This is a genomic window from Streptomyces tibetensis, assembly GCF_040647715.1.
GTDB lineage: Bacteria > Actinomycetota > Actinomycetes > Streptomycetales > Streptomycetaceae > Streptomyces > Streptomyces tibetensis_A.
This window is the reverse complement of record NZ_JBEZCR010000008.1, coordinates 114,452-171,397: the sequence shown is the minus strand read 5'-3', so window position 1 is coordinate 171,397 and position 56,946 is coordinate 114,452. Positions and strand designations below refer to the sequence as shown.

The window sequence follows — 56,946 nt, the reverse complement described above, 5'->3', positions numbered from 1 at the left end:
TGTGCTGGGCGATGGGCCTCACCCAGCACAAGCACTCCGTCCCCACGATCCGGGAGGTCGTCAACTTCCTGCTGCTGCGCGGCAACATCGGCCGCCCGGGTGCGGGCGTGTGCCCGGTACGCGGCCATTCGAACGTGCAGGGCGACCGCACGATGGGCATCTTCGAGCGGCCCGCCCCGGCGTTCCTGGACGCCCTGGAGAAGGAGTTCGGCTTCGCGCCCCCGCGCGAGCACGGCTACGACGTCGTGCGCGCCATCCGCGCCCTGCGCGACGGCGAGGCGAAGGTCTTCTTCGCCATGGGCGGCAACTTCGTCTCGGCGTCCCCCGACACGGACGTCACCGAGGCGGCCATGCGACGGGCCCGGCTCACCGTGCACGTGTCGACGAAGCTGAACCGCTCGCACGTGGTCACGGGCGCGCGTGCCCTGATCCTGCCGACGCTCGGCCGCACCGAGCGCGATCTGCAGGGCGGCGGCGAGCAGTTCGTGACGGTCGAGGACTCGATGGGCATGGTGCACGCCTCCCGGGGGCGACTGGAGCCCGCGAGCCGGCATCTGCTGTCGGAGCCGGCCATCGTCAGCCGGCTGGCCCGCCGCGTGCTCGGCGCCAACAGCCGCACCCCGTGGGAGGAGTTCGAGAAGGACTACGCGACGATCCGGGACCGCATCGCGCGCGTGATCCCGGGCTTCGAGGACTTCAACGCGCGCGTGGCCCGCCCCGGGGGCTTCGCGCTCCCCCACGCCCCGCGCGACGAGCGCCGCTTCCCCACGGCCACCGGCAAGGCCAACTTCACCACCGCCCCCGTGGAGTACCCGCGGCTGCCCGAGGGCCGCCTGCTGCTGCAGACGCTGCGCTCGCACGACCAGTACAACACCACGATCTACGGCCTCGACGACCGTTACCGGGGCATCAGGAACGGCCGCCGGGTGGTGCTGGTCCACCCCGAGGACGCACGGACCCTGAAGCTGGCGGACGGGTCGTACGTCGACCTGGTCGGCGAGTGGAAGGACGGCGTGGAGCGCCGGGCGCCCGGTTTCCGCGTCGTGCACTACCCGACGGCCCGGGGCTGCGCGGCCGCGTACTACCCGGAGACCAACGTCCTGGTGCCGCTGGACGCCACGGCGGACACCAGCAACACCCCGGCCAGCAAGTCCGTCGTGGTGCGTCTGGAACAATCGGCAACCGACTGAGCGTTCGCTCAGTGATACAGGCAGCCGAGTGACGAGGACGAACGGAGCCGGGCCCGATGGGTGAGCAGCAGCATGTGAATTTCCCGCAAGAGGTCATCGACGAGTACGCCGCGCTCGGCGTGGACCTCCAGGCCCTGTTCTCCGCGGGCCACCTCGGGAACCGGATGGGCGTACAGATCTCCGACGCGTCTGCGGACCGGGTCGTCGGGACCATGCCGGTGGAGGGCAACACCCAGCCCTACGGGCTGCTGCACGGCGGGGCCTCCGCGGTGCTGGCCGAGACCCTGGGGTCGATCGGTTCGATGCTGCACGGCGGGAGCTCCAAGATCGCCGTGGGTGTCGACCTCAACTGCACTCACCACCGCGGGGTGCGCTCCGGACTGGTCACGGGCGTGGCCACACCCGTGCACCGGGGCCGGTCGACCGCCACGTATGAAATCGTCATCACGGATGAAAACGACAAAAGGGTGTGCACGGCCCGGCTGACCTGCCTCCTGCGGGACGTCAAGCCGGGCGACGAGGAACTCATCCGCGCCGCGAACTGACCGCCGGGCCGGACGCCGTTCTCACCGACGTGCCGTCCGACGTAGGGAAAACCCTGGAGGGGCGGGCGCGCTCTTGTCGCGGCCGCCCTCCTGGCATTTCACTGGCGCCCACCCCCACAGGAGAAGACCCGTCCCACCCGCAGAAGGGTTTCTCTTGACCTCCGTACGCGCCTTCGCCGTCACCGCCGCGGCCTGTGCCACCGTGCTCGCCACCGCGCTGCCGTCCTCCGCCATCAACTCCTACAACGCCACCCCCGCCCCCGAACGCACCGAGGTGGGCGCACTCGTGGCCACCTGGGACGACGACGGCGACCCAGCGACCCCCGACCGCGTCGACTGGTCTGCTCCGGCACCATGATCGACGCGGACACCTTCCTGACCGCCGCGCACTGCACCTCGGACTGGCCCGACAACGTGCGGTTCTACGTCTCCCTCGACCAGGACGTGCAGTCGGGCCTCGACGCGGCGGCGAGGAAGTACCCGGGCGACCCGGCCGCGCAGGCCGCCTCCGTCGCCGTCCCGGGCACCGCCCACACCCACCCCGCGTACCCGGGACCCGCTTCCGACACCCACGACATCGCGGTGCTCCAGCTGCCGACCGCCCAGGTCAAGGCCCGCTGGAGCTTCACCCCGGCGACCTTGCCCACCGCGAACCAGCTCGGCCGACTCGGCCCGCAGGGCCTGAACGACACCGACTGGCTCGTCGCCGGCTACGGCACCCAGGAGGCCGTCAACGGCCCCGGCGGCCAGACCCACCCCGGCGGCGGCGTCCGGATGAAGGCACCCGTCACCTTCAACGCCCTCAACGACTCCTGGGCCCGGCTCGCGATGACAGCACCCCAGGGCAACGGCGGCGCCTGCTACGGCGATTCGGGCGGACCCAACTTCGCCGTGATCGGCGGCAAGAGGATCCTCGCGGCCACCACCATCACCGGCGACACCCCCTGCTACGCGACCAACGTGACGTACCGCCTGGACACCCCCGGCGCCCGCGCCTTCCTCTCGCCGTTCGTGAAGCTGCCGTAGCCCGCGCCACCGGCCTGCGGCGACATCGGACGCCACAGGCCGCACGGCACCGCCCGCGCCGCCTCACGCGCGCGGTCCCGGCCCGGTGAGCGACCCGCCGCATCCCGTGGAATATCACCGATTCCGATAGCGCGGGAGTTTCTCGTGTATAGACCACGCAATTCCTGCCGTGACGCTCCGTAACGCGCGCGCAATACAACGCCGCGCTTTCGCCTTCGGCCGGGCCCGCGCCCGGAACCTTTCCGATCTTGCTGGTCGCGTATCCATTCCGGCAACCGCACGATCTCAGCCATGGCCAACCGGAAGTGCGGGTTCTCAGAATGCGGACCTCGGCGAAAATCCACCAAACCCGTCGAGAGGGCCCGCCACGGAGACCGGACATCCACCCCGTCATAACAAGAAAGTCACAAGCGAGCCCGCGCCGCTGACCCTGCCCTTACCCCGGGCTTAGAGTCACGGCCAGTCACCGCTCCATCGGGAGTTCGGTACCAGCGCGGCACTCACCCCCCGACCAGGGCGGGGCCTGCCTGTGAAAGGACTGATTGTGCGACAGCGTTCCTTGGTGATTCTTACCTCCGTTCTCACGACCGGAGCTCTGACTCTCACCGCCTGCGGTTCCCGAGACGACAGCGGTGACAAGGGCGGAGACAACGGGAGCGGCACCACGCTGACCATCGGCGTCGACGCCCCCCTCTCCGGCGAGAACTCCACCACCGGTCTCGGCATCCAGTACGGCGCCCAGATCGCCGTCGACGACGCCAACAAGAACAACTGGGTTCCGGGCGTGAAGTTCAAGCTCACGGCCCTGGACGACAAGGCGCAGCCCGCCACCGGCCAGTCCAACGCCACCAGCATCGTCGGCGACAAGACCGCCGTCGGCGCCGTCGGCCCGCTGAACTCCGGCGTCGCGCAGACGATGCAGCAGGTGTTCGCCTCGGCCAACATGGTCCAGATCTCCCCGGCGAACACGGCGCCCGAGCTGACCCAGGGCAAGAACTGGCAGACGGACAAGAAGCGTCCCTTCAAGACCTACTTCCGTACCGCCACCACGGACGAGCTGCAGGGCAGCTTCGCCGCCGGCTACGCGTACAACGGCCTCAAGAAGAAGAAGGCCTTCGTCGTCGACGACAAGCAGACCTACGGCGCCGGTCTCGCGAAGATCTTCAACGAGCAGTACAAGAAGCTCGGCGGCAAGGTCGTCGGCACCGACCACGTCAACACCGGTGACAAGGACTTCGGTTCCCTCGTCACGAAGATCAAGAACTCCGGTGCCGACCTGCTCTACTACGGCGGCCAGTACGACGAGTCCTCGCTGATCACCAAGCAGCTCAAGGACGCCGGCGTCAAGATCCCGCTGTTCGGCGGCGACGGCATGTTCGCCTCGACCTACATCGAGGCCGCCGGCAAGTCCTCCGAGGGCGACCTCGCCACCGCCATCGGTGTCCCCGCCGACACCCTGCCCGCGGCCAAGACGTTCATCCAGACGTACAAGGACAAGGGTTACAAGGGCGACTACGGCGCGTACGGCGCCTACGCCTACGACGCCACCACCGCCATCATCAAGGCCGTCAAGGCCGCGGCCGACGCCAACGGCGGCAAGGTGCCCACCGACATCAACGACCTGCGCTCCAAGGTCGTCGACGGTGTCCAGAAGTCCGACTTCGAAGGCCTCACCGGCAAGATCTCCTTCGACCAGTACGGCGACACCACCAACAAGCAGCTGACGGTCTACCAGGTCGAGAAGGGTGCCTGGAAGGACGTGGAGACCGGCACCGCCGACCTGAAGTAACCCGGCCCGCCACAACGCCGCACCACGGGCCGCGCGGAAGGAGGACCCCGACCGCGCGGCCCGTTTCCACACCCCCACACAGCACACGACCACGCACACATCCAGTGCACACGACCACCAGCGACATGGAGGCCATGCGGTGAACACCCTGCCGCAGCAGCTGGCCAACGGGCTGCTTCTCGGCTCGATGTACGGGCTGATCGCCATCGGCTACACGATGGTGTACGGCATCGTCCAGCTCATCAACTTCGCGCACGGCGAGATCTTCATGACCGGCGCCTTCGGCGCCCTCACGGTCTACTTCTACATCCTCCCCGACGGCACCTCGATGGCCATCGCCGTACCGATGATGCTCATCGGCGGCGCCCTCGTGGCCATCCTCATCGCCGTCGGAGCGGAACGGTTCGCCTACCGCCCCCTGCGCGGAGCCCCACGCCTGGCACCCCTCATCACGGCCATCGGCCTCTCCCTGGCCCTCCAGGAGGTCGTGCGCAACTTCTACCCCGGCGCCGACCGCGCCCGCGCCTTCCCCGGCCTCGACGCCACCCACGACATCGGCTCCGTCACCATCAAGGACGCCGACATCTTCCTCATCCTCGCCGCCGTCCTCTGCATGGCGGCCCTCGCCCTCTTCGTGCGCCGCAGCCGCACCGGCCGCGCCATGCAGGCCACCGCGCAGGACCCCGACACCGCGCAGCTCATGGGCATCGACACCAACCGCATCATCGTGATCGCCTTCGCCATCGGCGGCTTCTTCGCCGCCGTCGCCGCCGTCGCCTACGGACTGAAGTACGGCAACGTCGACTACCGCATGGGCTTCCTGATGGGCCTCAAGGCCTTCACCGCGGCCGTCCTCGGCGGCATCGGCAACATCTACGGCGCCATGCTCGGCGGCGTCGTCCTCGGCATCGCCGAAACCCTCGCCTCCGCCTACATCGACGAGATCCCCGGCATGCAGCAGCTCGGCGGCCAGAGCTGGGCCAACGTGTGGGCCTTCTGCCTCCTCATCCTCGTGCTCCTCTTCAGGCCACAGGGCCTGCTCGGCGAGCGCGTCGCGGACAGGGCGTGATCACATGACCGAGACGACCAAGACGCCAGTGCCGGACGCCGTCCCCACCCCGACGCCCGCACCGCGTGGACTCATACCCCTGCCCGCAGCGGCCGCCCGCGCCCTGCTGCTCGTCGGCGGCATCGCCACCGCCGCCTCCACGTTCCTCGCCTGGACCTGGACGGACGAATTCCCCGGCAAACTCACCATCAACGGCTACCCCGGTGGCCTGCAGTGGCTGACCTTCACCGCCGGCGTCCTCACCGCCCTGTTCGCCCTCGCCTCCTACGGCGTCCGCGGCCTCGGCTGGCTGCTGCCCGCCCGCAACAACGCACCCCTCGTGCTCACCGCGCTCGGCGGATTCACCGTCACCTGGTTCACCGTCATCGCCATCAGCGCCCAGCTCGGCGGCGTCGTCAACCTCGAACCCGGTGGCTGGATCGCGGCCATCGCCTCCCTGCTGCCCGTCCTCGGCGCCTTCGCCCTCCCCCAGGAGCGCACCGGCACCGACGGCACCAAGGAAACCCTCAAGGCCTACGTCGCCAAGCCCGACCGCATCCCCGCCGCCCAGGCCACCGCGCCCTGGATCCAGCGGGCCGTCATCACCGTGGTCACCATCATCGGCCTCGGCGTCTTCACCTACGGCATCGACACCGAGTACGGCGAACTCTTCATCGGCTACCTCTTCGTCGTCACCTTCGCGATGTGGGCGCTGCACACCGCCGGCCTCATGGACCGCTTCTCGGCCCTCGTCGCCGCCAACCGCAGCTTCACCCTCGCCATGGGCTTCGCCGCGGCCATCGCCTTCCCCTTCACCCAGACCGACGACCACTACGCCAACATCGGCGTCAACATCCTGATCTTCGGGACCGTCGCCCTCGGCCTCAACATCGTCGTCGGCCTCGCCGGACTCCTCGACCTCGGATACGTCGCCTTCCTCGGCGTCGGCGCCTACACCGCCGCCCTCGTCTCCGGCTCCGAGTTCTCCACCATCTCCGGCGTCCACCTGCCCTTCTGGGCCTCTGCCCTGGCCGGCGCCGCCGCCTCCCTCGTCTTCGGCGTCCTCATCGGCGCCCCGACCCTGCGACTGCGCGGCGACTACCTCGCCATCGTCACCCTCGGCTTCGGAGAGATCTTCCGCATCGCCGTCAACAACATGGACGGCGACTCCGGACCCGACGTCACCAACGGCCCGAACGGCATCGCCAACATCCCCGACCTGAACTTCTTCGGCTTCAACTTCGGCCAGGCCCACGACATCGGCGGATTCACCCTCGGCCGCTTCGCCAACTACTACCTCCTGATGGTCCTCATCATGGCCATCGTGGTCCTGGTCTACACGCGTGCCGCGGACTCCCGCATCGGCCGCTCCTGGATCGCCATCCGCGAGGACGAGACCGCCGCCACCGCCATGGGCATCAACGGCTTCCGCGTCAAACTCGTCGCCTTCGCCCTCGGCGCCGCCCTCGCCGGCCTCGCCGGCACCGTCAGCGCACACGTCACCTACAGCGTCGTCCCCACGCCGTACCAGTTCGCCGGCTCCACCCCGCCCAACTCCGCGTTCCTCCTGGCCGCGGTCGTCCTCGGCGGCATGGGCACCGTCGCCGGACCCCTCCTCGGCGCGGCCCTGCTCTACCTCCTCCCCGAGAAGCTCGTCTTCCTCCAGGACAAGTCGCTCCTCGCCTTCGGCATCGCGCTCATCCTCCTGATGCGCTTCCGCCCCGAAGGCATCATCGCCAACCGCCGGCGCCAGCTCGAATTCCACGAGACCGGCCAACTCGACGTACCCAAACAGACCACGCTGACCGACGAACCGGCCGTCACCAAGGCGGGGGCGTAAGAACATGACCACACCAGTACTCGAAGCACGCGACGTCACCATGCGCTTCGGCGGCCTCACCGCCGTACGCTCCGTCGACTTCACGGTCAACGCCGGCGAAATCGTCGGTCTCATCGGCCCCAACGGCGCCGGCAAGACCACCTTCTTCAACTGCCTGACCGGCCTCTACGTCCCCACCGAGGGCACCGTCTCCTACAAAGGCACCGTCCTCCCCCCGAAACCCCACCTGGTCACCCAGGCCGGCATCGCCCGCACCTTCCAGAACATCCGCCTGTTCGCCAACATGACGGTCCTGGAAAACGTCCTCGTGGGACGCCACACCCGCACCAAGGAAGGCCTCTGGTCCGCCCTCCTGCGCGGCCCCGGCTTCAAGAAGGCCGAACGCGCCAGCGAGGAACGCGCCATGGAACTCCTCGAGTTCATCGGCCTCGCCCACAAACGCGACCACCTCGCCCGCAACCTCCCCTACGGCGAACAGCGCAAGCTCGAGATCGCACGCGCCATGGCCTCCGAGCCCGGCCTGCTGCTCCTCGACGAACCCACCGCCGGCATGAACCCCCAGGAGACACGGGCCACCGAGGAACTCGTCTTCGCCATCCGCGACCGGGGCATCGCCGTCCTGCTCATCGAGCACGACATGCGCTTCGTCTTCAACCTCTCCGACCGCGTCGCCGTCCTCGTCCAGGGCGAAAAGCTCGTCGAAGGCACCTCCGACGTCGTCCAGGCCGACGAGCGCGTCATCGCCGCCTACCTCGGCGAACCCTTCGAAGGCGACCCCGGCGAAGCCGAAGCCGCCGAGGTCGAGGCCGCCGAAGCCGCCGCCGACGCGACCAGCACCACCAGCAGCACCAAGGGAGACGCCAAGTGACCGCACTGCTCGAGGTCGAAGACCTCCGGGTCTCCTACGGCAAGATCGAAGCCGTCAAGGGCATCTCCTTCAGCGTCGAAGCAGGCCAGGTCGTCACCCTCATCGGCACCAACGGCGCCGGCAAGACCACCACCCTGCGCACCCTGTCGGGCCTCCTCAAGCCCACCGCCGGGAAGATCCTCTTCGACGGCAAGCCGTTGAGCGGGGTCCCCGCCCACAAGATCGTCGCCCTCGGACTCGCCCACTCCCCCGAAGGCCGGCACATCTTCCCCCGCCTCACCATCGCCGAGAACCTCCAGCTCGGAGCCTTCCTCCGCAAGGACAAAGAAGGCATCGAAAAGGACATCCAGCGCGCCTACGACCTCTTCCCCATCCTCGGGGAACGCCGCAAGCAGGCCGCAGGAACCCTCTCGGGCGGTGAGCAGCAGATGCTCGCCATGGGACGCGCCCTCATGTCCCAGCCCAAGCTGCTCATGCTCGACGAGCCCTCCATGGGTCTCTCCCCGATCATGATGCAGAAGATCATGGCGACCATCTCCGAGCTCAAGTCCCAGGGCACGACGATCCTCCTCGTCGAACAGAACGCCCAGGCGGCCCTGTCCCTGGCCGACCAGGGACACGTCATGGAGGTCGGCAACATCGTCCTGTCCGGGACGGGCCAGGACCTGCTGCACGACGAGTCGGTACGCAAGGCGTACCTGGGCGAGGACTGAGGTCCCGGCCCGTACGCCAAGAGGCCCGCTCCCCCTCCGGTCCGGAAGGGAAGCGGGCCTCTCGCGTCTGACTCTCAGCCCTTGTTGGCCTTCTTCTCGTCGGCGTCCTGAATGACCGCCTCCGCGACCTGCTGCATCGACATCCGACGGTCCATCGACGTCTTCTGGATCCACCGGAAAGCAGCCGGCTCCGACAGGCCGTACTCCGTCTGCAGAATCGACTTCGCCCGGTCCACCAGCTTGCGCGTCTCCAACCGGAGCGTGAGGTCGGCGACCTCCTTCTCCAGCTCCTTCAGCTCCGTGAACCGCGAGACGGCCATCTCGATCGCCGGCACGACGTCGGTCTTGCTGAACGGCTTCACGAGGTACGCCATCGCGCCCGCGTCCCGGGCCCGCTCCACCAGGTCGCGCTGCGAGAACGCGGTCAGCATCAGCACCGGCGCGATGCTCTCCTCCGCGATCTTCTCCGCCGCCGAGATGCCGTCCAGCTTCGGCATCTTCACGTCCAGGATCACCAGATCGGGCCGGTGCTCACGCGCCAGCTCCACCGCCTGCTCACCGTCCCCGGCCTCGCCGACGACGGTGTACCCCTCCTCCTCCAGCATCTCTTTGAGATCGAGCCGGATCAGCGCCTCGTCCTCGGCGATGACGACCCGCGTCGTCATCGGGGGCACGTGCGACTTGTCCTCATCAGGCACGTCAACAGGCTGGGGCGACTCGGGGGCACTCACGTGGGCTCCTTGGTAGGGGCAGGCCGGTACTGCTCCCAAGAGCGTACCTAGCTGCGGTATGGTGGTCAGGCAGTGGGTCGAGGTCAACCTTGGATTCACCGGGCCCCGGTAGCCCAATTGGCAGCAGGCAATGGATTCAAAACCCATACAGTGTCGGTTCGAGTCCGACCCGGGGCACTTTTCCTTGGTTTCCAAGGTCACCACTTCGAAGCGGATGTCCACGTTCTCGTGAACATCCGCTTTTCGCTGCGTGTCGACGTGATCACAGTTCCACTGTGACTCCTATGTACGACCTCAGCACACGCAAGCGAGCACTCGCGTTGGTGGCCCAAGGCCGCAGCCTGAATTCGGTGAGCCGTGAAACGGGCATTTCGCGGGCCGCGATCCGCTCCTGGCGGCACCGCCTCGAGCCGCGCCCCCGTATGGCGCCCCCGGACCACCCCGGACCACCCTCCGATGAGTCGGCGTACGCCTACTTGCTGGGCCTCTATCTCGGCGATGGCTGCATCAGCGGCAGCCCTCGCGGCACCGGTTACTACCTGAGGATCGCGTGCGCCGACGCATGGCCCGGTCTGATCGACGCCTGCGAGATCGCGATGCGCGCCGTCAACCCGACCGGGCGCGCCTCCCGCACACAGGCTCAGGGGTACGTCTCGGTGACCAGCTACAGCAGGCACTGGCCGCATCTCTTTCCCCAGCACGGCCCCGGCATGAAACACGAACGCCGGATCGCCCTCGAACCATGGCAGCAAGCCATCGTCGACGCCCACCCCTGGGAGTTCATCCGCGGGCTCATCCACTCCGACGGTTGCCGAATCACCAACTGGACGACCCGGATCGTCGGCGGGAAGCGAAAGCGCTACGAGTATCCGCGGTACTTCTTCACCAATCTATCGGCCGACATCATCCGCCTCTTCACCGCAGCGCTTGACCAAGTGGGCGTCGAATGGAAGAAGGCAAACTCACGCAACATCTCCGTAGCCCGCAAAGCCTCCGTCGCTCTCATGGACGCCCACGTCGGGCCCAAGTACTGACCCGGCTACTCCGCGATGTGGTGGACCCTGACCATGTTGGTCGAGCCGGAGACGCCGGGTGGGGAGCCGGATGTGATGACGACCGTGTCGCCCGGGTTGCAGCGGCCGTAGCGGAGGAGGAGTTCGTCGACCTGGTCGACCATCGCGTCGGTGGTGTCGACGCAGGGGCCGAGGAAGGTCTCGACGCCCCAGGTGAGGCTGAGCTGGGAGCGGGTCGCCTGGTCGGGGGTGAAGGCGAGGAGGGGGATCGGGGAGCGGTAGCGGGAGAGGCGGCGGGCGGTGTCGCCTGACTGGGTGAAGGCGACCAGGAAGCGGGCGCCCAGGAAGTCACCCATCTCGGCTGCCGCGCGGGCGACCGCGCCGCCCTGGGTGCGGGGCTTGTTGCGTTCGGTGAGGGGCGGGAGGCCCTTTGCCAGGATGTCCTCCTCCGCCGCTTCGACGATGCGGGCCATCGTGCGGACCGTCTCGACGGGGTGTTTGCCGACGCTGGTCTCGCCGGAGAGCATCACGGCGTCGGTGCCGTCGATGACCGCGTTGGCGACGTCGGAGGCTTCGGCGCGGGTGGGCCGGGCGTTGTCGATCATCGAGTCGAGCATCTGGGTGGCGACGATGACCGGCTTGGCATTGCGTTTGGCGAGTTTGATCGCGCGTTTCTGGACGATCGGGACCTGTTCGAGTGGCATTTCGACGCCGAGGTCTCCGCGGGCGACCATGATGCCGTCGAATGCGGCGACGATGTCGTCGATGGTTTCGACGGCCTGGGGTTTTTCGATTTTGGCGATGACGGGGAGGCGGCGGCCTTCCTCGTCCATGATGCGGTGGACGTCGTGGATGTCGCGTCCGGAGCGGACGAAGGACAGGGCGATGACGTCGAAGCCGGTGCGCAGCGCCCAGCGGAGGTCGTCCTCGTCCTTTTTGGAGAGGGCGGGGACGGAGACGGCGACGCCGGGGAGGTTGAGGCCCTTGTGGTCGCTGATCACGCCGCCTTCGAGGACGGTGGTGTGGATGCGGGGGCCGTCGACGGAGGTGACCTTGAGGCAGACCTTGCCGTCGTCGACGAGGATGCGTTCGCCGGGGGTGACGTCCGCGGCGAGGCCGGCGTAGGTGGTGCCGCAGATGTGGCCGTCGCCTTCGACGCCTTCTTCGACGGTGATGGTGAAGGTGTCGCCGCGTTCGAGGAGTACGGGACCTTCGGTGAAGTGGCCGAGCCTGATCTTGGGGCCTTGAAGGTCGGCGAGGAGGCCGACGCTGCGGCCGGTCTCGTCGGCTGCTTTGCGGACCCGGTGGTAGCGCTCCTCGTGTTCGGCGTGGCCGCCGTGGCTGAGGTTGAAGCGGGCTACGTCCATTCCGGCGTCGACGAGGTCCTTGATCCGGTCGTACGAGTCGGTGGCGGGTCCCAGGGTGCAGACGATTTTTGCTCGGCGCATGAAAGGAGCCTATGAGTTACCGACCGGTAGTGAATTGGTCGGGCATGACCGCTCAACAGACTTTGCGTGAAGTGTTATTGACAGGTGTCGAATTGTGCGCAGGGGCGCTCCGATGAGCACCCGCGGTGAATTCGGTCGTGTTTTCGGAATGGGCCCGCGAGGGATGCCTACAGCTGGGGCGGCACCATCGTGAAGCGGGCGTTGATCTGGGCGTGGACGCGTTGGCGCTGGGGTTCGAGGTCGAGGGGGGCGGGGGCGTCCTCGGGGGCGCCGCCGTAGGCAGCGGAGCGCATGCGGCCGGGGGTCTGGGGGTAGGCCGGTGGGGCGCTCTCGGCGCCGATGTCGGCGAGTTCGACGAGGGCGGAGAGGCGGGTGCCGAGGGCTTCGGCGTACTCGCGGGCGCGTTGGACGGCTTCGTGGACGGCCTGCTTGCGGGCTTCGCGGTGGGCGGGCGAGTCGGGGCGCAGGGCCCACCAGGGGCCGTCGACGCGGGTGAGTTCGAGGTCGGCGAGTCGGGTGGTGAGTTCACCCAGGGCGGTGAAGTCGGTGAGTTCTGCGGTGACGTGGACGCTGCCGTGGTAGGTGCGGACGCGTTCGCCGCGGCCGTGTTTGGTGAGTTCGGGTGTGATGGAGATGGCGCCGCTCTCCAGGCGTTCGACGGCGTCGCCGTAGGACTTGACGAGGTCGAGGACGCCGGCGTTGCGGCGGGTGAGGTCGTCGAGGGCGGAGCGGCGGTCGCGGCCGCGGGCGGCGACAGTGATGCCGATGCGGGCGATCTCGGGGTCGACTTCGAGGCGGGCCTCGCCGCGGACGGCGATGCGGGGGGCCTCGGGTGTGCCGTAGGGGACGGCGGGCGGGGAGGCGTCTGGGGTGGCCGCGGTCATACGCCCCACTCTGTCATGTCTGGGCTGATCGGCGGTCGGGGATCCGGGAGGCCGAGTCATCAGATCGCAACCTGCCGGGTCTGTTGCGGTCGGTCATGGACGGGTCAGAATCTACGCGCGTTATCTACGCGCGTCGTTCACAGATTCCGCAGGGGAGCCAGACATGCCGTTGAACCGCCGGAAGTTCCTGGAGAAGTCCGCCGTGACCGGGGCGGGGGTGGCGCTGGCCGGTGCGGTCTCGGCGCCGGGTGCACAGGCGGCCGAGGCGAAGCGGGGCGCGAAGCGGTACGCGTTCACCGTGCTGGGGACGACGGACCTGCACGGCAACGTCTTCAACTGGGACTACTTCACGGACAAGGAGTTCGACGACAAGGACCACAACGACGTGGGCCTGGCCAAGGTCTCCACCCTCGTCAACCGGGTCCGTGCGGAGAAGGGCCGCCGCAACACGCTGCTGATCGATGCGGGCGACACCATCCAGGGCACGCAGCTGTCGTACTACTACGCCAAGGTCGACCCGATCACGGCCGAGGGCGGCCCGGTGCACCCGATGGCGCAGGCGATGAACGCCATGGGCTACGACGCGGCGGCGCTCGGCAACCACGAGTTCAACTACGGCATCCCGGTGCTGCGGAAGTTCGAGCAGCAGTGTGATTTCCCGCTGCTGGGGGCGAACGCGCTGGACGCGAAGACGCTGCGGCCGGCGTTCGCGCCGTACAGCATGCACCGGCTGCGCACGCCGCACGGGCGGGACGTGAAGGTGGCGGTGCTGGGTCTGACCAACCCGGGCATCGCCATCTGGGACAAGGCGAACGTGCAGGGCAAGATGACGTTCCCGGGTCTGGAGGAGCAGGCGGCGAAGTGGGTGCCGAAGCTGCGGTCGATGGGCGCGGACGTGGTGATCGTGTCGGCGCACAGTGGTTCGTCGGGGACGTCGTCCTACGGTGACCAGCTGCCGTACATCGAGAACGCGGCCGCGCTGGTGGCCGAGCAGGTGCCGGGCATCGACGCGATCCTGGTCGGGCACGCGCACACGGAGATCCCGGAGTACTTCGTCGCGAACAAGAAGACCGGCAAGCAGGTCGTGCTGTCGGAGCCGCTGAAGTGGGGCCAGCGGCTGACGCTGTTCGACTTCGAGCTGGTCTGGGAGAAGGGCTGCTGGAAGGTCGAGAAGGTCGGCGCGAAGGTCCTGAACTCCAACACCGTGGAGGAGGACCCGAAGATCACGAAGTTGCTGACGGACGAGCACGAGAAGGTCGTGGCGTACGTCAACCAGGTCATCGGCACCAACGCGGCGGAGATGACGTCGGCCGAGGCGCCGTACAAGGACGTACCGATCATCGACCTGATCAACCACATCCAGGCGGACACGGTGAAGCAGGCGCTGGCGGGCACGGAGTACGCCGCGCTGCCGGTGCTGTCGCAGGCGGCGTGCTTCTCGCGCAGCGCGCGGATCCCGGCGGGCCAGGTGACGATCCGGGACGTGGCGGGTCTGTACGTCTTCGAGAACACGCTGGAGGCGCGTCTGATGACGGGCGCCCAGATGAAGGCGTACCTGGAGTTCTCGGCGAACTACTACGTGCAGACCGCGCCGGACGCCCCGGTGGATCCGGCGAAGCTGACGAACGCGAACGGCACGCCGGACTACAACTACGACGTGGTGAGCGGTCTGTCGTACGAGATCGACATCGCGAAGCCGGCCGGGTCGCGGGTGACGAACGTGCGGTTCGAGGGGGAGCCGCTCGCGGACGACGCGAAGTTCGTGTTCGCGGTGAACAACTACCGGGCCAACGGCGGCGGCAACTTCCCGCACGTCGCCGCGGCCCAGGTGCTGTGGTCGAACTCGGAGGAGATCCGCAACACCATGATCGCCTGGGTGAAGGCGAAGGGGTCGATCGAGCCGGCCGCCTTCGCGGGAGTCGACTGGAAGCTCACGCGTAACGGTACGCCCGTGTTCTGATCCGCGTGCTTCGTCACCTTCGGTCGTCGACCAGCGGGGTCAGGGCCGGTGCCTCGCGGGGCGGCGGGACGTGGGCCCGCTGGGTGAGGCCGAAGGTGGTGAAGGCGGTGCGGCGCGGGAGTGCATAGGCTTCCCTGCCCGTCAGGGAGTTGAGGACGATCGCGCTGCGCCAGGCGGCGAGGCCGAGGTCGGGGGCGCCGACGCCGTGGGTGTGGGTCTCGGCGTTCTGGACGTACACGGTGCCGGTGACGGACGGGTCGAGGACGAGCCGGTGGTCCTCGTCGATGCGGGGCCGCTCCTTGTTGTCGCGGCGCATGTAGGGGTCGAGGCCGGCGAGGATCCGGTCGAGGGGGCGTTCGCGGTAGCCGGTGGCGAGGACGACGGCGTCGGTGGTGAGGCGGGAGCGGCTGTTCTGCAGGTCGTGCTCGAGGTGCAGTTCCACTTTGGTCGTGGCGACGCGGCCGGCGGTGCGGACCCGCACGCCGGGGGTGAGGACGGCGTCGGGCCAGCCGCCGTGCAGGGTGCGGCGGTAGAGCTCGTCGTGGACGGCGGCGATGGTGGCGGCGTCGATGCCCTTGTGCAGTTGCCACTGGCCTTCGACGAGCCGGTCGCGGGTGGATTCGGGCAGGGCGTGGAAGTAGCGGGTGTGGTCGGGGGTGAAGTGCTCCAGGCCGAGCTTGGAGTACTCCATGGGCGCGAAGGCCTCGGTGCGGCCCAGCCAGTGCAGTTTCTCGCGTCCGGCGGGCCGGTTGCGCAGCAGGTCGAGGAAGACCTCGGCGCCGGACTGTCCGATGCCGACGACGGTGACGTGTTCGGCGGCGAGCAGGGCGGCGCGGTGGTCGAGGTAGTCGGCGGCGTGCACGACGGGCACGCCGGGGGCCTCGACGAGGGGCTTGAGGGGGTCGGGGACGTAGGGCTCGGTTCCGATGCCGAGGACGACGTCGCGGGCGTAGGTGCGGCCGAGGGCTTCTGCTTCCCCGTCGCTGTCGAGCTGGGTGAAGTCGACCTCGAAGACGTCGCGTTCGGGGTTCCAGCGGACGGCGTCGACCTGGTGGCCGAAGTGGAGGCCGGGGAGGTTCTCGCTGACCCAGCGGCAATAGGCGTCGTACTCGGCGCGGTGGATGTGGAAGCGCTCGGCGAAGTAGAAGGGGAAGAGCCGCTCGCGGGTCCTGAGGTAGTTGAGGAAGGTCCAGGGGCTGGTGGGGTCGGCGAGGGAGACCAGGTCGGCGAGGAAGGGGACCTGGAGGGTGGTGCCCTCGATGAGCAGGCCGGGGTGCCACGCGAAGGCGGGGTTCTGGTCGTAGAAGACGGTGTCGAGGCCGCCGAGGGGGTGGGCGAGGGCGGCGAGGGAGAGGTTGGCGGGGCCGATGCCGATGCCGACGAGGTCGCGGGGGGCGTCGGGGTCGGGGGTGGGTGCGGGGTTCATCGGGGGGTGTGTCCTTCCACGAGGGTGGCTCGGCTCGTTGCCGCGAGGTGCAGCAGGGCGGCCAGGTCGTCGGGCCCGGTGGCGGGGTTGAGGAGGGTGGCCTTGAGCCACAGCCGGCCGTCGAGGCGGGCCCGGCCGAGGACGGCGGAGCCGTCGGTGAGCAGCGCGCGGCGTACGGCGGCGACGGTGGTGTCGGTGGCGCCGGTGGGCCGGAACAGCACGGTGCTGATGACGGGCGGGGCGTGCAGTTCGAAGCCGGGGTGGGCGTCGACGAGGGCGGCGAACTGCCGGGCGTGGGCGCACACCTGGTCGACGAGCGCGCCGAGGCCGCTGCGTCCGAGGGTCTTGAGGGTGACGGCGAGTTTGAGGACGTCGGGGCGGCGGGTGGTGCGCAGGGACCGGCCGAGGAGGTCGGGGAGTCCGGCCTCGGTGTCGTCGGCGGCGTTGAGGTAGTCGGCGTGCTGCCGCAGGGCGGCGAGGTCGCGGGGGTCGCGGACGGCGAGGAGGCCGGCGGCGACCGGTTGCCAGCCGAGTTTGTGCAGGTCGAGGGTGACGGTGTGGGCGGCGTCGAGTCCGGTGAGCCGTGCGCGGTGCCGGTCGCTGAAGAGGAGGCCTCCGCCGTAGGCGGCGTCGATGTGCAGCCGGGCGCCGTGGGCGGCGCAACGGGCGGCGATCTCGGGCAGCGGGTCGATGCGTCCGGCGTCGGTGGTGCCGGCGGTGGCGGCGACGAGCAGCGGTCCGGGCAGTCCGGTGAGGGTCTCGTCGAGCGCGTCGGGGTCGAGCGTGCCGTCCGGGGCGGGTACGACGACCGGTTCGGGCAGTCCGAGCAGCCAGGCGGCGCGGGGCAGTGAGTGGTGGGCGTTGGTCCCGCACACGAGCCGGACGGAGCCGCCGTGCGCTTCCCGGGCGAGGAGCAGGGCGAGCTGGTTGGACTCGGTGCCGCCGGTGGTGACGAGGGCGTCGGCGGTGCGGTGCTCCGGGTAGACCTCCCTGGCCAGCACGCCTGCCGCCAGGGCTTCCAGCTCCGAGGCCGCCGGGGCCTGGTCCCAGGAGTCCAGGGACGGGTTGAGGGCCGAGGCGGCGAGGTCGGCGGCGGTGGCGACGGCGAGGGGCGGGCAGTGCAGGTGGGCGGCGCACAGGGGGTGGGCGGGGTCGGCGGCGCCTTCGGCGAAGGCCCGGACCAGGGTGGGCAGGGCGTGCGGGTCGCCCTGCCCGGGGAGGATCTCCCCCACCGCTTCCCGCAGGCGCGCGGCGACCGCCCCGGGTCCGCCCGTCGGCAGCGGCCCGCCCCGGGCCCGGGCTCCGGTGTCCAGCGCTTCGAGGACGGTGTCGAGCAACGGCCGCAGGGCGCGAGGACCTTCGGGGCCTGAGGAAAGGGGCGGCATGCTCATGGGGGCTGACCTCCGGGGCACGGGGCGAGGCGCCCGTACGGCTCAACGACCCGACCCGGGTGGAGGTATCTCCCGTACGGCAAACCCGGCAGGAGTCGCACGCTCCCCGCCCGGCGGACGGGCCGGCCCCGCACGCCCGCCGACCCGGCAACCGACCCGACCCGCATCTCCACCGACCCGGCAACCGACCCGACCCGCGCCTTCGTCGCCGGTGCCGGCCCCGCCTACCTCAGTGCACTCGTGTCCCCGCCGGCCTTGGACCCCGTCGCCCCCTGGACACGCAACGCCCTCGCCAGATCGTCCAGTTGGTCCACCAGCTTGCGGCGCAGCGCGGGGATGGGCGCGGCGGCGCGCAGGCATTCCTCGCCGAGGTGGAGGGTGTCCGCGTCGACGGCGTGGGCGGGGAAGGCCCAGCGGCCGGCGGCGTCGGCGATGGCGGGCCCGCGGCGGTCGGCGACGGCGACCGCGTCGGCGTAGTAGCGCCCGACGTACTCGCGTACCAGGTCGGCCTGTTCGGGTTGCCAGAAGCCGCGGGCGGTGGCGGTGAAGAGGTAGTTGGACAGGTCGTCGGAGCCGAACATGGCCTCCCAGGCGCGGGCTTTGGCCTCGGGGTCGGGCAGGGCGGCGCGGCAGCGGGCGGCGCCCTCCTGGCCGGTGGCGCTCGGGTCGCGTTCCAGTTCGGCGGCGATGGCGGTCTCGTCGGTCGCGCCGAGGACGGCGAGCCGGGCGAGGACGCGCCAGCGCAGCTCGGGGTCGAGCTCGGGGCCGCCGGGGACGGTGCCGTCGGCGAGCCAGGCGGCGATGGTGTCGGGGTGGGCGGCCACGTCGATGCGGTGGCGTACGGCGATCAGGCGCAGGCCGGGGTTGTCGCCGTCCTCGGTGCGGCGGATGAGGTCACGGCACAGTTCGGAGAGGGTGGCGAGGGCGGCGGGCCGCTCCTCGGGGGCGAGGTAGCGGTCGGCGATGTAGGTGGCGGCGAAGGCGAGCACGCCCTGGACGATGGCGAGGTCCGTCTCCAGCGGGAGGTGGGCGCGGGCGGTCTCCAGGTAGGCGAGGGGGGCGAGTTCGCCGTCGCGGACGGCGTCCCGCAGGGCGTTCCAGACGACCGCGCGGGTGAGCGGTTCGGGCAGTCCGGACAGGTCCTTGCGGACGGTCTCGAAGGATTCGGGGTCGAAGCGGACCTTGGCGTAGGTGAGGTCGCCGTCGTTGAGGAGGAGCAGGGCGGGCCGCTTGCCGATGGGGTGGGCCTCGGTGTGCGGGAGGTCGAGGTGGAGGCGTTCGCGCAGCACGAGCTGGCCGCCGTCGTCGCCGAGGTCGCGGTCGTAGAGGCCTGCGGCGATGCGGTGCGGGCGGCTGCCGGTGCGGTCGACGGTGAGGGCGCAGGTGCCGTGCTCGCCGGGTGTGATGCGCGGGGTGAGGGTGTCGACGCCGGTGGTGCGCAGCCAGGCGTCGGCCCAGGCGTGGACGTCGCGGTCGGTGGCGCCGGCGAGGTTGTCGATGAAGTCGGCGAGGGTGGCGTTGCCGTACTTGTGCCGGGCGAAGTGGGCGTTGATGCCGGCGAGGAAGTCCTTCTCGCCGAGCCATGCGACCAGTTGGCGCAGTGCGCTGGCGCCCTTGGCGTAGGAGATGCCGTCGAAGTTGAGCAGCGCGGAGGCGGTGTCGTCGACGGCTTCGGGGGCGACGGGGTGGGTGGAGGGGCGCTGGTCGGCGTCGTAGCCCCAGGACTTGCGGGTGACGCCGAAGTCGGTCCAGGTGTCGGAGAAGCGGGTGGCTTCGGTGAGGGTCTGGTAGCCCATGTACTCGGCGAAGGACTCGTTCAGCCAGATGTCGTCCCACCACTTGAGGGTGACGAGGTCGCCGAACCACATGTGGGCCATCTCGTGGGAGATGACCATGGCGCGGGTCTGGCGTTCGGTGTCGGTGACGGCGGAGCGGTAGACGAACTCGTCGCGGAAGGTGACCAGGCCGGGGTTCTCCATGGCGCCGGCGTTGAACTCGGGGACGAAGGCCTGGTCGTAGGAGTCGAAGGGGTAGGGCTCGTCGAACTTCTCGTGGTAGCGGTCGAAGCAGGCGCGGGTGACGTCGAGGAGTTCGTCGGCGTCGGCGTCCAGGTAGGGGGCGAGGGAGCGGCGGCAGTGCAGGCCGAAGGGCAGGCCGCGGTGTTCGGTGCGCACGGAGTGCCAGGGGCCTGCGGCGACGGCGACCAGGTAGGTGGAGATGAGCGGTGTGGGGGCCGCGGTCCATACGCCGTCGGCGTGTTCGGTGACGCCGTTGGCGAGGACGGTCCAGTTCTGCGGGGCTGTCACGGACAGTTCGAAGACGGCCTTGAGGTCGGGCTGGTCGAAGGCGGCGAAGACGCGCTGGACGTCTTCCATGAACAGCTGGGTGTAGACGTAGGTCTCGCCGTCGGTGGGGTCGGTGAAGCGGTGCATGCCCTCGCCGGTGCGGGAGTAGCGCATCGCGGCGTCCACGTGCAGTTCGTGCTCGCCGGCGGTGAGGCCCGGCAGGGCGAGCCGGTTGCCGTCCAGGGCTTCGGGGTCCAGGGGGTGTCCGTCGAGGGTGACGGAGCGCAGCTCGGCGGGCTTGAGCTCGACGAAGGTGTCCCCGTCCACGCGGGCAGCGAACCTGATCAGGGTGCGGGAGTCGAAGGTCTCGTCGCCGCCGGTCAGGTCGAGTTCGATCGTGTAGTGGTGGACGTCGAGGAGCTCTGCTCGGGTCTGCGCTTCGTCGCGCGTCAGTACGGACATGCGAGACATGCTGCCTGATGGCGTCGTCACGGCACAGAGGCGGATCGGTACGTGCTCAATGTCCGGTCCGGGTGCGGTCCTTTTCGAGCTCCCCGGCGTGCACCCCCATGGGGCGCTGGGTGGGCACGTGCGCGTCGGGGTGCGGCAGTGCGGGGCGCTCGGGGTGTGCGGAGGTCTCGGTGTGCTCCCCTGCGAGGGCGCGCAGGCGCTGCACCTCCCTCTGCAGGGCGAGATGGCGTCGGTGGGCGTCGTAGAGGTAGCGGACCTTGGTGCGCAGGGCCCAGGGGTCGACGGGTTTCATGACGAGGTCGGCGACGCCGAGCCGGAAGGCGGTGGTGGTCAGTTCGTGGTCGGCGCCGAAGCCGGTGAGCAGGATCACGGGGATGTGCTGGGTCTGCTCCACGCGCCGCATGTAGCGCACGACCTCCAGTCCGCTGACGCCGGGCATGCGCACGTCGAGCAGCAGCAGGCCGACGTGGCCGCGGAGCACCTGTTTGAGTGCCTCGTCGCCGCTGGTGGCCCGGCTGAGCTGGTAGCCCAGCGGGGCCAGGGCGCTTTCGAGCGCGTACAGCGTGTCCTCGTGGTCGTCGACGATGAGGATCCTGGTATCCGACGGCATGGCCCCACGCCCCTCCCTCGTGGAGGACCAGAGTAGTCCGGGACACTGACGCGCAGTGCTCGTCAGCTGACATGCTGTGTACAGCGCAGCATGCCCCGAGCGGGCCGCCGTGTCACTCCCCGGGGCGTGCGCGACGTCAGTTGCCGCCCGGGGCGGCGCCGTTGAGCGCTTCGTCGGCGATGCGCTCGTGGTGGCGGATGACCTCGGCGACGATGAAGTTCAGGAACTTCTCGGCGAAGGCGGGGTCGAGTTTGGCGTTCTCGGCGAGGGCGCGCAGCCGGGCGATCTGGCGGGCCTCGCGGGCCGGGTCGGCGGGCGGCAGCTGGTGCTGGGCCTTGAGGTGGCCGACCTGCTGGGTGCACTTGAAGCGTTCGGCGAGCATGTGGACGACGGCGGCGTCGATGTTGTCGATGCTGTCGCGCAGCCGGGCGAGCTCTTCGCGGACGGCGGGCTCGACGGCGGGCGAGCCGGTGTTGCTGGTGGTCATGGGGCGTCAGCCTACGGGGATCACGCCGGGTGGCCGAAGGCGTCTCATCCCTCGGCGGTAAGGGGTCGGCTGTGGGATCAGACGTCCCCGTGGCCGTCGCCGTCGGCGCCGCGGGGCGGGTCCTCGTACAGTGGAACCGGGTTCAGTGGCGTCTTGGGGGTGAGGCGTGGCGAACGACGGGCCGGTCGAACACGGCTACCCGCATCTGGAGACGGTGCGGGCCGCCGTCACGGCGCTGTACAGGCGACTGTCGTACGACACCGTGCGGACGTTCTCGACGAGTGTGCTCCCCGTGGACGTGGCGTTCTGTGACACCGACGATCTGTATCTGGGGGCGCAGCGGGTGGCGCACGAGCTGGTGCGGCACTACCGGCTGCCGGATGCCCGGCTGGTGGTGAGCTTCCGGGAGATGCGGCACGCGGCGAACGTGGAGCTCACGGCCGGGCCGGAGTACTTCGTGGAGCTGAACGACCGGTTCCGTACGCATCGGCGGGACATCGGGGCGGCTCTCGCGCACGAGGTGACGCATGTGTACCTGCACCGGCTGGACCTGTCGTTCCCGGGCGTGCGGGACAACGAGATCCTCACGGACACGGTGACGGCGTACCTGGGGGCGGGATGGCTGCTGCTGGACGCGTACCGGGAGGACGGGGCGTCGTCGCAGAAGCTGGGGTATCTCACGCCGGAGGAGTTCGGGTACGTGCTGGCCAAGCGGGCGCTGGCGTTCGGGGAGGACCCGGCGGTGTGGTTCACCAGTGCGCAGGCGTACTCGGCGTATGTGAAGGGGATGGAGCTGGCTCGCCGTGACGAGCGGCAGCCGCCGTTGACGGCGGCGGGATGGGCGGGGCGCCGGCGGTACGCCCGGGACCGGCGGCACGCTGTGGCGGGCCCGCAGCAGCCGGGGGTGCCGTACGTGTTCTCGCCCGACGGGGGCGGACGGTTGCGGGTGTCGTTCCCCTGCCCCACGTGCCATCAGCGGATCAGGGTGCCGGTGCGGGGGCGGGTCCGGGCGCGGTGCGCGCTGTGCCAGAGCGTGCTGGAGTGCGATACGTAGCGTCGTCGGACGGGTGCCGGCCCCGGCCGTCAGTGCGGGTGGTCGGCTTCGGTGATCTCCCGGTACTGCTCCACGGTCGGTTTCTCGATCCGTGCGTCGGGGCCGTACATGGCCTTCGCGAGCCGGGCGCGCAGCCGCTCGGACCGCTTGACCCTGCGGCGGACTCCCCCCGCGTCGACCTCGCGCCCGACCTCGTAGGGCGGGTTCTGCTCGTGCTGGGTGAGCGTGAACAGCTCGCCCTGGGTGAGGGGCTCGTGGACCTCGATGTACTCGCCGGTCGGCAGCCGTTTGACGGTGCCGGTCTCCCTGCCGTGCAGCACCTTGGCGCGGTCGCGGCGCTGCAGGCCCATGCAGATCTTCTTCGTGACGACGAAGGCGGCGACCGGCAGCACGAAGACCCCGATCCGCACGAACCAGGTGATCACGTTGATGGACAGGTGCAGATGGGTGGCGACGATGTCGTTGCCGCCGCCGATCAGCAGTACCGCGTACAGCGTCAGCCAGGCCACGCCGAGGCCGGTGCGCACGGGCGCGTTGCGCGGCCGGTCCAGGAGGTGGTGCTCGCGTTTGTCGCCGGTGATCCACGCCTCGAGGAAGGGGTAGAGGCCGAGGGCGAGCAGGATCAGCGGGAAGAGCGAGAAGGGGATGAACACGCCGAGGACGAGGGTGTGCCCCCAGAGGTTGATCTCCCATCCCGGCATCACCCGGATCAGGCCCTCGGAGAAGCCGAGGTACCAGTCGGGCTGGGCGCCGGTGGTGACCAGGTCGGGGCGGTAGGGGCCGAACGCCCACACGGGGTTGATCTGGGCGACCGCGCCCATCACCGTCAGCACGCCGAAGACGAGGAAGAAGAAGCCGCCGGCCTTGGCCATGTAGACGGGCAGGAAGGGCATCCCGACGACCGAGCGCTCCTTGCGTCCGGGGCCGGGGAACTGGGTGTGCTTGTGGTAGAAGACCAGGATCAGATGGGCGGTGACCAGGCCCAGCATGATCCCGGGCAGCAGCAGGATGTGGACGGGATAGAGCCGCGAGATGATGTCCTCGCCCGGGAACTCCCCGCCGAACAGGAAGAACGACAGGTACGTCCCGACGATCGGGATCGACAGGATCGCGCCCTGCGCGAAGCGGATGCCGGTGCCGGACAGCAGGTCGTCCGGGAGGGAGTAGCCGGTCAGGCCGGTGATGATGCCGAGCAGCAGCAGGGTCCAGCCGAACAGCCAGTTCAGTTCGCGCGGCTTGCGGAAGGCTCCGGTGAAGAACACCCGCATCATGTGCACCAGCATGCCGGTGATGAAGACCAGCGCCGCCCAGTGGTGGATCTGCCGGATCAGCAGCCCGCCGCGCACGTCGAAGCTGATGTCCAGCGTGGACTCGAACGCCTTGCTCATGAGGACGCCGTTGAGGTCCGTGTAGGAGCCGTGGTAGGCGACCTCCTGCATGCTGGGCTCGAAGAACAGGGTGAGGTAGACGCCGGTGAGGATCAGTACGACGAAGCTGTAGAGGGTGACCTCGCCCAACATGAACGACCAGTGGTCCGGGAAGACCTTGCGCATGTTGGCCTTGGCCAGGGCGAAGAGCCCGAGCCGTCCGTCGGCCCAGTCGGCGAGCTTCTCGCCCTTGCCGGCCGGAGGCCTCCGGTCCGCGGAGTCCGTCCCGTACACCCGTCGTGCGCCGTCGTCGCCCATGCGTCGTCGCCTCCCCGTCGGATCCTTCCCAGCGTGGCACGGCGTCGTGGCGGTGCAAACGGGGCGTGGGCCATGGGGCGGCCGGTTGGGCCAGGGGGGCGAGGGCCGGTCAGCGACTGCGGGGGTCCCTGACGATCCCCTGCGCCCGTGCGGCGACGAGCCACTTCGGGAACTCGCCCACCAGCCGGTCGTACAGCTCGGCGTCCGGGACCGTCCGCGGGTCCTGCCCCGCGTGGAAGAACCCGGCGTTGTCGACGACCCGCTTGCCCGGCACGGCCAGCTCGTCCAGTTTGCGCAGGAAGTCGAACTGCTTGCTGCCCGGGTCGCCGAACCCGATGAACTGCCAGAACAGCGGCAGCCTGGCTGCCTTGCACAGATAGCGTTCCGCGGCGAGCTTGTTGATGGGCCCGCCGTCGGTCTGGAACACCACCAGGGCGGGCTCCGTCGAGCCGCTGTCGAGGTAGTGGTCGATCACGGCGTCCATCGCCAGGTGGTAGCTGGTCTTCCCCATGTGCCCGAGCCCGGCCACGATCCGCTCGATCCGCCCCTGGTGGCCGGCCAGGGCGATCTCGGTCTCGGCGTCGACATCGGTGGAGAAGAACACGACCGGCACGGTGCCGTCGTCGTCCAGGTGCGCCGACAGCCCGAGCACCCGGTCGGCCAGCGCCTGCACACTGCCGTCCTTGTAGTACGGCTTCATCGAGCCGGAGTAGTCGACCACGAGGTAGACCGCGGCCCGCAGCCCGTCCAGCCCGTGTTTCGCGAGGGACACCCCGGCGCTCTTGTAGAGGCTCACCAGCGCGGGAGCGGTCTCCTGGACCTTGCTCAGACTGATCGCGACCATGGGCCGCATCCTCTCACTGCTCGACGACCACTCCGTCGCTCAGTTCCAGCACCCGGTCGGTCGGCGGCATCGCCGCCCGCTCCTCCCGTTCCCGCGGCTCGGTCCGGCGCATCCGCAGCGGCACGCCCACGTTCTCGGCGGCGGAAGGAAACGGCTGAGGACGTGCGACAGCGCCTGCCCGGGCGTCCGGTCGGGGACTGTGGGGCAGGCGCCGTCAGTGTTCCGTACGCCTTTGTACGGGACGTCTTGTGAGGTGCGGTCAGACCATCAGCGCGCGGTCCGTGGGACGGATCGGCGCCGGCAGCTCGCTCGCACCCGTGAGGGCACGGTCCACTCCGCGCGCCGCCGAGCGGCCCTCCGCGATCGCCCAGACGATGAGCGACTGGCCGCGGCCGGCGTCACCGGCGACGTACACGCCCGGCACGTTCGTCCGGAAGTCGGCGTCGCGGGCGATGTTGCCGCGCTCGTCGAGCTCCAGGCCGAACTGCTCGACCAGGCCGTTGTCCCGGTCGGTGCCGGTGAAGCCCATCGCGAGGGTCACCAGCTGCGCGGGGATCTTGCGCTCGGAGCCCGGCTTGGGGGTCAGCTTGCCGTCGACGAACTCCACCTCGGTGAGGTGCAGCCACTGGACGTTGCCGTCCTCGTCGCCCTCGAAGTGGGTCGTCGAGACGGAGTAGACCCGCTCGCCGCCCTCCTCGTGCGCCGAGGTGACCTTGTACAGCATGGGGAAGGTCGGCCAGGGCTGGTTGGTGGGGTGCCGCTCCTCGCCCGGGCGGGGCATGATCTCCAGCTGCGTGACGGAGGCCGCGCCCTGGCGGTGGGCGGTGCCCACGCAGTCCGCGCCGGTGTCGCCGCCGCCGATGACCACGACGTGCTTGCCCTCGGCCGACAGCGGAGTGGTGACGTAGTCGCCCTCCTGGACCTTGTTGGCCAGCGGCAGGTACTCCATGGCCTGGTGGATGCCCTTGAGCTCGCGACCGGGCACCGGCAGGTCACGGGCCGTGGTGGCGCCGACGGCCAGGACGACCGCGTCGTAGCGCTTCTTCAGGTCCGTGGCCTTCAGGTCGCGGCCGATCTCGATGCCCGTGCGGAAGCGGGTGCCCTCCGCGCGCATCTGCTCGATACGGCGGTTGATGTGCCGCTTCTCCATCTTGAACTCGGGGATGCCGTAGCGGAGGAGGCCTCCGATGCGGTCCGCGCGCTCGTAGACGGCGACGGTGTGGCCGGCGCGGGTCAGCTGCTGGGCGGCGGCGAGACCCGCCGGGCCCGAGCCGACGACGGCGACGGTCTTGCCGGACAGGCGCTCCGGGATCTGCGGGGCGACGTCCCCGGTCTCCCACGCCTTGTCGATGATCGAGACCTCGACGTTCTTGATGGTGACCGGCGGCTGGTTGATGCCGAGCACGCACGCCGACTCACAGGGAGCGGGGCACAGGCGGCCGGTGAACTCCGGGAAGTTGTTCGTCGCGTGCAGACGCTCCGAAGCCGCCGCCCAGTCCTCGCGGTAGGCGTAGTCGTTCCACTCGGGGATGAGGTTCCCCAGCGGACAGCCGTTGTGGCAGAACGGGATCCCGCAGTCCATGCAGCGGCTGGCCTGCTTGCTGATGATCGGCAGCAGGGAGCCGGGGACGTAGACCTCGTTCCAGTCCTTGACGCGCTCCTCGACGGGGCGGGACTTGGCGACCTCGCGCCCGTGGTTCAGGAAGCCCTTCGGGTCAGCCATTGATCGCCGCCTCCATCATCTTCTCGTGGGTCTCGGTCTCGGAGAGACCGGCTCGCTCGGCGGCGTCCTTGGCGGCGAGCACTGCCTTGTACGTGCTGGGGATGATCCTGCTGAAGCGCTCGACGGCGGTGTCCCACTCGCCCAGGAGCTTCTCGGCGACCGTGGAGCCGGTCTCCTCCTGGTGGCGGCGGACCACGTCGTGCAGCCACTGCTTGTCGGTGTCGTCCAGCGCCTCGACGGCGTCCAGGTTGCCGGCGTTGACGTTGTCGCGGTCCAGGTCGATCACGTACGCGATACCGCCGGACATGCCGGCCGCGAAGTTGCGGCCGGTCTCGCCGAGCACCACCGCGTGACCGCCGGTCATGTACTCGCAGCCGTGGTCGCCCACGCCCTCGGAGACGACCGTGGCGCCGGAGTTGCGGACGCAGAACCGCTCGCCGACCTTGCCGCGCAGGAACATCTCGCCGCCGGTGGCGCCGTAGCCGATGGTGTTGCCGGCGATGACGCTGTACTCGGCGAGGTGGTCGGCCGCGCGGTCGGGGCGGACGACGATCCGGCCGCCCGAGAGGCCCTTGCCGACGTAGTCGTTGGCGTCGCCCTCAAGGCGCAGCGTGACGCCGCTCGGCACGAAGGCGCCGAAGGACTGGCCCGCGGAGCCGGTGAAGGTGATGTCGATGGTGTCGTCGGGCAGGCCCGCGCCACCGAACTTCTTCGTCACCTCGTGGCCGAGCATGGTGCCGACCGTGCGGTTGATGTTGCGGATCTGCACCTGGGCGCGCACCGGCTGGGCGTCGGTGGCGCCGGTCGCGGAGAGCGCGTCGGCGGCCAGCTTGATCAGCTGGTTGTCGAGCGCCTTCTCCAGGCCGTGGTCCTGGGCGATCACCTGGTGGCGGACCGCGCCCTCGGGCAGGTCGGGCACGTGGAACAGCGGCTCCAGGTCCAGGCCCTGCGCCTTCCAGTGGTCGACCGCGCGGGTCACGTCGAGCGTCTCGGCGTGGCCGACGGCCTCCTCGATGGAGCGGAAGCCCAGCTCGGCGAGGATCTCGCGGACCTCTTCGGCGATGTACTGGAAGAAGTTCACGACGTACTCGGCCTTGCCGGAGTAGCGCTCGCGCAGGACCGGGTTCTGCGTGGCGATACCGACCGGGCAGGTGTCGAGGTGGCAGACGCGCATCATGACGCAGCCGGAGACGACGAGCGGCGCGGTCGCGAAACCGAACTCCTCGGCGCCGAGCAGCGCGGCGATGACCACGTCACGGCCGGTCTTCAGCTGGCCGTCGGTCTGCACGACGATGCGGTCGCGCAGGCCGTTGAGCAGCAGCGTCTGCTGGGTCTCGGCGAGGCCGAGCTCCCAGGGGCCGCCGGCGTGCTTCAGCGAGGTGAGCGGGGAGGCGCCCGTGCCGCCGTCGTGGCCGGAGATGAGGACGACGTCCGCGTGCGCCTTGGACACACCGGCCGCGACCGTGCCGACGCCGACCTCGGAGACCAGCTTGACGTGAATCCGCGCCTGCGGGTTCGCGTTCTTCAGGTCGTGGATCAGCTGGGCCAGGTCCTCGATCGAGTAGATGTCGTGGTGCGGCGGCGGGGAGATCAGGCCGACACCCGGGGTCGAGTGACGGGTCTTCGCCACCCACGGGTAGACCTTGTGGCCGGGCAGCTGGCCGCCCTCGCCGGGCTTGGCGCCCTGGGCCATCTTGATCTGGATGTCGTCGGAGTTGACCAGGTACTCGGAGGTCACGCCGAAGCGGCCGGAGGCGACCTGCTTGATGGACGACCGGCGGGCCGGGTCGTACAGGCGCTCCGGGTCCTCGCCGCCCTCACCGGTGTTGGACTTGCCGCCCAGCTGGTTCATGGCGATGGCGAGGGTCTCGTGCGCCTCCTGGGAGATGGAGCCGTACGACATGGCGCCGGTGGAGAAGCGCTTGACGATCTCGGAGACCGGCTCGACCTCGTCGATGGAGATCGGCTGCCGGTCCGACTTGAAGCCGAAGAGCCCACGGAGCGTCATGAGGCGCTCGGACTGCTCGTTCACGCGCTCGGTGTACTTCTTGAAGATGTCGTAGCGGCCGGAGCGCGTGGAGTGCTGGAGACGGAAGACCGTCTCGGGGTCGAACAGGTGCGGCTCGCCCTCGCGGCGCCACTGGTACTCGCCGCCTATCTCCAGGGCGCGGTGCGCCGGGGCGATGCCGGAGGCCGGGTAGGCCTTGGCGTGCCGGGCGGCGACCTCCTTGGCGACGACGTCGATGCCGACACCGCCGATCTTGGTGGCCGTGCCGTTGAAGTACTTCTCGACGAAGGCGTCGTCGAGACCGACGGCCTCGAAGACCTGGGCGCCGCGGTAGGAGGCGACGGTCGAGATGCCCATCTTGGACATGACCTTCAGCACACCCTTGCCGAGGGCGTAGATGAGGTTGCGGATGGCCTGCTCGGGCTCGATGCCGGGCAGGAAGGTGCCGGCGCGGACCAGGTCCTCGACGGACTCCATCGCCAGGTACGGGTTGACGGCGGCGGCGCCGTAGCCGATGAGCAGGGCGACGTGGTGGACCTCGCGGACGTCACCGGCCTCGACGAGCAGGCCCACCTGGGTGCGCTGCTTGGTGCGGATGAGGTGGTGGTGGACGGCCGCGGTGAGCAGCAGCGACGGGATCGGGGCGTGCTCGGCGTCCGAGTGGCGGTCCGACAGGACGATCAGGCGGGCGCCGTTGTCGATGGCGGCGTCGGCCTCGGCGCAGATCTCCTCGATGCGCGCGGCCAGGGCGTCACCGCCGCCGTGCACCCGGTACAGGCCGGAGAGCGTCGCGGCCTTGAAGCCGGGCATGTCACCGTCGGCGTTGATGTGGATGAGCTTGGCCAGCTCGTCGTTGTCGATGACCGGGAAGGGCAGCAGGACGCTGCGGCAGGAGGCCGCGTTCGGGTCGAGCAGGTTGCCCTGGGGGCCCAGCGACGAGCGCAGGGAGGTGACCAGTTCCTCGCGGATGGCGTCCAGCGGCGGGTTGGTGACCTGCGCGAACAGCTGGGTGAAGTAGTCGAAGAGCAGACGCGGGCGGTCCGACAGCGCGGCGATCGGCGAGTCGGTGCCCATCGAGCCGATCGGCTCGGCGCCGGCCTTGGCCATCGGCGCGAGGAGGACGCGCAGTTCCTCCTCGGTGTAGCCGAAGGTCTGCTGGCGGCGGGTGACCGAGGCGTGCGTGTGCACGATGTGCTCGCGCTCGGGCAGGTCCTCGAGCTCGATCTCACCGGCCTCGAGCCACTCCGCGTAGGGGTTCTCGGCGGCGAGCTCGGCCTTGATCTCGTCGTCCTCGATGATGCGGTGCTCGGCGGTGTCGACGAGGAACATGCGGCCGGGCTGGAGACGGCCCTTGCGGACGACCTTGGAGGGGTCGATGTCCAGGACGCCGACCTCGGAGCCGAGGACGACGAGGCCGTCGTCGGTGACCCAGTAGCGGCCGGGGCGCAGGCCGTTGCGGTCGAGGACCGCGCCGACCTGGGTGCCGTCGGTGAAGGTGACGCAGGCCGGCCCGTCCCAGGGCTCCATCATCGTGGAGTGGAACTGGTAGAAGGCGCGCCGGGCCGGGTCCATGGAGTCGTGGTTCTCCCACGCCTCCGGGATCATCATCAGCACGGAGTGCGGCAGGGAACGGCCGCCCAGGTGCAGGAGCTCCAGGACCTCGTCGAAGGAGGCGGAGTCGGAGGCGTCCGGCGTACAGACCGGGAAGATCCGGTCGATGGCCTTGTCGTCGCCGCCGAACAGGTCGGAGACCAGCTGCGACTCTCGGGCCACCATCCAGTTGCGGTTGCCCTTGACGGTGTTGATCTCACCGTTGTGCGCGACGAAGCGGTAGGGGTGGGCCAGCGGCCACGACGGGAAGGTGTTCGTCGAGAACCGGGAGTGCACGAGCGCGATCGCGGAGGCGAAGCGGCGGTCGGACAGGTCCGGGAAGAAGGGCTCGAGCTGGCCGGTGGTCAGCATGCCCTTGTAGACGATCGTCCGCGCGGACAGCGACGGGAAGTAGACGCCGGCTTCGCGCTCGGCGCGCTTGCGCAGCACGAAGGCCTTGCGGTCGAGGGCGATACCCGTGGCGGGCACCGCGGAGCCGTCGGCCACGAAGATCTGGCGGAAGACCGGCATGGTCGACCGAGCGGTGGCGCCCAGCAACTGGGGGGCGACCGGCACCTCGCGCCAGCCGAGGACGGTCAGGTCCTCGTCGGCGGCGATCGTCTCGATCTGCGAGACGGCGTCGGCGGTGGAGTCCTCCGGCAGGAAGGCGATGCCGACGGCGTAGGAGCCGGCGGCGGGCAGTTCGAATCCGGCCACGTCACGGAAGAAGGCGTCCGGGACCTGCGACAGGATGCCGGCGCCGTCACCGGAGTCGGGCTCGGAGCCGGTCGCGCCGCGGTGTTCGAGGTTGCGCAGGACGGTCAGAGCCTGTTCAACCAGGGTGTGGGACGCCTCGCCGGTGAGGGTGGCGACGAAGCCGACGCCGCAGGCGTCGTGCTCGTTGCGGGGGTCGTACATACCCTGCGCAGCAGGGCGAGCATCCATGAACGACCAGTTCTGGCCATTCGCGGAATGCTGGGACGGCTGGCGCGGCGTACGCATCGGCTCTCCCGTCGTCGTCTGTGGCATATGCAAGTGCCGAGGGACGACGTTGGCCCTCGCGTGATCGCAAAATTTCGTGCAGGTTACATGATGGAGCGGTTCTCGGGAACCGGGATAATCCGTTCCAGCATGCGGACACTACCGGTTCGCGGCGGGGGTTCCGCACCAGCAGTGGAAGCTGTGGAGGGACCGCACGAAACGATCGGGTCAGATCGCTGCACGTCGGTCCGGGGGGCGGGGCAGGCGTCTTCACCCGACCCGCCGAGGGTGCGCGGCGAGCGTCGTTGCCCGCAGCGCTTACGGCTCATGCCCGGCGGTCGCACACCCGAAACCAACGAGTAACAACTACTTATGCGGCCCCTTGCATAAGTCCGAGCCGCGCTATCCTACGGCCGTTCCGAACACGGTTCCCAGGGCGTACGTCACACCGGCCGCCGCGCCACCCAGCAGAAGCTGCCGCAGCCCGCTGTACCACCAGCTGCGGGCCGTCACCTTGGCCACCACCGCGCCGCACAGGAAGAGCCCCAGCAGCGCCAGCAACACCGCGGGCCACATGCTGCTCGCCCCCAGCAGATAGGGCGCGACGGGAATCAGGGCGCCCAGCGCGAACGAGCCGAAGCTCGACACCGCCGCCACGGTCGGCGAGGGCAGATCGCCGGGGTCGATCCCCAGCTCCTCCCGGGCGTGGATCTCCAGGGCCTGCTCGGGATCCTTCGACAGCTGCCGGGCCACCTCCTGGGCCAGCCGCGGCTCGACACCCCTCGACTCGTAGAGCGCGGCGAGCTCGGCCTCCTCGTCCTTGGGGTGCTTGCGCAGCTGGCGGCGCTCCACGTCCAGCTCGGCCTCGACGAGCTCGCGCTGCGAGGCGACGGAGGTGTACTCGCCGGCAGCCATGGAGAAGGCACCGGCGGCCAGGCCCGCGAGTCCGCTGAGGACGACGGTGTGCTGGCTGACCGCACCGCCCGCGACACCGGTCATCAGAGCGAGGTTGGAGACGAGGCCGTCCATCGCACCGAACACCGCGGGACGCAGCCAGCCGCCGTTCACGTCCCGGTGCGTGTGGTTGTCCCGGTGCGCCTCGTGCAGCGTCGCCTCGGTCTCGATGATGGCCATGAGAAGAACCCCACTCCCCGTCCACGGACTGTCTTCGGAACACGCTCTTTGGACACGTTCCAGAGTTTTACAACACCAAAACTACGCGCCGAATTCCGTCCCCGCCAGCAAGGAAAGGCTGGGCTAACCTGCGGGTTTGCCCTTTTCCGCTCACTTGATCATCACTGCGCCCAGATGTCGACCGGGTGATGCTGGGGCTCGTGAGGCTCGGCGGAGCCACCTCGGTGGGACACATCCCCCATGGCATCGATCGGGCTCCGGGCACGGGCACGGGGCGCACTGCTGGGCCTGGCCGTCGGCGACGCGCTCGGGGCCCCGGCCGAGAACATGAAGCCCTCCGAGATCCGCGCCCGGTGGGGCCGTATCACCGGGTACGTCTCTGATAACCCGTCCGGCACGGATGACACCGAGTACGCGATCTTCTCCGGCCTGTTGCTGGCACGGCACGGCTCGGCACTCACCCCCGGCCATGTGGAGGCGGCCTGGCACGAGTGGATCGCCGACCGCGAGGAGGGCCCCTTCCGGGGCGCCGGGTTCAGCGAGCGGGGCACCCTGGAGAACCTCCGCCGGGGCCTGGCCGCTCCGATCTCCGCCCAGCACCGGCACGCCTGGAGCGACGGGCTGGCCATGCGCGCGGCCCCCTTCGGGGTGTTCGCGGCGGGCCGCCCGGCGGAGGCGGCCCGGCTGGTCGCGATCGACGGCTCCGTGAGCCACGACGGCGAGGGCATCCACGGCGGCCAGGCGGTGGCCGCGGGCGTGGCGGCGGCGATGGCCGGCGCACCGCCGACCGCGGTCGTGGCCGCGGCCCTCGCGGTCGTCCCCGACGACTCCTGGACGGCCCGCAGCCTGCGCCGCGCGGTGGCCGTCGCCCACCGCGGCGAACGTGCGGTCCGCTCCTCCGTCGTCATCGGCGGCTATCCCTGGACCGACCTGGCCCCCGAGGCGGTCGCCCTGGCCTTCGGCGCGTACGCGGCGGCCGACGGCGACTTCGAGCAGTCGGTCCTGACCGCGGTGAACATGGGCCGCGACGCGGACACGACGGCGGCGGTGGCGGGGGCGCTGGCGGGCGCGACCCGGGGCGTGTCGGCGATCCCGCAGCATTGGGCGACCCCCATCGGCCCGGTCCACGGCAGATGCCTCCCGGCGATGGCCGGCTACCACGTCCTGGACGTGGCGGACCTGCTGACACCGGCACCCGGCGCCACAGAACCGGAGGCGACGGACTACGCCCTGGCTGCGGGCGACGAAACACAGGCCCCCTCATGACGCCCCACGACGCACCGCCGCACGAGACGACGACACGCGACGTGAAGACCCACGAGACGACGACACACGGCGTGAAGGCGCACGCGCCCGCAGCCGCCGACGGCGAAGCCGCCCCACAGGAGACCAGGACCCCTCGGGTGACAGTTACGGGCGGTGCGCGGGTGGGAGACAAAAAGGCCGAAGGCCTCCTGCTGGGCCTGGCCGCAGGCGACGCCGCAGGCTGGCCCGCGGCCCGCCACCGAGCCGCCCGCATGCCCGACTGGACCCGCCGCCTCACCCGCGAACTGGACACCTTCGCCGAACAGAACGCCACCACCACCCTCCCCGTCCCCATCGCCCTGAACCAGCCCCCCGAACCCCTCCGCCTCGGCCCCTCCGACGACGCCGAATGGGCGGCCTTCGCCGCGGAAGCCCTCCTGCGCGCAGGCGACGACACCGTCCTGAACGACCTCAGCCGCGAACGCCGCACCCGAGCCGCCATCGACCTCACCTGGAACGCCCTCGCCGCCGAGGTCGCCGCCGCGGCGGACCGCGCCCCCGAGATCGAATCCGCCGTCCTCCCCCTGCGCGCCCGCATCTCCGTCCGCGCCGGCCTCGGCAACCTCGCCACCGGCCTGCGCCCGCCCGCCACCGGCCACGACAACCCGCACTACTTCGACGACGCCGCCTGCGTACGCGCCTGCGTCCTGGCCGTGGCCCACCCCGGCGACCCCGAAAGCGCCGCCGACCTCGCCGAGTTCGACGCCCGATACACCCAGGACGGCGACGGCGTCCACGGCGCCCGCGCGATGGCGGCCGCGCTCGCCCTCGCCCTGGCCGGCGCCGACGTCGACGCCTGCGTCACCGCGGCCCTCACCGAACTCCCCGAGGAGACGGAGATCGGCCGCAACGCCCGGCACGCCCTGCGACTCGCCGGTGCCGCGGACAGCGCCTTCGCCCTCGTCCCGCCCCTGGAGCACCAGATCGTCGACCACGTCTACAGCTACGGCATCGCCGCCGCCGAGACCGTCCCGGTCGCCCTCGCCCTGGCCACCGCCGCGCGCGGCCGCATCGCGGAGGCGATCCCCGCGGCGGCCTGCCTCTCCCGCGTCGCGGACTCGGCCCCGGCCCTGGCGGGCGCCCTCACCGGCGCCCTCGGCGGCGGTGCGTCGATCCCCGCCTCCTGGCGGGAGACCTGCCGCACCCTCTCCGGCTGCGTCCTGCCCCGCCTCACCGGCACTGACCTCGTGGAACTCGCCGAGCTCCTGGAAGCCGTACAACCGACCCGCCCGGGTGGATGATGCGGCCATGCAGCCCAAAACCACCATGAAGCCCAGAACCCCTCAAAACTCCCCCTTGGACGAGCGGATCACCGGCGCCCTGGTCGGGGCGGCGGTCGGCGACGCGCTCGGGGGCCCCGTCGAGGGCTACTCGCCCGAGCAGATCCTCGAACGCCACGGCGGCCGCGTCCACGGCATCGTCGGCCCCTGGCACGGCGACGACTGGCGCACCGCCCGTCCCCTCGCCCCGTACCACAAGGGCGACGGCCACGTCACCGACGACACGTTGATGACCCACGCCCTGGTCCGCGTCTACGCCCGGGTCCGCGACCACCTCGACGCCTACGCGATCGCCGACCACCTGGTCCCGGACCTGATGACCGAACCCCGCTGGATCCCGGAACTGGAGACCGAGGCGCTCCCCCTCCACCGGATCTTCCTGGCGGAGAAATGGCTGGTGACGAGGATCCACTACGGCCACGCCGACCCCCGCGAGGCCGGCACCGGCAACATCGTCAACTGCGGGGCGGCGATGTACACGGCCCCGGTCGGACTGGTCAACGCCGCCGACCCGCGTGCGGCCTACGCCGAGGCCCTCGACATCGCCGGCGCGCACCAGTCGTCGTACGGCCGTGAGGCGGCGGGCGTCCTGGCCGCGGCCGTGGCGGCGGCGTGCACGCCCGGCGCGACCCCGGACTCGGTCGTCTCCTCGTGTCTGTCCCTCGCGAAGGACGGCACCCGGGCCGCGATCGAGCGGGTCTGCGAGGAGGCCTCCCGCCACACCGACTTCGAGTCGGCCCTGCGACCGTTGCGCGAGGCGGTGACGCCCTACGACACGGTCGGCCCCGACTACCGCTCCCCCTCGCTCGGCGCCCGCCGCCCGTCCCGCCTGCACGCGATCGAGGAACTGCCCATCGCGCTGGGCATGGTGCTGGTGGCGCGCGGCGACTACCGCCACGCGGTCCTCGGCGCGGTGAACTACGGCCGCGACTGCGACTCCATCGCCACGATGGCCGGCGCGCTGGCGGGGGCCCTGGGCTCACCGGTCCCGCAGGACTGGGCCAAGACGGTCGCGGAGGCCAGCCGGCTGGATCTCTGGGAACCGGCGGCCACCCTCACGGCCGTGACCCGTGAGATCTTCGACCGGGACGTGGCCCGCCGCCGTGCCCACGAGCAGGCCTTCGCGTCCCTCGGAGGCCGGGAATGCTCCGACTGACCTGGGTCCAGCCGGAGGACCTCATCGGCCACGAACTCCGCCAGGCGGCCCAGGACGGCCGCGAGCCCAAGGCGGTCGCGGCCCGCTGGCGCGCGGCGGGCGGCTCGGACGCCCCGGTCACCGCGGGCGCGTCCCCCACCCCCGCGTCCCGCTACCTGCGCCGGCTGGCCGCAGACCTCATGGACGAACTGGCCGACCTCCCGAGCCACCTGGTTGACGACGAACCGACGGACCTGGAGAGGATCAAGGCGGCATGCCCCGACTGGCCCGGGCCCGTGGGCACCCCGGCCACCACCCCGCACCGCCTGGAAGCCGCCTGGCTCGGCCGCGCCGCCGGCTGCCTCCTGGGCAAGCCGGTCGAGAAGCTCCCCCTGGACGCCATCCGCCGGCTCGCCCGCTCCACCGGCAACTGGCCCCTCACCACCTACTTCACGGCCCGGGGCGTCCCGGCGGAACTCCTCGTCCAGCACCCCTGGAACCGCCGCTCGGTGGCCACCTCCCTCGCCGAGAACATCGACGGCATGCCCGAGGACGACGACCTCGACTACCCCCTGATCAACCTCGTCCTCCTGCAACGCCACGGCAGGACGTTCACCACCACGGACGTGGCCCGGACCTGGCTCGACGAACTCCCCGCCGGCCGCACGTTCACCGCGGAGCGCGTCGCCTACCGCAACCTCCTGACCGGCCTCGAGCCGCCGCACACCGCCCGCCACCGCAACCCGTTCCGCGAATGGATCGGCGCCCTGATCCGCGCCGACGTCCACGGCTGGACCAACCCCGGTGATCCGGCCGCGGCGGCCGAGCAGGCCCACCGGGACGCCACCCTCACACACACCGCCAACGGCGTCTTCGCCGCGATGTTCGCGGCGGCCACCATCGCGACGGCCGCGACCGGCGACCACGACATCCACACCTGTCTGCGCACCGGCCTCACCGTCGTCCCGCCCCGCTCCCGCCTCGCCCGGGCCGTCCGCGAAGCCGTCCGGCTCGCGCACGAGCACGAGGACTTCGACACCGTCGTGGACGCACTCCACGCCACCCACGCCGCGACCTACCACTGGGTGCACGCCGTCCCCAACACCGCCCTGATCGCCGCCGCCCTCACCCATGCGCACGGCGACTTCGCCGGCTCCGTCTGCCGTGCCGTCAGCGGCGGCCTGGACACCGACTCGAACGGCGCGACGGCCGGCTCCGTCGCCGGACTCCTGGCCGGGCATCCCGCCGCGCTCCCCGACCGCTGGACGGCACCCCTGAAGAACCGGCTGGCCACGTCCGTCGGCGACTTCAACGGCATCGGCTTCGACACCCTCGCCCACCTCACGCACCGGGAGACCCGCCGCCCATGACCGCGTCCACGCCGCCGCCCACGAACGCTCCCCTCACCGGCCTGCGCGTCCTCGACCTCGCCACCCTGTTCGCCGGCCCGATGGCCGCCACCCTGCTCGGCGACTTCGGGGCCGACGTCGTCAAGATCGAGCACCCGAGGAAGCCGGACCCCTCCCGCGGCCACGGCCCGTCCAAGGACGGCGTGGGCCTGTGGTGGAAGATGCTGGGCCGCAACAAGCGGACCATGACCCTCGACCTGTCGAAGCCCGGCGGCCGCGCCACCCTCCTGCGCCTGGCCGCCCGCACCGACGTGATCATCGAGAACTTCCGCCCCGGCACCCTGGAGAAGTGGGACCTCGGCTGGCCGGAGCTGTCGGCGGCCAACCCGCGTCTGGTCCTGGCCCGCGTCACCGGCTTCGGCCAGTTCGGCCCCTACGCGCACCGCCCCGGGTTCGGGACCCTCGCCGAGGCGATGAGCGGCTTCGCCGCGATCACCGGCGAACCGGACTCGCCCCCGACCCTCCCGCCGTTCGGCCTGGCCGACTCCATCGCGGGCCTGACGACGGCGTACGCGGTGATGACGGCGCTCGCCGCCCGCGAGCGAACCGGTGCGGGCCAGGTCGTCGACACGGCCCTGATCGAGCCGATCCTGGCAGCCCTCGGCCCCCAGCCCCTCTGGTACGACCAGCTCGGCCACGTCCAGCCCCGCACCGGCAACCGCTCCCCCAACAACGCCCCGCGCGGTGTCTACCGCACCGCCGACGGCACCTGGGTCGCCGTCTCCACCTCCGCCCAGTCGGTCGCGGAACGCGTGATGCACCTGGTCGGCCGCCCGGAACTGATCGACGAGCCCTGGTTCGCCACGGGCGCCGACCGTGCCCGCCACGCCGACGTCCTGGACGAGGCGGTCGGCGGCTGGATCGCCGCCCGCACCCGCACCGACGTCCTGGCCGCCTTCGAGAAGGCCGAAGCGGCGGTGGCCCCGGTCCAGGACGTCCGCGACGTGATGGCGGACCCGCAATACCAGGCCCTGGACACCATCACCACCGTCGACGACCCCGAACTCGGCCCGCTGCGCATGCAGAACGTCCTCTTCCGGCTCTCCGCCACGCCCGGCGCGATCCGATGGGCCGGCCGCCCGCACGGCGCCGACACCGAGGAGGTCCTCACCGAACTGGGCCTGACCCCGGACGACCTCACGGCGCTGCGTGCGGAGGGCGCCCTGTGACGGCGTACCCGCTCACCTGGCTCTACGCGCCGGGCGACCGCCCCCACGTGGTGGCGAAGGCCCTCACCAGCGGCGCCGACGTCGTCGTCATCGACCTGGAGGACGCGGTTCCTCCGGACCGCAAGGCCTACGCGCGCGCCGCCACCGCGCAGCTGTTGGCGAACCCGCCGGCCGTTGCGGTCCACGTGCGCGTCAACGCCCTGGACGGTCCCTGGGGCGAGCAGGACATCGCAGCCCTGGCCCCGGCTCCCGGGCTGTCGGGGCTCCGCCTCTCGAAGACCAGCTCACCCGCCGACGTCACCCGCGTCGCCCGCCGAGCCCCCCGGACCGGCCTCCACGCCCTCCTGGAGACGGCCCTGGCCGTGGAGCAGGCGTACGCCATCGCCCGCGCCCACCCGAACCTGCGCGGCATCGCGCTCGGCGAGGTCGACCTGCGGGCCGACCTCGGCGTTCACGACGACACAGGCCTCGACTGGTCCCGCTCCCGGGTGGTCGTGGCGGCCCGGGCCGCCGGTCTGCCTCCGCCGCCCCAGTCCATCCACCCGGACATCCGCGACCTGGAGGGGCTGGCCGCGTCCTGCGCGCACGGCCGTGCCCTGGGGTTCCTCGGCCGCGCCGCGATCCACCCCCGCCAGCTCCCGGTGATCGAACGCGCCTACCTACCCACCGCCGCGGAGATCGAGCGGGCGGAAGCGGTCCTCAAGGCGGCTTCCGAGGAGCAGGGCGCACAGGCCCTCCCGGACGGCCGCTTCATCGACGCGGCGGTGGTGACGGCCGCCCAGCGCACCTTGTCGCTGGCACGCCGCTCCCCCACCCACTGACACCACCGCTCACACACCAGCCGGCACTGCGTCACCGACACACCCGCTGAGATGCAGGCCGCTCCCCCCACCCACTGGCACCACCGTTTCGCAAGCGCCGACGCCCCGCAGTGGACCCGGCCGCTGACATGCGGAGAGCGCCCGGGGAAGCTTCCCCGGGCGCTCTCCGAGCGTCATGTGCGGACCGGCGTCAGGTCTTCTTCCCCGACCTGGCCTCGTCCCCGGCGGCATCCGCGTCCGCCGTCGAGTCCGCCCCGGCCTTGTCCGCCGCCTCGTCGTCCGCTGCGGCGTCCTCGGCCCGGTCGGCCTTGCCCGCAGCATCGGCCGGCTCGGCACCGTCAATCTCGCCGCCGGAGGCCTCCGCACCCGGCTCGACGACGTCTTCCCGGCCCGGCCGCTTCTTCGACGACACCACCAGGTACGTCACCGCGAGCAGGAACACGAGGATCGCGGTCCAGACGTTCAGCCGGACGCCCAGGATGTGGTGGGCGTCGTCGACGCGCATGTACTCGATCCATCCGCGCCCCGCGCAGTACGCGGCGACGTACAGCGCGAACGCCCGGCCGTGTCCGAGCCGGAAGCGGCGGTCGGCCCAGATGACCAGCAGCGCCACACCGATGCACCACAGCGACTCGTACAGGAACGTCGGGTGGTAGGTGCCCGGCACCCGCCCGTCCGACGAGGACGTGATCTCCAGGGCCCAGGGCAGATCGGTGGGCTTGCCGTACAGCTCCTGGTTGAACCAGTTGCCCCAGCGGCCGATCGCCTGGGCGAAGGCGATGCCCGGCGCGACGGCGTCGGCGTAAGCGGGCATCGGGATGCCGCGGCGACGGCAGCCGATCCACGCGCCCAGCGCGCCCAGCGCGATCGCGCCCCAGATGCCGAGGCCGCCCTCCCAGATCTTGAAGGCGTCCACCCAGTCACGGCCCTCGCTGAAGTACAGCTCGTAGTCCGTGATCACGTGGTAGAGCCGGCCGCCGACCAGGCCGAACGGCACGGCCCAGACAGCGATGTCGGCCACCGTGCCGGCCCGCCCGCCCCGGGCGATCCAGCGCTTGTTGCCGAGCCAGACCGCGACGAAGACGCCGATGATGATGCAGAACGCGTAGCCGCGCAGCGGAATGGGGCCGAGGTACAGCACCCCGCGCGACGGGCTGGGAATGAAGGCAAGTTCCATGGCAAGGTCGACGCTACCGTGCCGCACCGGGCCCGCGTCAGGCAGCCCGGCTACGGGTCCATAACAGGGGCGTGAGAATGCCCCTTACTCCTTGTTCGCCTCCTGCACCATCTGCTTCAGCTTGGCCGGGGTCATCGTCCGGTCCTGGTAGATGTTCTCGCCGTCGAACAGCACGGTCGGCGTGCCCGAGAAGCCGCCCTTGTTGAACGCCTGGTGGGACTTGGCGACCCAGCCGTTGTACGTGCCCTTCTCGACGCAGGTGCGGAAGGCGGGGGTGTCCAGGCCGTCGACCTTGCCGGCCAGCTCGATCAGCTTGGCGTTGTCCGCATAGGCGTCGTCGACCTCGGAGGGCTGGTTGTCGAAGAGCACGTCGTGGTACGCGGGGAACTTCCCGGCGTCCTGGGCGCAGGCCGCGGCGTTGGCGGCGTTGCGGGAGCCGGTGCCGCGCATGTTGCCGTCGATCAGGGTGACCAGGTGGTACTCGACCTTCAGCTCGCCGGCGTTCGTCAGCTCGTGGATCACCGGCCGGTACGCCGTCTCGAAGGACTTGCAGGCGGGGCAGCGGAAGTCCTCCCACACCGTGAGCGTGGACTTGGCGCTGTCCTTGCCGACCGGGAGGGCGAGGCTGTCCTTGCCCTGGGCTCCGGAGGGCACCACGACCGGGCCCGAGGCTTCGCCGCCGTCGTCCTTGCCGGCGTTGGCCGCGACGACACCGATCACCGCCGCGAGTCCCAGGACGGCGACGACGGCCCCGCCCACCACCAGCGCGCGCCGGCGCTTGTCCGCGGACTTCTGCTTCTCGCGCTCGACCGCCAGCTTCTCCCGGGCGGTGCGCTTTACCTCACGGTTCTTCTCGCTCACACCCCGGAAACGAACCGGGGAGGCGCACCGCGCCTCCCCGGCCCCAGGTCCACCCGTACGAGGGACCTGTATGACTTCCTGCCTTCTTACGCCTGCCGGCGCACGCCCTTGGCGAGGTCGCCCGCCAGCACCCGCACGGCTTCCAGACCGGCCGCGTCGTCGGGGGCGTCCAGCATCGCCTTGACGAAGGCCGAGCCGACGATCACGCCGTCGGCGAAGCCGGCGACCTCCGCCGCCTGGGTGGCGTTGGAGACGCCGAGCCCGACGCAGACGGGCAGGTCGGCGCGCGTGGCCCGGGTGCGTTCCACCAGGCCCTGGGCCTGCGAGCTGACGGTGGCGCGGGTGCCGGTGACGCCCATGAGGGAAGCGGCGTAGACGAATCCGCTGCCCGCCGCGGTGATCTGCGCGAGCCGCTCGTCCTTACTGCTGGGCGCGACGACGAAGACGGTGGCCAGATCGTGCTTCTCCGCGTGCTCCCGCCACAGCGCCGACTCCTGCACGGGCAGGTCGGGCAGGATGCAGCCGGCGCCACCCGCCTCGGCGAGCTCGGCCGTGAACCGCTCGACGCCGTAGCGGTCGATGGGGTTCCAGTACGTCATGACGAGGATCGGCTTGCCGGTGGCGGCGTGCGCCTCGCGGACCGTGCGCATCACGTCGGCGATCTTCACGCCGCCGCGCAGGGCGATGTCGTCGGCGGTCTGGATGACCGGGCCGTCGAGGACCGGGTCGCTGTGCGGCAGCCCCACTTCGACGACGTCGGCGCCGCCGTCGATGACGGCCTTGATCGCCTCGATGCCGCCGTCCACGGTCGGGAACCCGGCCGGGAGGTAGGCGATGAGGGCGGCGCGCCCTTCTGACGTGGCCGCTGCGAGGGTGTCGCTCAACAGCTGGATGTTGCCGCTCACTTGGCGTCCCCCTCGATCTCGGCGTTGTCGGTGTCCGCGTCGGCGGCGACCTCGGCGTCGGTGTCGTACAGACCGAAGTAGCGGGCGGCGGTGTCCATGTCCTTGTCGCCGCGGCCGGACAGGTTGACCACGATCAGCCCGTCCTTGCCCAGCTCCTGGCCGACCTCCAGGGCGCCGGCCAGGGCGTGGGCGCTCTCGATGGCCGGGATGATGCCCTCGGTGCGCGACAGCAGGCGCAGGGCCTGCATCGCCGCGTCGTCGGTGACCGCGCGGTACTCGCCGCGGCCGGAGTCCTTCAGGTAGGAGTGCTCCGGGCCGATGCCCGGGTAGTCCAGGCCGGCGGAGATCGAGTAGGGCTCGGTGATCTGGCCCTCCTCGTCCTGCAGGACGTAGGAGCGCGAGCCGTGCAGGATGCCGGGCTCGCCCGCCGTGAGGGTCGCGGCGTGCTCGCCGGTCTCGACGCCGTGCCCGGCCGGTTCGCAGCCGATGAGGCGGACGCCGGTGTCCGGGATGAAGGCGTGGAAGAGGCCGATGGCGTTGGAGCCGCCGCCGACACAGGCGACGGCCGCGTCGGGCAGGCGCCCGGCGCGCTCCAGGAGCTGGCGGCGGGCCTCGACGCCGATGACGCGGTGGAAGTCGCGGACCATCGCCGGGAAGGGGTGGGGTCCGGCGACGGTGCCGAAGAGGTAGTGGGTGTGGTCGACGTTGGCGACCCAGTCGCGGAAGGCCTCGTTGATGGCGTCCTTCAGCGTGCGGCTGCCGGACTTCACGGCGATGACCTCGGCGCCGAGCATGCGCATGCGGGCCACGTTGAGGGCCTGGCGCTGGGTGTCGATCTCGCCCATGTAGATCGTGCAGTCGAGGCCGAAGAGCGCACAGGCGGTGGCCGTGGCCACGCCGTGCTGCCCGGCGCCCGTCTCGGCGATGACCCGGGTCTTGCCCATGCGCTTGGTGAGCAGGGCCTGGCCGAGGACGTTGTTGATCTTGTGGGAGCCGGTGTGGTTGAGGTCTTCCCGCTTGAGGAAGATCCGTGCGCCGCCGGCGTGTTCGGCGAACCTCGGCACCTCGGTGAGGGAGCTGGGGCGGCCGGTGTAGTCGACCAGGAGGTCGTCGAGTTCCTTGGCGAACTCGGGGTCGTGCTTGGCCTTGTCGTATTCGACGGCCACCTCGTCGACTGCGGCGACGAGGGCCTCGGGGATGAACTTGCCGCCGAAGGCCCCGAAGTAGCCGTCGGGGCTGGGGGTTTGACCCTCGGGGTCGGGGATGAAGAACTGGCTGGGCATGCGAATACCTTCACGGTGAGTTGTGTGTGGGATGCACTAGTCGCCGTGGGGGCGGGGATCAGTTGTCGGCCGCGGGCCGTCAGTGGCTTGTCGCGCAGTTCCCCGCGCCCCTTACGGGGCGCTGCCATCGCATGCCGTTGACCTGCCCGGGTTCGTCACCGATGACGTACCGGACGCGGCGGCCGTGGACCCGGCGGGCGGGCGCACGGCAGCCGCGGGGGCGGCAGCCGCGCGCGAGGCGGGCGTACCGGTCCACGGTCGTCAGGGCGGAAGTCATCGGGGCAAGCCTAGCGGTGATCAGCTCCGGCCGTGCCGGAGTGCGGGGTGCTCGCCGGCCGCGACGAGGTCCGAGACGGCCGTCCTGGGGTCCTTGCCGGTGACCAGGGACTCGCCGACCAGCACCGCGTCGGCGCCGGCGTTGGCGTAGGCGATGAGGTCGTGCGGGCCGCGGACGCCGGACTCGGCGACCTTGATGATGTGGTCGGGGATCTCCGGTGCCACCCGCTCGAAGGTGCCGCGGTCGACCTCGAGGGTCTTGAGGTTGCGCGCGTTGACACCGATCACCCGGGCGCCGGCGTCGACCGCGCGCTCGACCTCGTCCTCGTCGTGCACCTCGACGAGCGGCGTGAGACCGATGGACTCGGCGCGCTCGATGAGGGACTCCAGGGCGGGCTGGTCGAGGGCGGCGACGATCAGCAGCACGACGTCGGCGCCGTAGGCCCGGGCCTCCCACAGCTGGTACGACGTGACGATGAAGTCCTTGCGGAGGACCGGGATGTCCACCCGGGCGCGGACCGCCTCCAGGTCGGCGAGCGAGCCGCCGAAGCGGCGCTCCTCGGTGAGGACGGAGATGACGGCCGCGCCGCCCGCCTCGTAGTCCGCGGCGAGACCGGCCGGGTCGGCGATCGCGGCCAGCGCGCCCTTGGAGGGGCTGGAGCGCTTGACCTCGCAGATGACCTTGACGCCGTCGCCGCGCAGTGCGGCCACGCCGTCCCTGGCCGCGGGTGCCTTCGCCGCGCGCTCCTTGAGCTCGTCGAGGCTGACGCGCGCCTGCCGCTCGGCGAGGTCGGCACGGACTCCGTCGATGATCTCGTCGAGCACACTCACGCGAGCGGCCCCCTTCCAGACTCTTGACAGTTCCAGCGACCGATCGGAAAAGCGATGGTCACTGCGATGGTATCCGCAGCGGGGCGTAGGCCTCGCATCCGGTTGACGCCGGTCCTTTTGCCGGTCCCTCCCCCATCCTCGAACCAGCTTCGCACGGCTCGGGCGGGAGGTGCCCCCGTACCGGACGTCCGTCCGCCGATCAGGGACGGAGCCAGCCGCCGAAGGGCAGGTTCCGGACGACGGAGAACACCAGCAGCAACGCCCCGAAGCCCCACACCAGCCCCGGGTGGGGGTCGATCCGCAGCGGGCGCCCGCGGACCGCGTGGACCACCCATACGGTCCACAGCACGGCGAAGCCCAGATAGCCGAGGGTGGCGAGCGCGTTGGCGTGCAGCGCCGTGACGACGTCCCCGTGGACGAAGGCGTGCGCGCTGCGCAGTCCGCCGCAGCCGGGGCAGTAGAGGCCGGTGTAGCGCAACAGCGGGCACGTGGGGTAGTGGCCGGGCTCGTTGGGGTCCACGGCGCCCACGTAGGCGAAGGCGGCGGCGACGGCCGCGAACACCCCGGCGGGGGCGGCCAGACGGCTCGGCACGCTCGGCGTCGCCCTTCGGCTCTCGGCGTTCACGGTATGCATTGTGCCCCCCGCGTGCGCGTGAGGGGCGGTCCCGGCACCCGAGTGCCGGCCGCCCCTCACGCGACCAGGGTGTTCCGCGTGAGGTCAGCCCTCGGCGCGCGCCGGCTCGCGGTCGCCCGTCATCTGGTGCGGCTGGTGCAGGTCCTTGGGCTGGCCCAGGCCCATCATCCGCATGATGCCGCCGACGACACCGCCGAGCAGCACGACCACCATGCCCGCCCAGAAGCCCACCGGCTGGTCCATCACCATGAACGCGCCCGAGACGCAGAAACCGATGAAGGCGATCGTGACACCGGTCCAGGCGGCCGGGGTGTGACCGTGGCTGCTGCCCGCCATTGCTTGCTCCTCGTTGCTGTGTGCGTGTCTGAGCAGGACGCTCGGGGCCATTGTCCCGCAACGCGCGCTTGCCGGGTGAGCGGGGGTACTCCCCCGGTCACCGCGGTCGCCCGGGTGGGCTCAGGCGCCGGTCGGGTCCTCGCCGCGGTCGAGCGCCTTCCACAGGTCCTCGGGCCGGTCGGGGTCGACGGAGGGGGCCTTGCGGCGCGGCTGCGGTGTGCCGGACCGCTCGTAGCGGCCGGACATGCCGGGCCACAGCCGGCCGTACCGCAGGGCGAGCAGCCCGGCCAGCAGGATCAGCACGCCGCCGACGACCGCGACGTACGGCCAGGCGGTGTGGCTGAGGGCGTCGACGGAGGCCGAGGTGTCCCCGGAGGCCTGCGCGGCCTGCTCGTCGAGCGCGGAGCTGTCGGAGGCGCCGAGCAGGGCCGCGGCGACGATGCCGACGCCGGAGAGCGCCAGCAGCGCCGCGACGACCAGGCGGCCGGTGCGGCGGACCGCGAACACGGCGACGAGCGCGGCGAGGCCCACTATGGCGAGCGCCGCGGGAACACCCGTGACGTCGCTGCCCTTGGCGGTCAGGGGGAAGGCTCCGCCGGCCACCGTCGCAGTGCCCTGCGACCACTCCTGCCGGGTGGCGAGCAGCGCCACGGCGGCGCCGAGCGCGCCGCTCAGCAGCGCGACGGCAAGGCTCAGGCGGCCGGCCCGGGCGGATCCGGGGGCTTCGGAACGGGGGTGAGGTACAGCAGTCACGTACCCACTATCGCCTGAAGCCCGGGCGAAACGTCACCCGGGGTTCGGCTCAGTCGCTGCCGAGCCGGTTCGCCGTGTGGACGGCCCGCAGTACCGCGGCCGCCTTGTTGCGGCACTCGGTGTCCTCGGCGACCGGGTCGGAGTCGGCGACGATGCCCGCGCCGGCCTGGACGTAGGCGGTGCCGTCGCGCAGGAGGGCCGTGCGGATGGCGATGGCGGTGTCGGAGTCGCCGGCGAAGTCGAGGTAGCCGACACAGCCGCCGTAGAGGCCGCGGCGGGACGGTTCGAGTTCGTCGATGATCTGCATGGCGCGGGGCTTCGGGGCGCCGGAGAGGGTCCCGGCCGGGAAGCAGGCGGTGAGGACGTCGAACGCCGTGCGTCCGGCGGCCACGCGGCCCGTCACGGTCGAGACGATGTGCATGACGTGCGAGTACCGCTCGACGGACATGAAGTCGACGACCTCGACCGAGCCGGGCTCGCAGACCCGCCCCAGGTCGTTGCGTCCCAGGTCCACGAGCATGAGGTGCTCGGCGCGTTCCTTGGGGTCGGCGAGCAGCTCGTCGGCGAGGGCCTGGTCCTCCTGGGGGGTGGCACCGCGCCAGCGGGTGCCGGCGATGGGGTGCACCATGGCCCGGCCGTCCTCGACCTTGACCAGGGCCTCGGGGGACGAGCCGACGACGTCGAAGCCGTCGAAGCGGAACAGGTACATGTACGGGGACGGGTTGGTGGCACGCAGCACCCGGTAGACGTCCAGCGCGCTCGCCGTGCACGGCGTCTCGAAGCGCTGGGAGGGGACCACCTGGAAGGCCTCACCGGCGCGGATGCGCTCCTTGATGTCCTCGACGGCCACCTGGAAGTCGGGGCCGCCCCACAGCGCGGTGTACTCGGGGAGCTCGGAGGGCGGCAGGACGGCCGGAGGCTGGGCGATGGCGCGGGAGAGGTCGGCCTCCATCGCGTCGAGGCGGGCGACGGCGTCGGCGTGGGCCTCGTCGACGCCGGTCTCCAGGTCGTTGTGGTTGATCGCGTTGGCGATCAGCAGGACCGAGCCCTCCCAGTGGTCCATGACGGCCAGGTCGCTGGTGAGGAGCATGGTCAGCTCGGGCAGCTTCAGGTCGTCGCGCTCGCCGGGGCCGATCTTCTCCAGGCGGCGGACGATGTCGTAGCCGAGGTAGCCGACCATGCCGCCGGTGAAGGGCGGCATGCCCTCCTGGTGGGGCGTGTGCAGGGTTTCGATGGTGGCGCGCAGGGCGGCGAGGGGGTCGCCGTCGGTGGGGACGCCGACGGGCGGGACGCCGAGCCAGTGGGCCCGTCCGTCACGTGCGGTCAGCGTCGCGGCGGAGCGCACGCCGACGAAGGAGTAGCGGGACCACGAGCGGCCGTTCTCCGCGGACTCCAGCAGGAAGGTGCCGGGCCGCTCGGCGGCGAGCTTGCGGTAGAGCGCGACCGGGGTGTCGCCGTCGGCGAGGAGCTTGCGGGTGACGGGGATGACCCGCCGGTCGGTGGCGAGCTTGCGGAAGGTCTCGAGGTCCATGGCCGCTGACCTTACTGATCCCGGGCGGGGCGGTCGGAGCCGCCGTCCTTGAGGAGCACGTCCTCGTCGAAGCAGGTGCGGGCTCCGGTGTGGCAGGCGGCGCCGACCTGGTCGACCTTGACGAGCACGGTGTCGGCGTCGCAGTCCAGGGCGACGGACTTCACCCACTGGAAGTGGCCGGAGGTGTCGCCCTTGACCCAGTACTCCCGGCGGCTGCGCGACCAGTACGTGCACCGGCCGGTGGTGAGGGTGCGGTGCAGCGCCTCGTCGTCCATCCAGCCGAGCATGAGCACCTCTCCGGTGTCGTACTGCTGGGCGATGGCGGGCAGGAGGCCCTCGGGGCTGCGCTTGAGGCGCGCGGCGATCTCCGGGTCCAGGTGGCTGGGCGTGCTGGTCATGGTGACCATTGTGCCGCGCGCCGCCGCCCGGACCGGCCCGGTGTCCACTGGGCGGACCGGTAGCGGGGGCCGGGAACGGCACGTCTGCTGGGCCGAGCGGGAGGGCGGTCGTAGGCTGGCCGCATGTCGACCCATGCCAAGCGTGAACGACTTCTCCTCGCCGACCTGTTGGAGACCGCGGGCCCGGAAGCGCCCACTCTGTGCGAGGGCTGGAGGACCCGGGACCTCGCCGCGCACGTGGTGGTGCGCGAGCGCCGCCCGGACGCCGCCGGCGGGATGCTGATCAAGCAGCTCGCGCCGCGTCTGGACAAGGTGATGGCGGAGTACACCGCCAAGCCGTACGAGGAGCTGATCCAGCTGATCCGTACGGGTCCCCCGCGGTTCTCGCCCTTCTCCCTCAAGCCGGTCGACGAGGCGTCGAACATCATCGAGTTCTACGTCCACACCGAGGACGTCCGGCGCGCCCAGCCCGACTGGGCGCCGCGCGATCTCGACCCGGTCTTCCAGGACGCCCTGTGGTCCCGCCTGGAGCGCACCGCCCGCCTGATGGGCCGTGGCGTCCCGACGGGCCTGGTACTGCGCCGCCCCGACGGGCAGACGGCGGTCGCCCACCGCGGCACCCCGGTGGTCACGGTGACCGGCGAGCCGTCCGAGCTGGTGCTGTTCTCCTACGGCCGGCAGAGCGCGGCCAAGGTCGACCTGGACGGCGACGAGAACGCGATCGCGAAACTGCACCAGTCGAAGCAGCTCGGGATCTGATACGTCGAGAGGGGCTCCCGCGAGACTTCCTGTTCACTTCCACTTGGCGGGCCGCTGGTGCAGGGCCCCCCGGGAGGCGTCGGGGACCACCCGCGGGAGCTGGCAAGCGCGCAAGGCCGTCTCGTTGATGTTGAAGTAACCGACACCAGCGAAATTGGCGCTCGGCGACATATTTCCCGGGGGCAGGGCAAGATAGACCGCTCTGTTCGGATCGACACGGCGGGCGGACTCGACGGCCGGTACGAGGTCGGTGTCCGCGGAGATGATCAGGGCCACATCAGATGCCCGCAGCGCGCTGTCCTCGACCAATCGTGCCCCGATGGCGACGTCGGTCGCCTTCTCCTCATAGGTGCGGTAGGCCCGCGAAGGTACACAGGCGCAGTGCCAGCCGCTGCGACACCGGCCGCAGCGCGGGCGCTTTTCGGTGAAGCGCCCCAGCATGATGTCCACCTCTCCCGGGTTGTGGGCGGCCAGAGCGTCGAGGTACACACGCTGGTTCTGTGCGGCCGAGGGCTCAGCGCGGACCATGGCCGTGAAGTAGCGGACCTTGACCAGCGTGTCGTTCGGTCTCAGCCGCCTGACCAGGGCAGCGAGGTCCAGCCAGTAGTAGCGGTGACCGTATTTGGCCCGCATTCCGTAATAAAGGTTGAAGCCGTCGACGTAGGCGATGACGGTGCTCACGAGTCTCTCCCGGCCAGGCATGCCGCCTGCTAACGTGAAGTCCTACAAGGTCGGCGCATGCCGACAGGAACGGCCCCGGCAACGGGGCCGTTTTTTTGTGCGGGTGCGGCTCTGCCTAGTCGCCCGCCGTCGCCGGCTCGGGCAGGCGGCGGACGCGGTGGTAGGCGGCGTTCGTGGCGTCGTGCAGGGCCGCGTACACGGCGTACGCGGACTGCTTGGGCCCGTTGATCGTGTAGTTGCCGCGCGGCGTCTGGGTCAGCACGGTGCCCAGCCAGTGATCGCCCTTGCGCCAGTCGACCTGCCGCAGGCTGTCGAGCAGTGCCTCACGGCGCGTGTCGCGCTCCTCGGGCGGCGCGGTCAGCAGGGCGCGGCCCATCGCTCCGACCGCGGCGAGGACCGTGCCGGTGCCGGCAACGCACCCCTCTCGGTCCATGAGTTCTGTGCCGAAGGTTTCCGAATAGACCGTCAGCCAATCACGGGCCACGGTTTCGAGATCCTCGAGGTCGACCTTGTCGACGGGTGCGGGCTTGGCGCCGAACTGCACGCCCGCGATGCCGTGCGCCATATTGATGACACACTGCCGCAGATCCTGCAGCTTGATCACCTTGGAACTGTTCTTCTTGATCTGGCGGGCGATTCGTTCCACCCGGCCGCTGAAGAAGGGCACCTCGTCCGAGATCCGGCCCACGACGGCCATCACCGGGTCGGTGGTGTCCATGGACAGGGCAATCGTGGAGTTGACCCGGACACCGAGCACGTTCAGGTCGTGGAAAAACTTCCGGGCCTGGAGGTGCGGCCGATCGTCGTGCACTACGGCGCTCAGGTAGGAAGTGGCGTGCTGTTCCTTCACATCCTGGCCGAGGGTCAGGTCCTGCTGCAGGTGATAGTGGCTCGCCAGCTGCGTCTCCCCGTCGATGGCGATCAGCTTGAGGCCGTACGGCACGCACAGGTAGTGCTGCACCAGACCGTTCTCGGCGAACTGGTGAACGGACAGAGCGCGTTCGGTCCACAAGTGCATGGGAGGAAGCACCCCATGCTCCTCCCCCATGACGCGGCGCCGGATGTACGCCGCGTACTTGGGAATGTTCGTCTTCTTGCCCAGTTCCAGGCCTCGCTGTACCAAGGAATGGAGTTCGACGTCGTCCTCGGTGACGTCCGAAGGGCGCAGTTTCGCACCCGGCTGGAGGACGGCGGGATCATGGGTGACCGCGCGCAGCTGCTGGAACTGCACCTGGATGTGCGTGGTCCGCTCGTCGATCGGCATGCAGCGGATGAACGTACCCGCCGCCGGGTTGAACCCGTCGGTACTCAGCGTTGCCACAACCCCACCCATTTCTTCAGCACCATTGCTGATGGTCAATCAGGGTAGGACGTGACTCAAGCTCGGCGCAGGACTTTCTCGAGATTAGCTTCTTTCCAGCTCGAGAAGGTGTTATCGCACCGGGTGGCCCGCCTCCCGCAGCGTCTCCTTGACCTGGCCGATCCGCAGGTCCCCGAAGTGGAACACCGACGCGGCCAGGACCGCGTCCGCGCCGGCCTCGACGGCCGGGGGGAAGTCGCCCAGCCGGCCCGCGCCGCCCGAGGCGATGACGGGGACCGTGACGTGCTTGCGGACGGCCCGGATCATCTCCAGGTCGTAGCCGTCCTTGGTGCCGTCGGCATCCATCGAGTTGAGCAGGATCTCGCCCGCGCCCAGTTCCGCGGCCCGGTGGGCCCATTCGACGGCGTCGATGCCGGCGGAGCGGCGGCCGCCGTGGGTGGTCACCTCGAAGGAGCCCGAGTCGGTGCGGCGGGCGTCCACCGACAGGACCAGGACCTGGCGGCCGAAGCGCTCGGCGATCTCGCGGATGAGTTCCGGGCGGGCGATGGCGGCGGTGTTGACGCCGACCTTGTCCGCTCCGGCCCGCAGCAGCTTGTCCACGTCCTCGGCCGTGCGCACGCCGCCGCCGACCGTGAGCGGGATGAACACCTGCTCGGCCGTGCGGCGCACCACGTCGTAGGTGGTCTCGCGGTTGCCCGACGAGGCGGTGATGTCCAGGAACGTCAGCTCGTCGGCACCCTCGGCGTCGTACACCTTGGCCATCTCGACGGGGTCGCCCGCGTCGCGCAGGTTCTGGAAGTTGACGCCCTTGACGACCCGGCCGTTGTCGACGTCCAGGCAGGGGATGACTCGGACCGCCAGGGTCATGAATCGTGCTCCTCTAGTGCTCTTCGGAGGGTGTCCCTCTGAATGCTTCCACTTCCACCGACACCAGGACCCGGGAGTCCATGAAGCCCTGCACGATCAGCAGGGTCGTGACCGGGCGTACGGCGTCGAACAGTTCCTTGTGCGCCCGGCCCACGGCGTCGACGTCCCGCGCGTGTGCCAGGCACACCCGGGTGCGGATCACGGACTCGGGTGCGAGCCCGAACTCGGCGATCGCCTCCAGGGCGGTGGTGAAGGCGACCTTGGCCTGCTCGTACGGGTCGCCCTCGCCGTAGAGCACGTCGCCCTTGAAGGCGGTCGTGCCCGCGACCAGCACACGGTCGCCCGCCGCGACGGCGCGTGCAAAACCGAAGGACTCTTCCCAGGGACTTCCGCTCTGCACACGCCGCACGGTCATGACGACACAGCCTCCAAGGCCTCTTCCAGGGTGAACGCCTTCGCGTACAGCGCCTTCCCGACGATGGCACCTTCGACACCGAGCGGGACGAGGTCGGCGATGGCCCTCAGGTCGTCGAGCGAGGAGACCCCGCCGGAGGCCACGACCGGGCGGTCGGTGGCGGCGCACACGTTGCGCAGCAGTTCCAGGTTGGGGCCCTGGAGGGTGCCGTCCTTGGCGATGTCGGTGACGACGTACCGCGCGCAGCCCTCCTTGTCGAGGCGCTCCAGCGTCTCGTAGAGGTCGCCGCCGTCGCGGGTCCAGCCGCGGCCGCGCAGGGTCGTGCCGCGGACGTCGAGACCGACGGCGATCTTGTCGCCGTGCTGGGCGATGACCTTGGCGACCCATTCCGGCGTCTCCAGGGCGGCCGTGCCGAGGTTGACGCGCTTGCAGCCGGTGGCGAGGGCGGCGGCGAGGGTGTCGTCGTCGCGGATGCCGCCGGACAGCTCCACCTTGATGTCCATGGCCCGGGCGACCTCGGCGATCAGCTCACGGTTGTCGCCGGTGCCGAAAGCGGCGTCCAGGTCCACCAGGTGCAGCCACTCGGCGCCGGAGCGCTGCCAGGCGAGGGCGGCCTCCAGCGGGGAGCCGTAGGAGGTCTCCGAGCCGGACTCGCCGTGCACCAGACGGACGGCCTGGCCGTCCCGGACGTCGACGGCGGGGAGGAGTTCGAGCTTGCTCACAGTGTTCCGATCCAGTTGGTGAGGAGCTGGGCTCCGGCGTCGCCGGACTTCTCGGGGTGGAACTGCGTGGCCCACAGGGCGCCGTTCTCGACGGCGGCGACGAACGGCTTGCCGTGCGTGGACCAGGTGACCTTGGGGGCCGTCATCGCCGGGTTGTGCGTCTCCAGCGACCAGTCGTGGACGGCGTAGGAGTGCACGAAGTAGAAGCGGGCGTCCGGGTCGAGGCCGGCGAACAGCTGCGAACCGGGCGCCGCCTCCACGGTGTTCCAGCCCATGTGGGGCACGACCTCGGCCTGGAGCGGCTCGACCGAGCCGGGCCACTCGTCGAGGCCCTCGCTCTCCACGCCGTGCTCGATGCCGCGCGCGAAGAGGATCTGCATGCCGACGCAGATGCCCATGACCGGGCGGCCGCCGGAGAGCCTTCGGTCGACGATCCAGTCCCCGCGGGCCTCGCGCAGGCCCGTCATGCAGGAGGCGAAGGCGCCGACGCCGGGCACCAGCAGGCCGTCGGCGTTCAGGGCCTTGTCGTAGTCACGGGTGATCTCGACGTCGGCTCCCGCGCGCGCGAGGGCCCGTTCGGCGGAACGGACGTTGCCGAAGCCGTAGTCGAAGACCACCACCTTCTTCTGCGGGGCGCTCAATTCCACACCTCCAGCCTCACCACACCGGCGGCCAGGCACATCGCGGCGCCGATGGACAGCAGGACGATCAGGCCCTTGGGCATCTTCTGCTTGACGAAGGAGTAGATGCCACCGACGAGGAACAGGCCGACGACGATCAGCAGGGTCGAGGTGCCGTTCACAGGGCGCCCTTCGTGGAGGGGAGGATGCCGGCCGCGCGCGGGTCGCGCTCGGACGCGTAACGCAGGGCCCGGGCGAGCGCCTTGAACTGGCACTCCACGATGTGGTGCGCGTTGCGCCCGTAGGGCACGTGCACGTGCAGCGCGATCTGCGCCTGGGCCACGAAGGACTCCAGGATGTGCCGGGTCATGGTGGTGTCGTACTCGCCGATCATCGGCGCCATCTTCTCGGGCTCGGTGTGCACGAGGTAGGGGCGGCCGGACAGGTCGACGGTGACCTGGGCGAGAGACTCGTCCAGCGGGACCGTGCAGTTGCCGAAGCGGTAGATGCCGATCTTGTCGCCGAGGGCCTGCTTGAAGGCGGCGCCGAGGGCGAGGGCGGTGTCCTCGATGGTGTGGTGCGAGTCGATGTGCAGATCACCCTCGGTCTTCACGGTCAGGTCGAACAGACCGTGCCGGCCGAGCTGGTCGAGCATGTGGTCGTAGAAGCCGACGCCGGTCTTGATGTCGGTCTTGCCGGTGCCGTCGAGGTCGATCTCGACGAGGACCGAGGTCTCCTTGGTCACCCGCTCTGTGCGGCCTACGCGGCTCATGCGCTCTGCTCCTTCTTCAGTTCACGTACCGCGTCGAGGAACGCGTCGTTCTCTTCGGGGGTTCCGGCGGTGACCCGGAGCCGGCCGGGCACGCCGTTGTCCCGGACCAGGACGCCCCGGTCGAGGATCTTCCGCCAGGTCTCGTGGGAGTCCTCGAAGCGGCCGAACTGCACGAAGTTCGCGTCGGACGCGGTCACCTCGTAGCCGAGGGCGAGCAGTTCGGTGACCAGGCGGTCCCGTTCGGCCTTGAGCTGCTCGACGTAGCCGAGCAGGGTGCCGGTGTGTTCCAGGGCGGCCAGGGCGGTCGCCTGGGTGACGGCCGACAGGTGGTAGGGCAGCCGGACCAGCTGGACGGCGTCGACGACGGCCGGGTGCGCGGCGAGGTAGCCCAGGCGCAGGCCCGCCGCGCCGAACGCCTTCGACATGGTGCGGGAGACGACGAGGTTCGGGCGGCCCTCGATCAGCGGCAGCAGCGAGTCGCCGTGGCTGAACTCGATGTACGCCTCGTCGACGACGACCATCGACGGCTTGGCGGCCTGCGCGGCCTCGTACAGCGCGAGGACCGTCTCGGGCGGGACGGCGGTGCCCGTGGGGTTGTTGGGGGTGGTGATGAAGACGACGTCCGGCTGGTTCTCGGCGATGGCCTTCTCGGCGGCGGCGACGTCGATCGTGAAGTCCTCGTTGCGCGGGCCGGAGATCCAGCCCGTGCCCGTGCCGCGCGAGATGAGGCCGTGCATCGAGTACGACGGCTCGAAGCCGATGGCGGTGCGGCCCGGCCCGCCGAAGGTCTGCAGCAGTTGCTGGATGACCTCGTTGGAGCCGTTGGCCGCCCAGACGTTGGCCACGCCGACCTCGTGGCCGGAGGTGTCGGTGAGGTACTCGGCGAGCCGCGTGCGCAGCTCGACCGCGTCCCGGTCCGGGTAGCGGTTGAGGTTCCGGGCGGCTTCCCGGACCCGCTCGGCGATGCGTTCGACCAGCGGCTCGGGCAGCGGGTAGGGGTTCTCGTTGGTGTTCAGCCGTACGGGGACGTCCAGCTGGGGCGCGCCGTAGGGGGACTTGCCGCGCAGCTCGTCCCGTACGGGGAGATCGTCGATGCGTACGTCGCTCACTTGCCCTGGGGAACCTTCCAGTCGAACCTCGCCTTGATCGCCGCGCCGTGCGCGGGCAGGTCCTCCGCCTCCGCCAGCGTCACCACGTGGTGCGCGACCTCGGCCAGCGCGTCCTGCGTGTAGTCGACGATGTGGATGCCGCGCAGGAAGGACTGGACGGACAGGCCCGAGGAGTGGCAGGCACAGCCGCCGGTGGGCAGGACGTGGTTGGAGCCGGCCGCGTAGTCGCCCAGCGACACGGGCGCCCAGGGGCCGATGAAGATCGCGCCGGCGTTGCGGACCCGGTCGGCGACGGCTGCGGCGTCGGCCGTCTGGATCTCCAGGTGCTCGGCGCCGTACGCGTCGACGACCTTCAGGCCCTCGTCGACGCCGTCGACCAGGACGATCGCGGACTGCCTGCCCGACAGGGCCGGGACGATCCGGTCGTCGACGTGCTTGGTGGCGGCGACCTGCGGCTCCAGTTCCTTCTCGACGGCGTCGGCGAGCTCGACCGAGTCGGTGACCAGGACGGCGGCGGCCAGCGGGTCGTGCTCGGCCTGGCTGATCAGGTCGGAGGCGACGTGCACCGGGTCGGCCGTGTCGTCGGCGAGGACCGCGATCTCGGTCGGCCCGGCCTCGGCGTCGATGCCGATCCTGCCGGTGAAGTAGCGCTTGGCGGCGGCGACCCAGATGTTGCCCGGGCCGGTGACCATGTTGGCGGGGGCACAGGACTCGGTGCCGTAGGCGAACATGGCGACGGCGGTGGCACCGCCGGCCGCGTACACCTCGTCGACGCCGAGCAGGGCGCAGGCGGCGAGGATGGTCGGGTGCGGCAGGCCGCCGAAGTCGGCCT

53 protein-coding genes, 1 tRNA gene and 1 pseudogene (2 of these 55 only partly in view) are annotated in these 56,946 nt (G+C 70.7%); 20 read left to right on the top strand and 35 right to left on the bottom strand.

The genetic code is table 11. The annotated features are described in order from the left end of the window. The 9 genes from AB0B29_RS22340 to AB0B29_RS22300 all read left to right on the top strand — a co-directional run. Positions 1–1,190, top strand: the 3' portion of a protein-coding gene (locus AB0B29_RS22340; RefSeq protein ID WP_362242432.1) for an FdhF/YdeP family oxidoreductase. 1,090 nt of this gene lie to the left of the window's left edge; the window shows 1,190 of its 2,280 coding nt (coding positions 1,091–2,280); the start codon falls outside the window, past its left edge; its stop codon occupies positions 1,188–1,190. 56 nt (positions 1,191–1,246) lie between these two features. Next, positions 1,247–1,735: a PaaI family thioesterase gene (locus tag AB0B29_RS22335; protein WP_362242429.1), complete on the top strand. Its 489-nt coding sequence runs from the start codon at positions 1,247–1,249 to the stop codon at positions 1,733–1,735. A gap of 154 nt (positions 1,736–1,889) precedes the next feature. Then, the gene (locus tag AB0B29_RS22330) at positions 1,890–2,093 is read left to right on the top strand and encodes a hypothetical protein (protein WP_362242426.1); all 204 of its coding nucleotides are present in this window, start codon (positions 1,890–1,892) and stop codon (positions 2,091–2,093) included. Then, positions 2,090–2,761, top strand: a complete 672-nt coding sequence (locus AB0B29_RS22325; protein WP_362242423.1) for a trypsin-like serine protease — start codon at positions 2,090–2,092, stop codon at positions 2,759–2,761. The genes AB0B29_RS22330 and AB0B29_RS22325 overlap by 4 nt, the downstream gene beginning before the upstream one ends. 559 nt (positions 2,762–3,320) lie before the next feature. After that, positions 3,321–4,550 (top strand): branched-chain amino acid ABC transporter substrate-binding protein, encoded by a 1,230-nt coding sequence (locus AB0B29_RS22320; protein WP_362243074.1) that lies wholly within the window; start codon positions 3,321–3,323, stop codon positions 4,548–4,550. A 139-nt stretch (positions 4,551–4,689) separates the two neighbouring features. Beyond that, on the top strand, positions 4,690–5,619 hold the full coding sequence (locus AB0B29_RS22315; protein WP_362242420.1) for a branched-chain amino acid ABC transporter permease: 930 nt from the start codon (positions 4,690–4,692) through the stop codon (positions 5,617–5,619). A 4-nt stretch (positions 5,620–5,623) separates the two neighbouring features. After that, the gene (locus AB0B29_RS22310) at positions 5,624–7,438 is read left to right on the top strand and encodes a branched-chain amino acid ABC transporter permease (protein WP_362242418.1); all 1,815 of its coding nucleotides are present in this window, start codon (positions 5,624–5,626) and stop codon (positions 7,436–7,438) included. A gap of 4 nt (positions 7,439–7,442) precedes the next feature. Beyond that, positions 7,443–8,306, top strand: coding sequence for an ABC transporter ATP-binding protein (locus AB0B29_RS22305; RefSeq protein ID WP_362242415.1), 864 nt, complete (start codon positions 7,443–7,445; stop codon positions 8,304–8,306). Then, complete coding sequence (locus tag AB0B29_RS22300) at positions 8,303–9,019, top strand: ABC transporter ATP-binding protein (protein WP_362242412.1); 717 nt, start codon at positions 8,303–8,305, stop codon at positions 9,017–9,019. Before AB0B29_RS22305 ends, AB0B29_RS22300 begins: the two co-directional genes overlap by 4 nt. A 74-nt stretch (positions 9,020–9,093) precedes the next feature. Here AB0B29_RS22300 and AB0B29_RS22295 read toward each other — a convergent pair whose 3' ends face one another. Continuing rightward, positions 9,094–9,750 (bottom strand): ANTAR domain-containing response regulator, encoded by a 657-nt coding sequence (locus AB0B29_RS22295; RefSeq protein WP_362242409.1) that lies wholly within the window; start codon positions 9,748–9,750, stop codon positions 9,094–9,096. 102 nt (positions 9,751–9,852) lie between these two features. On the opposite strand from AB0B29_RS22295, the gene AB0B29_RS22290 reads away from it, so the two are divergent. Both AB0B29_RS22290 and AB0B29_RS22285 read left to right on the top strand, forming a co-directional pair. Further along, positions 9,853–9,927 (top strand) — tRNA-Leu (locus tag AB0B29_RS22290). A gap of 107 nt (positions 9,928–10,034) precedes the next feature. Further along, positions 10,035–10,784: a helix-turn-helix domain-containing protein gene (locus AB0B29_RS22285; protein ID WP_362242406.1), complete on the top strand. Its 750-nt coding sequence runs from the start codon at positions 10,035–10,037 to the stop codon at positions 10,782–10,784. A 5-nt stretch (positions 10,785–10,789) separates the two neighbouring features. Here AB0B29_RS22285 and pyk read toward each other — a convergent pair whose 3' ends face one another. Further along, positions 10,790–12,211, bottom strand: coding sequence for a pyruvate kinase (gene pyk / locus AB0B29_RS22280; protein WP_362242403.1), 1,422 nt, complete (start codon positions 12,209–12,211; stop codon positions 10,790–10,792). Between the two features lie 167 nt (positions 12,212–12,378). Beyond that, positions 12,379–13,095, bottom strand: coding sequence for an SIMPL domain-containing protein (locus AB0B29_RS22275; protein ID WP_362242400.1), 717 nt, complete (start codon positions 13,093–13,095; stop codon positions 12,379–12,381). Positions 13,096–13,258: 163 nt separating this feature from the next. Here AB0B29_RS22275 and AB0B29_RS22270 point away from each other — a divergent pair, with 163 nt between their 5' ends. After that, positions 13,259–15,055, top strand: a complete 1,797-nt coding sequence (locus AB0B29_RS22270; RefSeq protein ID WP_362242397.1) for a bifunctional metallophosphatase/5'-nucleotidase — start codon at positions 13,259–13,261, stop codon at positions 15,053–15,055. 13 nt (positions 15,056–15,068) lie between these two features. On the opposite strand, the gene AB0B29_RS22265 is transcribed toward AB0B29_RS22270, so the two are convergent. From AB0B29_RS22265 to AB0B29_RS22245, 5 genes are all read right to left on the bottom strand, one after another. Beyond that, on the bottom strand, positions 15,069–16,481 hold the full coding sequence (locus AB0B29_RS22265) for a lysine N(6)-hydroxylase/L-ornithine N(5)-oxygenase family protein (RefSeq protein ID WP_362242394.1): 1,413 nt from the start codon (positions 16,479–16,481) through the stop codon (positions 15,069–15,071). After that, positions 16,478–17,872, bottom strand: coding sequence for a pyridoxal phosphate-dependent decarboxylase family protein (locus AB0B29_RS22260; protein WP_362242391.1), 1,395 nt, complete (start codon positions 17,870–17,872; stop codon positions 16,478–16,480). The genes AB0B29_RS22265 and AB0B29_RS22260 overlap by 4 nt, the downstream gene beginning before the upstream one ends. A 224-nt stretch (positions 17,873–18,096) precedes the next feature. Further along, complete coding sequence (gene pepN / locus AB0B29_RS22255) at positions 18,097–20,619, bottom strand: aminopeptidase N (RefSeq protein WP_362242388.1); 2,523 nt, start codon at positions 20,617–20,619, stop codon at positions 18,097–18,099. Positions 20,620–20,674: 55 nt separating this feature from the next. Continuing rightward, complete coding sequence (locus AB0B29_RS22250; RefSeq protein ID WP_362242385.1) at positions 20,675–21,238, bottom strand: response regulator; 564 nt, start codon at positions 21,236–21,238, stop codon at positions 20,675–20,677. A 136-nt stretch (positions 21,239–21,374) separates the two neighbouring features. Further along, positions 21,375–21,725 carry a chorismate mutase gene (locus AB0B29_RS22245; RefSeq protein WP_362242382.1) on the bottom strand — a complete coding sequence of 117 codons (351 nt, stop codon included), beginning with the start codon at positions 21,723–21,725 and terminating at the stop codon, positions 21,375–21,377. Positions 21,726–21,891: 166 nt separating this feature from the next. Here AB0B29_RS22245 and AB0B29_RS22240 point away from each other — a divergent pair, with 166 nt between their 5' ends. Further along, the gene (locus AB0B29_RS22240) at positions 21,892–22,779 is read left to right on the top strand and encodes a hypothetical protein (protein WP_362242380.1); all 888 of its coding nucleotides are present in this window, start codon (positions 21,892–21,894) and stop codon (positions 22,777–22,779) included. A gap of 29 nt (positions 22,780–22,808) precedes the next feature. On the opposite strand, the gene qcrB is transcribed toward AB0B29_RS22240, so the two are convergent. The 6 genes and pseudogenes from qcrB to AB0B29_RS22215 form a co-directional block, all read right to left on the bottom strand. Next, complete coding sequence (qcrB, locus tag AB0B29_RS22235) at positions 22,809–24,464, bottom strand: cytochrome bc1 complex cytochrome b subunit (protein WP_362242377.1); 1,656 nt, start codon at positions 24,462–24,464, stop codon at positions 22,809–22,811. Between the two features lie 109 nt (positions 24,465–24,573). Then, on the bottom strand, positions 24,574–25,308 hold the full coding sequence (locus AB0B29_RS22230; RefSeq protein WP_362242374.1) for a vWA domain-containing protein: 735 nt from the start codon (positions 25,306–25,308) through the stop codon (positions 24,574–24,576). Between the two features lie 67 nt (positions 25,309–25,375). Further along, a pseudogene (locus AB0B29_RS37790) lies at positions 25,376–25,462 on the bottom strand (ABC transporter ATP-binding protein); the annotation flags it as partial. Between the two features lie 105 nt (positions 25,463–25,567). Then, positions 25,568–27,031: a glutamate synthase subunit beta gene (locus tag AB0B29_RS22225; RefSeq protein WP_362242371.1), complete on the bottom strand. Its 1,464-nt coding sequence runs from the start codon at positions 27,029–27,031 to the stop codon at positions 25,568–25,570. Then, a complete protein-coding gene (gene gltB, locus AB0B29_RS22220) occupies positions 27,024–31,631 on the bottom strand; it encodes a glutamate synthase large subunit (protein WP_362242368.1) in 4,608 nt (1,535 codons plus the stop codon). Before gltB ends, AB0B29_RS22225 begins: the two co-directional genes overlap by 8 nt. A gap of 381 nt (positions 31,632–32,012) precedes the next feature. Then, on the bottom strand, positions 32,013–32,744 hold the full coding sequence (locus AB0B29_RS22215; protein WP_362242365.1) for a VIT1/CCC1 transporter family protein: 732 nt from the start codon (positions 32,742–32,744) through the stop codon (positions 32,013–32,015). Between the two features lie 240 nt (positions 32,745–32,984). Here AB0B29_RS22215 and AB0B29_RS22210 point away from each other — a divergent pair, with 240 nt between their 5' ends. Genes AB0B29_RS22210 through AB0B29_RS22185 form a run of 6 tightly spaced genes read left to right on the top strand, consistent with a single transcriptional unit; the run spans position 32,985 to position 39,863 of the window. Then, a complete protein-coding gene (locus AB0B29_RS22210; protein ID WP_362242362.1) occupies positions 32,985–34,010 on the top strand; it encodes an ADP-ribosylglycohydrolase family protein in 1,026 nt (341 codons plus the stop codon). Further along, positions 34,007–35,290: an ADP-ribosylglycohydrolase family protein gene (locus tag AB0B29_RS22205; protein WP_362242359.1), complete on the top strand. Its 1,284-nt coding sequence runs from the start codon at positions 34,007–34,009 to the stop codon at positions 35,288–35,290. Before AB0B29_RS22210 ends, AB0B29_RS22205 begins: the two co-directional genes overlap by 4 nt. Before the next feature lie 7 nt (positions 35,291–35,297). Next, positions 35,298–36,485, top strand: a complete 1,188-nt coding sequence (locus AB0B29_RS22200) for an ADP-ribosylglycohydrolase family protein (protein ID WP_436845871.1) — start codon at positions 35,298–35,300, stop codon at positions 36,483–36,485. Next, positions 36,473–37,834 carry an ADP-ribosylglycohydrolase family protein gene (locus tag AB0B29_RS22195; RefSeq protein ID WP_362242356.1) on the top strand — a complete coding sequence of 454 codons (1,362 nt, stop codon included), beginning with the start codon at positions 36,473–36,475 and terminating at the stop codon, positions 37,832–37,834. The genes AB0B29_RS22200 and AB0B29_RS22195 overlap by 13 nt, the downstream gene beginning before the upstream one ends. Then, a complete protein-coding gene (locus AB0B29_RS22190) occupies positions 37,831–39,042 on the top strand; it encodes a CaiB/BaiF CoA transferase family protein (RefSeq protein WP_362242353.1) in 1,212 nt (403 codons plus the stop codon). Before AB0B29_RS22195 ends, AB0B29_RS22190 begins: the two co-directional genes overlap by 4 nt. Beyond that, positions 39,039–39,863, top strand: coding sequence for an HpcH/HpaI aldolase/citrate lyase family protein (locus tag AB0B29_RS22185; protein WP_362242350.1), 825 nt, complete (start codon positions 39,039–39,041; stop codon positions 39,861–39,863). The genes AB0B29_RS22190 and AB0B29_RS22185 overlap by 4 nt, the downstream gene beginning before the upstream one ends. A 190-nt stretch (positions 39,864–40,053) precedes the next feature. Here the strand turns inward: AB0B29_RS22185 and lgt are convergent, their stop codons facing one another. The 11 genes from lgt to hisI form a co-directional block, all read right to left on the bottom strand. Beyond that, on the bottom strand, positions 40,054–41,040 hold the full coding sequence (lgt, locus tag AB0B29_RS22180) for a prolipoprotein diacylglyceryl transferase (protein ID WP_362242347.1): 987 nt from the start codon (positions 41,038–41,040) through the stop codon (positions 40,054–40,056). 84 nt (positions 41,041–41,124) lie between these two features. Continuing rightward, entirely contained in the window at positions 41,125–41,901 is a 777-nt protein-coding gene (locus tag AB0B29_RS22175; protein ID WP_362242344.1) for a DsbA family protein, read from the bottom strand. An 86-nt stretch (positions 41,902–41,987) separates the two neighbouring features. Next, positions 41,988–42,806, bottom strand: a complete 819-nt coding sequence (gene trpA, locus AB0B29_RS22170) for a tryptophan synthase subunit alpha (RefSeq protein WP_362242341.1) — start codon at positions 42,804–42,806, stop codon at positions 41,988–41,990. Next, complete coding sequence (gene trpB, locus AB0B29_RS22165; protein WP_362242338.1) at positions 42,803–44,089, bottom strand: tryptophan synthase subunit beta; 1,287 nt, start codon at positions 44,087–44,089, stop codon at positions 42,803–42,805. Before trpB ends, trpA begins: the two co-directional genes overlap by 4 nt. A gap of 79 nt (positions 44,090–44,168) precedes the next feature. After that, positions 44,169–44,366 (bottom strand): tryptophan biosynthesis modulator TrpM, encoded by a 198-nt coding sequence (gene trpM / locus AB0B29_RS22160; protein WP_362242335.1) that lies wholly within the window; start codon positions 44,364–44,366, stop codon positions 44,169–44,171. Positions 44,367–44,386: 20 nt separating this feature from the next. Beyond that, positions 44,387–45,196, bottom strand: a complete 810-nt coding sequence (gene trpC, locus AB0B29_RS22155) for an indole-3-glycerol phosphate synthase TrpC (RefSeq protein ID WP_362242332.1) — start codon at positions 45,194–45,196, stop codon at positions 44,387–44,389. A gap of 199 nt (positions 45,197–45,395) precedes the next feature. Then, complete coding sequence (locus tag AB0B29_RS22150; protein ID WP_362242329.1) at positions 45,396–45,830, bottom strand: DUF2752 domain-containing protein; 435 nt, start codon at positions 45,828–45,830, stop codon at positions 45,396–45,398. Between the two features lie 84 nt (positions 45,831–45,914). Further along, positions 45,915–46,166, bottom strand: coding sequence for an HGxxPAAW family protein (locus tag AB0B29_RS22145; RefSeq protein WP_362242326.1), 252 nt, complete (start codon positions 46,164–46,166; stop codon positions 45,915–45,917). 120 nt (positions 46,167–46,286) lie between these two features. Further along, the gene (locus AB0B29_RS22140) at positions 46,287–46,919 is read right to left on the bottom strand and encodes a TIGR02234 family membrane protein (RefSeq protein ID WP_362242324.1); all 633 of its coding nucleotides are present in this window, start codon (positions 46,917–46,919) and stop codon (positions 46,287–46,289) included. Between the two features lie 49 nt (positions 46,920–46,968). Continuing rightward, positions 46,969–48,450 (bottom strand): anthranilate synthase component I, encoded by a 1,482-nt coding sequence (locus AB0B29_RS22135; RefSeq protein WP_362242321.1) that lies wholly within the window; start codon positions 48,448–48,450, stop codon positions 46,969–46,971. Between the two features lie 11 nt (positions 48,451–48,461). After that, complete coding sequence (gene hisI / locus AB0B29_RS22130) at positions 48,462–48,848, bottom strand: phosphoribosyl-AMP cyclohydrolase (RefSeq protein WP_362242318.1); 387 nt, start codon at positions 48,846–48,848, stop codon at positions 48,462–48,464. A gap of 123 nt (positions 48,849–48,971) precedes the next feature. On the opposite strand from hisI, the gene AB0B29_RS22125 reads away from it, so the two are divergent. Beyond that, positions 48,972–49,607, top strand: a complete 636-nt coding sequence (locus AB0B29_RS22125) for a TIGR03085 family metal-binding protein (protein WP_362242316.1) — start codon at positions 48,972–48,974, stop codon at positions 49,605–49,607. A gap of 33 nt (positions 49,608–49,640) precedes the next feature. Here the strand turns inward: AB0B29_RS22125 and AB0B29_RS22120 are convergent, their stop codons facing one another. From AB0B29_RS22120 to hisD, 10 genes are all read right to left on the bottom strand, one after another. After that, positions 49,641–50,288, bottom strand: coding sequence for an NYN domain-containing protein (locus AB0B29_RS22120; protein WP_362242313.1), 648 nt, complete (start codon positions 50,286–50,288; stop codon positions 49,641–49,643). 115 nt (positions 50,289–50,403) lie between these two features. Further along, on the bottom strand, positions 50,404–51,648 hold the full coding sequence (locus AB0B29_RS22115) for a DNA sulfur modification protein DndB (protein ID WP_362242311.1): 1,245 nt from the start codon (positions 51,646–51,648) through the stop codon (positions 50,404–50,406). 72 nt (positions 51,649–51,720) lie between these two features. Continuing rightward, positions 51,721–52,476, bottom strand: coding sequence for an imidazole glycerol phosphate synthase subunit HisF (gene hisF, locus AB0B29_RS22110; protein ID WP_344457038.1), 756 nt, complete (start codon positions 52,474–52,476; stop codon positions 51,721–51,723). Between the two features lie 13 nt (positions 52,477–52,489). Beyond that, a complete protein-coding gene (locus AB0B29_RS22105) occupies positions 52,490–52,891 on the bottom strand; it encodes a RidA family protein (protein ID WP_362242308.1) in 402 nt (133 codons plus the stop codon). Then, positions 52,888–53,613 (bottom strand): bifunctional 1-(5-phosphoribosyl)-5-((5-phosphoribosylamino)methylideneamino)imidazole-4-carboxamide isomerase/phosphoribosylanthranilate isomerase PriA, encoded by a 726-nt coding sequence (gene priA / locus AB0B29_RS22100; protein ID WP_362242305.1) that lies wholly within the window; start codon positions 53,611–53,613, stop codon positions 52,888–52,890. The genes AB0B29_RS22105 and priA overlap by 4 nt, the downstream gene beginning before the upstream one ends. Beyond that, entirely contained in the window at positions 53,610–54,254 is a 645-nt protein-coding gene (gene hisH / locus AB0B29_RS22095) for an imidazole glycerol phosphate synthase subunit HisH (protein WP_436845870.1), read from the bottom strand. Before hisH ends, priA begins: the two co-directional genes overlap by 4 nt. Then, positions 54,251–54,415, bottom strand: a complete 165-nt coding sequence (locus AB0B29_RS22090) for a hypothetical protein (protein WP_003989585.1) — start codon at positions 54,413–54,415, stop codon at positions 54,251–54,253. Before AB0B29_RS22090 ends, hisH begins: the two co-directional genes overlap by 4 nt. Continuing rightward, on the bottom strand, positions 54,412–55,005 hold the full coding sequence (hisB, locus tag AB0B29_RS22085; protein WP_362242299.1) for an imidazoleglycerol-phosphate dehydratase HisB: 594 nt from the start codon (positions 55,003–55,005) through the stop codon (positions 54,412–54,414). Before hisB ends, AB0B29_RS22090 begins: the two co-directional genes overlap by 4 nt. Beyond that, positions 55,002–56,114 carry a histidinol-phosphate transaminase gene (locus tag AB0B29_RS22080; RefSeq protein WP_362242296.1) on the bottom strand — a complete coding sequence of 371 codons (1,113 nt, stop codon included), beginning with the start codon at positions 56,112–56,114 and terminating at the stop codon, positions 55,002–55,004. The genes hisB and AB0B29_RS22080 overlap by 4 nt, the downstream gene beginning before the upstream one ends. Next, positions 56,111–56,946 carry the 3' portion of a histidinol dehydrogenase gene (hisD, locus tag AB0B29_RS22075; RefSeq protein ID WP_362242293.1) on the bottom strand. The gene runs 490 nt beyond the window's last position, so only the last 836 of its 1,326 coding nucleotides appear in the window; the start codon falls outside the window, past its right edge; it ends in the stop codon at positions 56,111–56,113. The genes AB0B29_RS22080 and hisD overlap by 4 nt, the downstream gene beginning before the upstream one ends.

Coding starts and splice junctions, on each gene's coding strand:
- hisI (WP_362242318.1), bottom strand. CDS start 48,848: ATGACCAGCACGCCCAGCCACCTGGACCCGGAGATCGCCGCGCGCCTC.
- AB0B29_RS22260 (WP_362242391.1), bottom strand. CDS start 17,872: ATGAGCATGCCGCCCCTTTCCTCAGGCCCCGAAGGTCCTCGCGCCCTG.
- AB0B29_RS22285 (WP_362242406.1), top strand. CDS start 10,035: ATGTACGACCTCAGCACACGCAAGCGAGCACTCGCGTTGGTGGCCCAA.
- AB0B29_RS22190 (WP_362242353.1), top strand. CDS start 37,831: ATGACCGCGTCCACGCCGCCGCCCACGAACGCTCCCCTCACCGGCCTG.
- AB0B29_RS22310 (WP_362242418.1), top strand. CDS start 5,624: ATGACCGAGACGACCAAGACGCCAGTGCCGGACGCCGTCCCCACCCCG.
- AB0B29_RS22210 (WP_362242362.1), top strand. CDS start 32,985: ATGGCATCGATCGGGCTCCGGGCACGGGCACGGGGCGCACTGCTGGGC.
- AB0B29_RS22205 (WP_362242359.1), top strand. CDS start 34,007: ATGACGCCCCACGACGCACCGCCGCACGAGACGACGACACGCGACGTG.
- AB0B29_RS22275 (WP_362242400.1), bottom strand. CDS start 13,095: ATGACCGCGGCCACCCCAGACGCCTCCCCGCCCGCCGTCCCCTACGGC.
- trpB (WP_362242338.1), bottom strand. CDS start 44,089: ATGCCCAGCCAGTTCTTCATCCCCGACCCCGAGGGTCAAACCCCCAGC.
- AB0B29_RS22195 (WP_362242356.1), top strand. CDS start 36,473: ATGCTCCGACTGACCTGGGTCCAGCCGGAGGACCTCATCGGCCACGAA.
- qcrB (WP_362242377.1), bottom strand. CDS start 24,464: ATGGGCGACGACGGCGCACGACGGGTGTACGGGACGGACTCCGCGGAC.
- hisF (WP_344457038.1), bottom strand. CDS start 52,476: ATGACCCTGGCGGTCCGAGTCATCCCCTGCCTGGACGTCGACAACGGC.
- AB0B29_RS22135 (WP_362242321.1), bottom strand. CDS start 48,450: ATGGACCTCGAGACCTTCCGCAAGCTCGCCACCGACCGGCGGGTCATC.
- AB0B29_RS22145 (WP_362242326.1), bottom strand. CDS start 46,166: ATGGCGGGCAGCAGCCACGGTCACACCCCGGCCGCCTGGACCGGTGTC.
- gltB (WP_362242368.1), bottom strand. CDS start 31,631: ATGCGTACGCCGCGCCAGCCGTCCCAGCATTCCGCGAATGGCCAGAAC.
- AB0B29_RS22265 (WP_362242394.1), bottom strand. CDS start 16,481: ATGAACCCCGCACCCACCCCCGACCCCGACGCCCCCCGCGACCTCGTC.
- AB0B29_RS22150 (WP_362242329.1), bottom strand. CDS start 45,830: ATGCATACCGTGAACGCCGAGAGCCGAAGGGCGACGCCGAGCGTGCCG.
- AB0B29_RS22125 (WP_362242316.1), top strand. CDS start 48,972: ATGTCGACCCATGCCAAGCGTGAACGACTTCTCCTCGCCGACCTGTTG.
- lgt (WP_362242347.1), bottom strand. CDS start 41,040: ATGGAACTTGCCTTCATTCCCAGCCCGTCGCGCGGGGTGCTGTACCTC.
- AB0B29_RS22335 (WP_362242429.1), top strand. CDS start 1,247: ATGGGTGAGCAGCAGCATGTGAATTTCCCGCAAGAGGTCATCGACGAG.
- pyk (WP_362242403.1), bottom strand. CDS start 12,211: ATGCGCCGAGCAAAAATCGTCTGCACCCTGGGACCCGCCACCGACTCG.
- trpM (WP_362242335.1), bottom strand. CDS start 44,366: ATGACTTCCGCCCTGACGACCGTGGACCGGTACGCCCGCCTCGCGCGC.
- AB0B29_RS22325 (WP_362242423.1), top strand. CDS start 2,090: ATGATCGACGCGGACACCTTCCTGACCGCCGCGCACTGCACCTCGGAC.
- AB0B29_RS22225 (WP_362242371.1), bottom strand. CDS start 27,031: ATGGCTGACCCGAAGGGCTTCCTGAACCACGGGCGCGAGGTCGCCAAG.
- AB0B29_RS22270 (WP_362242397.1), top strand. CDS start 13,259: ATGCCGTTGAACCGCCGGAAGTTCCTGGAGAAGTCCGCCGTGACCGGG.
- pepN (WP_362242388.1), bottom strand. CDS start 20,619: ATGTCCGTACTGACGCGCGACGAAGCGCAGACCCGAGCAGAGCTCCTC.
- AB0B29_RS22200 (WP_436845871.1), top strand. CDS start 35,298: ATGCAGCCCAAAACCACCATGAAGCCCAGAACCCCTCAAAACTCCCCC.
- hisB (WP_362242299.1), bottom strand. CDS start 55,005: ATGAGCCGCGTAGGCCGCACAGAGCGGGTGACCAAGGAGACCTCGGTC.
- AB0B29_RS22250 (WP_362242385.1), bottom strand. CDS start 21,238: ATGCCGTCGGATACCAGGATCCTCATCGTCGACGACCACGAGGACACG.
- AB0B29_RS22105 (WP_362242308.1), bottom strand. CDS start 52,891: ATGACCGTGCGGCGTGTGCAGAGCGGAAGTCCCTGGGAAGAGTCCTTC.
- AB0B29_RS22215 (WP_362242365.1), bottom strand. CDS start 32,744: ATGGCCATCATCGAGACCGAGGCGACGCTGCACGAGGCGCACCGGGAC.
- AB0B29_RS22305 (WP_362242415.1), top strand. CDS start 7,443: ATGACCACACCAGTACTCGAAGCACGCGACGTCACCATGCGCTTCGGC.
- AB0B29_RS22230 (WP_362242374.1), bottom strand. CDS start 25,308: ATGGTCGCGATCAGTCTGAGCAAGGTCCAGGAGACCGCTCCCGCGCTG.
- AB0B29_RS22245 (WP_362242382.1), bottom strand. CDS start 21,725: ATGACCACCAGCAACACCGGCTCGCCCGCCGTCGAGCCCGCCGTCCGC.